Source organism: Nocardioides pocheonensis, assembly GCF_003725535.1.
Taxonomy (GTDB): domain Bacteria; phylum Actinomycetota; class Actinomycetes; order Propionibacteriales; family Nocardioidaceae; genus Marmoricola; species Marmoricola pocheonensis.
Window position 1 is genome coordinate 264,336 of record NZ_RJSF01000003.1, and the last position, 55,005, is coordinate 319,340.

Genomic DNA, 55,005 nt, shown 5'->3' on the forward strand with positions numbered 1-55,005 from the left:
ACGCACTCCCCAGCGAGCGAGGGGGACGCCGGGACACGCCCCGCATCCGCAACCACGGACCCCCGTGCGGCGCAGCCGCACAAGCGCCGCAGGCAACTCTTACGTCGCCTCGGCGTCGTACGGAGGCCGCTCGTCCGGGCCGAGGACGGGGCGCTTCGGGCGGTCGACCGGGGTGCCGGTCGCGTCGAGGTCCTCCTCGGCCATCGCCTCGAGCAGGTGCTTGCGGATCGCGACGCGGGGGTCGAGGTCGGTGAGCTTGAGGTCGGCGTACTCGGGGCCGAGCTCGTCGCGGAGGTCCTGCTGGGCGGACTCGGCGAACTTGCGGAGCTGGCGCACCATCCGCCCGGCCTGTCGCGCGTAGTCGGGCAGGCGGTCGGGGCCGAACACGATCACCGCGACCAGCGCGATCACCGCCAACTCGGGCAGCCCGACTCCGAACATGCGCCGAGTCTAGGGACCGGGTGTGCGGGATCCCGGAACGAGCCGGATTTCCGCCGGGCTCAGAACTTCGAGGAGGGCGTGAGGCCGAGCTGGAGGCCGGCCAGCCCGCGGCCGCGGCCGGAGAGCTTGTCGGCCACGCCGAGCAGGGCCTGCGCGGACGGCGAGGTGGGGTCGGCCTCGATGACCGGCTTGCCGCTGTCGCCGCCCTCGCGGAGCGCGAGGTCGATCGGGATCTCGCCCAGGACGGGTACGTCGTACCCGAACCGCTGGCTCAGCGTGGCAGCCACCCGGGCGCCACCGCCGGCGCCGAAGATCTCCAGCCGGTGCTCCTTGCCCTCGGCCGCGCAGTGCGGGCAGGCGAGGAAGGACATGTTCTCGACGACGCCGATCACGCGCTGGTGCATCATCGAGGCCATCGTGCCGGCCCGCTCGGCGACCTCGGCGGCGGCCTCCTGCGGGGTGGTCACCACGATCACCTCGGCGTTGGGCAGGTGCTGGCCCAGCGAGATCGCGACGTCGCCGGTGCCCGGGGGCAGGTCGAGGAGCAGTGCGTCGAGGTCGCCCCAGTACACGTCGGCGAGCATCTGGACCAGCGCGCGGTCGAGCATGGGTCCGCGCCAGGCGACCACCTGGTCGCGGCGCGGCTTGAGCATGCCGATCGAGATCACCGAGACGCCGCTCGCCGTGGGCACCGGCATGATCAGGTCGTCGACCTGGGTGGGCCGGCTGTCCGCGACGCCGAGCATGGCCGGCACGGAGTGGCCGTAGATGTCCGCGTCGACGAGGCCCACCTTGAGGCCCTGGGCGGCGAGCGCGAGGGCGAGGTTGACCGTGACCGAGGACTTGCCGACTCCGCCCTTGCCGGACGCGATCGCGTAGACCTTGGTCAGCGAGCCGGCCTGGGCGAACGGGATCTCGCGCTGGGCCTGGCCGTCGCGGAGGAGCTCCTGCAGGCCGGCGCGCTGCTCGGCGCTCATCACGCCGAGCTGGAGGTCGACGCCGGTGACCCCGGCGACCCGGGAGACGGCTCCGGTGACGTCGCGGTTGATCGTGTCCTTCAGCGGGCAGCCGGCGACCGTGAGCAGCACCTTGACCGACACCTTGCCGGTGTCGTCGACGTCGACCGACTCGACCATGCCGAGGTCGGTGATCGGGCGCTTGATCTCGGGGTCGTTCACGGTCGCAAGGGCAGCGTGAACCTGCTCCAGGACGGGGGATGTCATGGGGACGAGCCTACGCGGCGTTGCGCGGTCCCACCCGCGGCCGTCCGCGCAGTATGGCGCACCTCACTCCGCGGCCGGTTCGCCGTCCTCGGCGTCGGCGCGCTGGCGCTCCTCCAGCTCCTCGAGCAGGTCGCGCAGCTCCGAGCGCAGGAAGTCGCGGGTCGCCACCTCGCCGAGCGCCATCCGCAGCGAGGCGACCTCGCGAGCGAGGAACTCCATGTCGGCGTGCGCCCGGGCGTTGGCCTGCCGGTCCTGCTCGGTGATGACCCGGTCGCGCAGCTCCTGGCGGTTCTGCGCGAGCAGGATCAGCGGGGCGGCGTACGACGCCTGGAGGCTGAGCATCAGGGTGAGGAAGATGAACGGGTACTTGTCGAACCGCAGGTCGCTCGGCACCACCCAGTTCCAGCCGATCCACACCGCGACCACGAGGGTCATGTAGATCAGGAACCGCGCCGTGCCCATGAACCGGGCGAAGCGTTCGGCGAACCGGCCGAGGCGGTCCTGGTCGGGGGCGGTGGCCCGGTCGAGCATCCGGCCGATCAAGGGGCGCCGGACCTCACGAGGCAGGTCGAGGCGCGGCACGCGCGGGCGGTCGTCGCCCTTCTTCTCGGTCTTCTTGTCCGGCTTGCGCTCGGGTCGCCGCGACTCCGGGGTCGCCGTGCTCACGAGGCGCCGACCTTCCGGTCGCGCCAGCCCTCGGGCAGCAGGTGGTCGAGCAGGTCGTCCACGGTGACGGTGCCGAGCAGGCGCCCGTCCTCGTCGACCACGGGTGCGGCCACGAGGTTGTACGTCGCGAGGAAGGTCGCGACGTCCTCCAGCGTCGCGTCGGCGTGCAGGTAGGTGATCGACGTGTCGAGCACCCCGGCCACCAGCTCGGACGGCGGCTCGCGCAGCAGCCGCTGGATGTGCGCGACGCCCAGCAGCTTGCCCGTCGGCGTCTCCTGCGGGGGCCGGCAGACGTAGACGAGCGCGGCCAGCGACGGCGTGAGGTCCTCGTTGCGCACCCGGGCGAGGGCCTCGGCGACGGTGGCGTCGGGGGAGAGGATCACCGGCTCGGGGGTCATCATGCCGCCGGCGGTCTCCTCGCCGTACGACATCAGGCGGCGGACGTCCTTGGCCTCGTCGGGCTCCATCAGCTCGAGCAGGTGCGCGGCGGTCTCGGGCGGCAGGTCGTTGATCAGGTCGGCCGCGTCGTCGGCCGACATCTCCTCGAGGACGTCGGCGGCGCGCTCGTGGGTCAGGTGCTCGAGGATCTCGACCTGGTCCTCCTCGGGGAGCTCCTCGAGGACCTCCGCCAGCCGCTCGTCGTTGAGTGCGGCGACCACCTGGCCGCGGCGTTCCGGCGTGAGCTCGTGGATCACGTTCGCGGCGTCGGCGGCCTTGAGGTCCGACAGCGAGGCGATCAGGTTCGTCGCACCCTGGTTGGCCTCGCGCCGGTGCAGGCCCTCGACGTCGTCCCAGGCGACGACGTGGGTCTGGCCGCGCCGGCGGAAGCCCTTGACGGCCTCCTCGAGGGCCACCCGGGACAGCACCCAGTCGCGCGTGCGGGTCTGCTCCATGGCGACGTCGTACACGGTGCCCTCGACACCGCTGCTCTTCACGCGCACCTTGCGGTCGAGCATCTGGCCGATCACGAGCGTCTCGGCGGCGCGCTTCTCGAAGCGGCGCATGTTGAGCAGCCCGGTCGTGATCACCTGTCCGGGGTCGATGCCGGTGACCCGGGTCATCGGGACGAAGACCGGTCGCTGGCCGAACACCTCGACCACCAGGCCCACCACGCGCGGCTGGCGGACGTCGGCGCGCAGCACCACCACGACGTCGCGCACCTTGCCGACCTGGTCGCCCTGGGGGTCGAAGACCGGGAGTCCCACCAGCCGGGCGGCGAAGACGCGGGACGGTGTGGTGCTCACAGGGGTCAAGCCTAGGGCCCCGCCGGAGGTGGCTGGGGCAGGATGTGGCCATGCCCGACGCCTTTCTGGACTACGACGTGGTCGACGTGTTCGCGGAGTCACCGTTCGCGGGGAACCAGCTCGCCGTCGTGCACGGTGCCGGCGACCTGCCCGACGCGGCGCTGCTCGCGATCACGCGTGAGTTCAACTTCTCCGAGACCACGTTCCCGGTTCCGGTGGACGGTGGTCGCTACCGCTGCCGGATCTACACGCCGGGTGGCGAGATCCCCTTCGCCGGCCACCCGACCCTGGGCACCGCCTGGGTGCTGCGTGACCGGGGCCGGCTGGACCAGGCGTCGGTCGTGCAGGAGTGCGGAGCCGGCGAGATCGGCGTCCGCTTCGAGGACGACCTGGTCGAGCTCTCGGCCGCTCCGCGCGACCGGGTCGGCCCTCTGGGAGAGGCGTTCGCCGCCCAGCTGCTCGAGGCGGTGGGGCTCGACCTCTCCGACGCGGACGGCGAGGTGTGGCTGGCCGGCACCGGGCTGACCTTCGTCCACCTGCCGGTGCACGACGAGGCCGTCGCACGGGCACGCGTCCCGGCGCGGGCCGTCCGCGAGATCGCGCGCCTTCCCGAGACGGGTGACCCGCTCGACGGCCTCAACCTGTACGCCGTGCGTGACCGCACCACGGACGGCCTCGACGTGCACAGCCGCGTGTTCGTGCCGGGCCTCTCGGTGCCCGAGGACCCGGCGACCGGATCCGCCGCGGCCGGGCTCGCGCTGGCCCTGCACGCGCGCGGCCTGCTCGAGGACGCGGGCCGGTACCGGATCAGCCAGGGCACCGAGCTCGGTCGCCCGTCGGTACTCCTGGGTCGCGTCGAGGTCGACGGCGACGGCGCCGGGGCGACGGTCTCGCGCGTGCACGTGGCCGGGGAGGTCCACCCGATCGCTCGGGGACAGATCCGCGTGCCGTGACCGGCCCGGTCGCGGGATCGCCCGTGAGGGGCGGCACCCTCGCGCTCCTCGGCGTCGGCGTGCTCGCGGTCTCGCTCGCCGCGCCGCTGATGGCCTCGCTCGCCGTGCCCGCGCTCCCGATCGCCTTCTGGCGCAACGCGCTGGCCAGCGTGGCGATCGCGCCCGTGGCCGGGTGGCGTGCCGCCCACCCGAGGCCGGCGACCCCGGGCGCGCCGGCCGCCGGTCCGCGCGACCTGGTCCTGGTCGGCGTCGCCGGACTCTGCCTGGCGTCGCACTTCGGCTTCTGGGTGACCTCGCTCGGCATGACGTCGGTGGCGTCGAGCACCGCGATCGTGTCGCTGCAGGTGATCTGGGTCGTCGGCTACGACCTCGCGCGTGGCGCCCCCGTGGGCCGGCGCGTCGTGCTCGGGGTGCTGCTGGCGACCGCCGGCGCGGTCGTCGTCGGCGGCGTCGACCTCTCCATCTCGGCGCGGGCGCTGGCCGGCGACGGTCTGGCGCTGGTCGGGTCGCTCGGCGTCGCGGCGTACGCCGTGATCGGCGGGCGGGCCCGCCAGCGGCTGCCCACGTCGACGTACACCCTGGGTTGCTACGGCACCGCGGCCGCCGCCCTGCTCGTCGCCGCGGTGGTGGCCGGCCAGCCGCTGACCGGGTACGCCCAGGACCAGTGGCTGAAGCTGCTGCTGCTCACCGCGACCGCCCAGCTGCTCGGGCACTCGGTGTTCAACCACCTGCTCGCGACGGTGTCGCCGATGGTGGTGTCGCTGACGATCCTGCTCGAGATCCCGGGCGCCTCGCTGATCGCGGCCGCGTGGCTGGGTCAGGTGCCTGAGGCGACCGCGTTCGTGGGCCTGGCGATGATCCTGGCCGGGATGGCGCTGGTCGTGCTGGCCGCGCCGCCCTCAGGCGAGGCCGAGGCCGTCGCCGCCTGACCAGCGCTCCCGAGTCGCCACGCTCTGCTCATCCTCGTGTGGCCACGCTCTGCTCAATCTCGTCTGGCCACGAAGTGCTCCGACGGCTCCTCGTACCAGAGGTGCGTCACGCCGCGGTGCTCCATGCCGACCTTGCGGCACACCGCCTGCGAGGGCCCGTTGGTCAGGTGGGTGACCGCGTGGATCTCCTCCAGGCCGCCCGCGAAGCCGTGCCGCAGCACGGCCCGTGCCGCCTCGCTCGCGTAACCGCGGCCCCAGGCGTCCGGGTGCAGGTGCCAGCCGATCTCGACCTCCCCGTCGCCGTTCGGGAGCGGGACGAGCAGCACCGAGCCGATCGGCCGGCCGTGGAGGGTGCTGCCGTCGGCGACCTCGATCGCCCAGTAGCCCAGGGGCGGGTCGCTGCGGCCGCGCCAGCGCTCGATCCGGGACCGCGCGTCGTCGAGGTCCTGGCAGAGGTTCGGCGGCCCGTCGCCCAGCCACTTCACGACCTCGATCCGGCCGAGGATGTCGAGCACGGTGGGTGCGTCGTCCAGCGTCCAGTCACGGATCCGCAGCCGCTCGGTCTCCAGGAGCACCGCGCCACTGTGCCACGGCCGGAGGGCGGTGGTCGCCTCCTTTGTAGGATGGCGCGACCCCTCGCACCCCCGAGACACGAGGTACCCGTTCGTGGCCATCCAGGTCGTCATCCTCGCCGCCGGTCTGGGCACCCGCCTCGGCAAGCCGCACCCCAAGCCGCTGACCCCGCTGAACACGGGCGAGAGCATCATGCGCCGGGCGGTGAACTCGCTGCGCGCCGTGTACGGCGACGAGGTGTTCGTGACCGCCGTCGTGGGCTTCAAGCTCGACCTGGTCATCGAGGCCATGCCCGACATCTCGTTCGTCTACAACGAGGTCTACGACTCCACGAACACGTCCAAGAGCCTGCTCAAGGCGCTGCGGCTGTCCCAGCCGGGCGGGGTGCTGTGGCTCAACGGCGACGTGGTCTTCGACCGGCGGGTGCTGGGCCTGATCCACGACAAGATCGAGGCCGGACGCAGCTTCGTCTGCGTCAACACCGCCTCGGTCGCCGAGGAGGAGGTCAAGTACACCCTCGACGACGACGGCTACATCCGCGAGCTGTCCAAGTCGGTGGTGGACGGCCTCGGCGAGGCGGTCGGCATCAACTACGTGGCGGGCGAGGACAAGGCTGCGCTGATCGCGCGGCTCGACGAGGCCGACGACCAGGACTACTTCGAGCGCGGGCTCGAGCTGGCGATCGAGCGGGACGGCATGCGGGTCGAGGCCGTCGACATCTCGCAGTACCAGGTCGTCGAGGTCGACTTCGAGGACGACCTGTCCCGGGCCAACTCGTTCGTCGAGGGCTGAGCCGACGTGACGGCGGTTCCCCCCGAGGTCGACGCCGTGCGCGTCGACGACCGCGGCATCTGGTTCCGGTCCCCGGCCGACGACGTCGTCGACGTGTGCTTCGACGGCCGTCGGGTCTGGTCGTTCTGGCTCCAGCGCGACAGCACGTCCGCCGGGGGAGGAGCCCGCGTGGCCGAGTGGCCCAGCGCGCTGGTGCGGTTCCTCGACGGCAGCACGCGGCTCTCCCTGGTCGCACACGTCTCCGGCGTCACCCTGTACGACGAGGAGGTGCGCCTGGGCTCCGGTGACGGACGCATCGCCGTGGTCAGCCCCGACGGCAAGCCGCTCGGGCTCGACAAGTCCAACCGGCTGTCCCAGACCTTCGACACCCGCACCCCCGAGCAGGTCGCCCCGCTGCTCGATTCCATCGAGCAGGTGCTCGCGGCGATCCACGACGCCGGCGTCGAGGCGTTCCTGGCCTACGGGACGCTGCTCGGCGCGGTCCGCCAGGGCGGGCTGATCGGCCACGACAGCGACGCCGACCTGGGCTACGTGAGCCGGCACCACCACCCGCTCGACGTGATCCTCGAGTCCTTCCACCTGCAGCGCCACCTGGGCCGGCTGGGCTACACGACGTACCGCTACAGCGGGATCGCCTTCAAGGTCGAGGTGATCGAGGCCGACGGGTTCCGCCGTGGCCTGGACGTCTTCGGTGGCTTCATCGCCGAGCCGGTGGGCGACCGGCCGCCGATGCTCTACCTGATGGGCGAGATCGGGGCGCCCTTCGAGCTGGACTGGATCTACCCGCTGACCACCGCGACCCTGGAGGGCCGCGAGCTGCCGGTGCCCGCCGTCCCGGAGCGGCTCCTCGAGGCCACCTACGGGCCGGGCTGGCGGGTTCCCGACCCGGCGTACCACTTCGAGACGGCGCGCCCGACCGTGCTCCGCCTGAACGGCTGGTTCCGCGGCATCCGGGTGTTGCGCAGCGAGTGGGAACGCAAGCACAGCAGCAACCGCGAGCGGCCGGTTCCCGCTGCGCCGAGTGGGCTGGCGCAGCTCGTCGTCGACCGGGAGGGCGTGCCCGGGCAGGTGATCGACCTCGGCGCCGGACGCGGTGGGGACGCGCTCTGGTTCGCGCGCCAGGGCGCGGCCGTGACCGCGCTGGACTTCGTGCCCCGGGCCGTTGAGAAGGCCCGGGCGGTCGCCGACGAGGAGGGGCTCGACCTGACCGTGCGTGAGGTCAACCTGCTCTCGCTCCGCTCCACGCTGGCCGAGGGCGCCCGTCTGGCGCACGCACCCGGGGAGCGGGTCGTCGTGGCGCGCCACCTGGCCGACGCGACGGTCGCCGCCGGTCGGTCGGGCGCGTGGCGGCTGTGCGAGATGGCGCTGCGTGACGGCGGCCGGCTCTACCTGGAGTTCTGGAGCGGCGGGCGCACCGGACGCAGCGAGACCCAGCTGCTCGCGGCGGTCCCGGCCGAGACGGTGGCGGCCGAGCTGGCCGAACGCGGAGCCGTTATCGTTCACCGCGAGGAGACCCAGGTGGAGAGTGCGGAGGGACAGCCCGCCCGCACGCTGGCCCGATTGGTGGCGGAGTGGCACAGGTGAGAAAGCCGGCAGGACTGCGCCGACGCGTCGTGGACGCCGTCGGAGGTGGTCTGGTCACCGAGATGCGCACCCGGATCGAGGAGCTCGAGGCCGCGGTGGAGGAGAACCGCAACCTCAACCTGCGCGTCGCGGAGCTGGTCGACCTCGTCCAGGAGCTGCTGATCCCGGTCGCCTCCCAGGACAAGGACAAGATCCAGGCCGCGCTCGCCGAGTTCCAGCGCAGCCTCTGACCCGAAGGAGGACGGCGCCGTGGCAGCGAAGGTCTTCCTCCACATCGGCCTGCCCAAGACCGGTACGACGTACCTGCAGACCGTGATGTGGGCCGACCGGGAGCGGATGCGCGCCCAGGGCGTGCTGCTGCCCGGCCGCGAGCGCCGCGACCACCTGTGGACCACGCGGATCATCCGGGAGGACCCCAACCTCGCGACGTACGAGGAGCGCGTGCGCGAGTCGTGGGGCGTGCTGAAGCAGGAGATCGCCGCGTGGCCCGGCACGGCGCTGATCAGCCACGAGTTCTTCGCGGGCGCCGCTCCCGAGCAGGCGGCCCGGATGGTCGTCGAGCTCGCCCCGGCCGAGGTGCACCTGGTGGTCACGGCCAGGGAGCCGGTCGGGCTCTACTCCGGCGGCTGGCAGGAGAGCCTGAAGAACCGTGACTCGCGCACGATGACGGAGTTCGCCGAGGCGGAGGTCTCCGAGAGCCCGATGTCGGTGTGGAACTGGCGCACGCTCGACGTCCGGCTGGTGCTCGAGCGGTGGGCGCCGACGGTGCCGGCCGGGCGGGTCCACGTGCTGCCGCTGCCGCCGCCCGGCTCACCGCGCACGCTGCTCTGGCAGCGCTTCGCCGGGCTGGTCGGGCTCGACGCGGACACATTCGACCTCTCCGCCACCTTCCCCAACGAGTCGATGGGCGTCGCCGAGGCCGAGACGCTGCGCCGGATCAACGACCACCTCAAGGACGAGGACTTCGAGCGGCCCTTCGACCGGGGCGTCTACATCCGCACGTTCCTCGCCGACGAGCGCCTCGCCACCCGCAACGGCGAGAAGTACTGGCCGACCGACGCCATCGTCGAGGAGTGCCGGCAGCGGGCGCGGGCCGCGGTCGCGCACATCGAGGGCGCCGGCTACGACGTGATCGGCGACGTCCACGACCTGCTCGTGGCCGAGACGCTGGAGCCGCGCCGCCGGGTCGACTCGGTGACCGAGGCCGAGGTGGCCGACGTGGCGACCGCCCTGGCGGGGCAGATGCTGCACGACGTACGCCGGATCCGGACCGAGCGCAACGAGCTGCGCCGGCAGCTCGACGACGCCGCGGCGCGCCCGGTCCCCGGGCTGCGCGAGGCGCTCGCGACGCGGTTCCCCTGGACCCGCAGGATCGTGCTCCGCTCCTGACGTGATCAGGTCGTCGGCGTGAGGTAGGTCATGGCGACGGCCCACCGTGGCGGGCGATACTGCCGGGTAATCTTCGAGCGCCTGTGTGCCAGGCCGTCCCGCGTGCCGGGACCGATGTCGAGCTCACCATCCGGAAGGACACACCAGCATGGGTCGCCTGCGCGAGACCGAGGGCCTGACTGACATCCAGGAGGAGATCCTCAAGACCATCCGCCAGTTCGTCGACGAGCGGATCATCCCGGTGGCCCAGGAGCTCGAGCACGCCGACGAGTACCCCACCGAGATCGTCGAGGGTCTCAAGGAGCTCGGGCTGTTCGGCCTGATGATCCCCGAGGAGTACGGCGGCCTCGGTGAGTCCCTGCTGACCTACGCGCTCGCCGTGGAGGAGATCGCCCGCGGCTGGATGAGCGTCTCCGGCATCATCAACACCCACTTCATCGTGGCCTACATGCTGCTCCAGCACGGCACCGACGAGCAGAAGCAGAAGTACCTGCCGCGGATGGCCACCGGCGAGGTGCGGGGCGCGTTCTCGATGTCCGAGCCGGGCTGCGGCTCCGACGTGAGCGCGATCAAGACCAAGGCCGTCAAGCAGGACGACGGGTCGTACTCGATCACCGGCCAGAAGATGTGGCTGACCAACGGTGGCTCGGCCAACCTGGTCGCCGTCCTGGTGAAGACCGACGAGGGCGCCGACTCTGTTTATCGCAATATGACCACCTTCCTGGTCGAGAAGGAGTCCGGCTTCGGCGAGACCGCGCAGGGAGTCACCATCCCGGGCAAGATCGAGAAGATGGGCTACAAGGGCGTCGACACCACCGAGATGGTGCTCGAGGGCCACCGGATCTCCGCCGACCAGATCCTCGGCGGCGAGCCCGGCAAGGGCTTCTACCAGATGATGGACGGCGTCGAGGTCGGCCGCGTCAACGTCGCCGCTCGCGGCGTCGGGGTGGCGACCCGGGCGTTCGAGCTGGGCGTCCAGTACGCCCAGCAGCGCGAGACCTTCGGCAAGAAGATCGCCGAGCACCAGGCCGTGCTGTTCCGGATCGCCGAGATGGCCACCAAGGTCGAGGCCGCCCACCAGATGGTCGTGCTGGCCGCGAGGAAGAAGGACTCCGGCCAGCGCAACGATCTCGAGGCCGGCATGGCCAAGTACCTCGCCTCGGAGTACTGCTCCCAGGTCGTCGAGGACTCCTTCCGGATCCACGGCGGCTACGGCTTCTCGAAGGAGTACGAGATCGAGCGGCTCTACCGCGAGGCCCCGATGCTGCTCATCGGCGAGGGCACCGCGGACATCCAGCGGATGATCATCGGCCGCCGGATCCTCGAGGACTACAAGCTCAAATGAGGTTTCGGCAGGCTCAACCACCCGGTGGTTGAGCCTGCCGAAACCATCGAGAGCCGGCGCAGACACCCACCCGGGTTTCGAGGCGGTTGCTGCGCAACCGCACCTCAACCACCGGTGGTTGAGGTGCGAGCCCTTCGTCAGGCTCAGGAACCACGCCGGCGAGCCTCGAAACCAGCCGCCGTTGGACCCGCTCGCCCTCAGGTGGCGCGCTTCCTCGCGGCCTGCAGGCTCTCCAGCGCCGACTGCAGCCGGGCGTCGTCGCGGTCGACGGCCGGCACGAGCAGCTCGGTGACCACGTCGAGGACGTCCGACAGCCGCTCGTTGAGCCGCCGGTTCTCCTCGACCGACCCCATCAGCTCGGCGACCTCGGCCTCGAGCCGCGCGATGCGTGCGTCGGTCCGGCGCAGCGGGTTCCTCATGACGTGCCCTTCCTCCAGCTGACGACGAGACGACAGACGACCGGGTCCTCCTGGCCGAGCCGGGCCAGGCCGCGGCCCTCGACCCTCTCGACGACCGTGCCGCCGTGGCGCGCGATCTCCTCGACGACGGCGTCGGGGTCGGCGTACGTGCGGGGGTGGTCACCGAAGAACGTCGGCAGGCCGCGGCTCGCCGGCGTCCGGAACTCCAGGAAGGTCAGCCCGCCGCGTCTCCCGGCCACGCGGCAGAACTGCCACAGCCCGAGTCGCCCCGTCGGGGCGATCGCGTCGATCACCCCGCGTGCGTAGATGTGCCGAGGCTCGGGCTCGTGGGCGATCCGGGTCGCCGAGACCAGCGAGGACTTCAGCGACTCCAGGTTCGTGGGCCGGTACGGCGCGTAGACGCCGGCCGCCTCCGCCGAGGCGATCGTGGCCTTGCGGGCACCCGCGCAGTAGTCGCTGGTGAGGACGTGGTGGCCGTGCTGGATCAGCCACACGGCGTCGCGGCCGGTGCCGGCGCCCAGCTCGACGACCGGACTGCCGGGCTCCATCCGCTCCTCGGCCCAGGTGACGAAGGCCGACGGGCCGGCCGGCACCCGGCGGTGCGGACCCTGGTAGAACTCCTGCCAGTGCGGCAGCCGGTTGCGGGCGCCGCGGAACCAGTGCGACATCCGGCGCACGTTCGCCGGCGGGTGGTCGAAGTGGAACGCCGGGTCGGGCACGCGCCAGCCCGGTCCGTAGGTGAACTCCAGGAACCGCTCGAGGTCGGCAGGTGCGGGGAAGGTCACTCCTTCGAGCTCGATCTCGCCGAACGGCACGATCGCGTCGCGGTCCAGCCGGCCCCGCAGCGACCCGGTGATGTGGAAGTGGTCGTTGATGTGGAAGGAGCCGAAGACGTCGACGCCCGCCCGCTTCCCGCTGGGCAGCGGCACCCAGATCTTGAAGTTGGCGGCGCTCATCCGGACGACCTGCCAGCCGAGCGAGGCCATGGTGCGCTCGGCCGCCCGGGTCTCCTGGATGATGTCGAACGGGTGCGTGTAGCGGCTCAGGAAGCCGAGGTCGAGGTCCGAGTCGTGCCCGATCATCCGCCCCGAGCGTGCCGCGCCGAGCAGGCCGCCGTAGCAGAGGTAGGCGTCCAGGCCGCACGCGTGCGTGAGGTCGTCCAGCACCCGGCGGGTCGCGGCGACCAGCTCGGCGCGGGACTCGTCGGCGAAGTCGTCGAAGGTGCGCTGGAGCCGGCCGCCCTTGTCCAGCGAGAGCGGGTTGCCGAGGTCGTCGACGAGCAGGAGCGGCACGGTCGAGTCGCCGAACCGGATCGGCCCGGAGAACAACGGATCCCCTCCGTTGTGCGGCACCAGCGTCACGTCGGCCTGACCCTCGAGCCGCGCCGCCAGCGGCTTGGGCCACTCGACGAACAGGCCGCCCCCGGCCTTCACCGCGTCGCGCGCAGTCGTGAACGACCAGACCCTGTGACCCCCGAACAGCACGTCGAGCGGTCCGTCGTACGCGTGGGACAGGCGGATGCCCTTCGCGTCGATGTGGGTCGCCACGCACGTCCTTCCCGGGTCCTGGCAGCCTTCCGGCGGCCGGTCAGCGGGTCAGCCTACCGGCCGTGCCCGGCCGGGAGGCCGCGGCGCAGCCGGTCAGGGCGCCACCCTGCTGCCAGAGAACGCGGGCGGCGGCGCAGCGTCGCCCCGGACGGCCGCGGCGACCGCCTTGGGCACCTCGGGGTTGAACACGCTGGGGATGATGAAGCTCGCGTTGAGCTGGTCGTCGGTCACGACCCCGGCGATCGCCGCGGCGGCCCTCAGCAGCATGTCCGTCGTGATGTCGGACGCCCGCGCGTCGAGCAGGCCGCGGAAGACGCCCGGGAACGCCAGCACGTTGTTGATCTGGTTCGGGTAGTCGCTCCGGCCGCTGGCCACCACGGCCGCGTGCTTGGCCGCCTCGGCCGGGTCGATCTCGGGATCCGGGTTCGCCAGCGCGAACACCACCGGGTCGGGAGCCATGTCGTCGATCCAGGCCGCGTCGAGCACCCCCGGCCCGCTCACGCCGATGAACACGTCCGCGTCGTGCAGGGCGTGGTGCAGCGTGCCGCGCACGCAGCGAGGGTTCGTCCGCGCCGCGAGCGCCGCCTTCGCGGAAGGCAGCGAGTCGTCGTCGCGGGACAGGCAGCCCTCGCGGTCCCACACCACCACGTCGGTGACGCCCGCGGCCATCAGCAGGGTGACGATCGCCGTGCCCGCGGCGCCGGCGCCGGCCACCACGACCCGGGCCGTGTCGATCTGCTTGTGCACGCAGCGCAGCGCGTTCTCGAGCGCCGCGAGCACCACGATCGCGGTGCCGTGCTGGTCGTCGTGGAAGACCGGGATGTCGAGCCGCTCGCGCAGCCGCCGCTCGATCTCGAAGCACCGCGGAGCGGCGATGTCCTCGAGGTTGATCCCGCCGAACCCCGGGGCGATGCCCTCGACGATCTCGACGATCTTGTCGGTGTCCTGGGTGGAGAGGCAGATCGGCCAGGCGTCGATGTCGGCGAACTGCTTGAACAGCGCCGCCTTGCCCTCCATCACGGGGAGGGCTGCACCCGGGCCGAGGTTGCCGAGGCCGAGCACGGCCGACCCGTCGGTGACGACGGCGACGGAGTTGCCCTTGATGGTCAGCTTCGCGACGTCCTCGGGGTGCTCGGCCAGGGCCGTGCTGACCCGCCCGACGCCGGGTGTGTAGGCCATGGAGAGGTCGTCACGAGTGCGCAGCGGGACCTTCGAGCGCACCTCGATCTTGCCGCCGATGTGGAGCAGGAAGGTCCGGTCGGACACCTTGTGCACGGTGATCCCGGCGAGCGAGCCGACGGCGTCGACGAGCTCGCGGGAGTGCTCGGCGTCGGTCGCCGAGAAGGTCACGTCGACGACGAGTCCCTCCTGGCGGGAGTCGGCGACGTCGATCGCGGTCACGATGCCGCCGCCGTGGGCGATCGACGTGGCCACGGCGCCGATCAGGGTGTGGTCGAGCGTCGTGTGCAGACGCATGGTGATCGAGTACGACGCGCTCGTGGCGGCCCTGCGGGGTGCTTCGGACATGCCCGAATCCTCCCATCGCGGTCCCGGCGTACCGGGGCCGGGCGCGTACCGGCGGGTAGGCCGGGTACGTCGCGTCGACCACTCCTGCGCCGGTCGGGCGCGCGTGTCTGGCTCAACCCGGTCGACGCGTCACCGCGTGGGTGACAGGGTGGAGGCCATCAGCCCGCACGCCGTCACAGAGTGAGGACCGAGATGCCGGAGAACCATGCGAACGACGACCTCAAGGCGAAGATGCGTGAGGCGCTCGACCGCAAGCAGGCCCACGACCGCGGCGTGCCCAAGGACCAGCCGGTCAAGGAGAAGGCACACGGCTCCGAGGTGACCGGTGGCGCGCCGAAGATGCACCGGCGGAAGGCCGGCGGCGGGGGCTCCTGAGGGGCGGGTCCTCGGCACGCTGCGCCCGGAGCAGCAGCACCAGCGCCACCACCAGTGGCACGGCCCAGATCGCGAACGCCCAGCCGAACACCACCAACGTCGCGTTGAAGCACACCAGCGCGACCAGGGCGCCCTCGCGGAGCCTCCCCGGGACCAGCACGAGCACCCCCGCGAGCGCCTCTCCCGCGATCAGCAGCCCGATGAAGAGGTGGTGGTGCGGCACCACCAGCGACTCCCAGGTGTCACGGACGAACGGGATCGCCGAGCCGTCCGCGAAGCCGGTGTACGTCGTGCCGTCGAGCAGCATGGCGAGGTTCGCTCCCGCCCCGGCGACGACCCAGAGCACACTGACCGCGGCGATGCCGGCTGTCAGGGCCGCGCTGCTGCGGGAGGCGAGCAGTGCGCAGACGACGATGGTCAGGCCGAGACCGGCCCAGGCTGCGGGGAGCACCCACCCGCCGATCAGCTCCATCGCGAGCCTCAGCGGGCCGGGGTCCGGCCGTCCTCGGCGACCAGCTGGGCGGCCAGCCGTTCGCCCCAGACACGGGCTCTGGTGATCTCGTCGGAGCTCAGCGGCCCGGCAACGTCGTCGACGAAGAAGCTCTCCGGCAGGACGAGCATCCGCACGCCGCGCCGGCGCAGCACGCGAGCCGCGCTGCGCGCCGCCGAGCCGGGCAGGCGGCGTACGCGTGACACCCGGGTGTCGAACGTCGCGGCGGGCAGGCCGTGCAGGTCGCGGTCGAGACCCTCGAGCCACTCCCGCAGGCCGCGGGTGGCCAGCCCCTGACCAGCGCCCTGGCGGATCGCGTCCTCACGGGTGCCCGGTCGGCTCATCGAGAAAGCGTGCGTCGGCCCGCCCACCACGAGCAGGTCGGTGCCGACGGGCACCTCGCCGCCCGGGGAGCTGGTGACGTCGCGGACGACGACCTCGACGTGCTCGGCGAGTCCCTCGGCGACGGCACGCGCGACACGCTCCGAGTTGCCGAACATCGACTCGTACATGACGAGCGCCTTCATGCGCCACACCTCTTCCTTCTCTCTCCTCTCAGCCTCGTCAGCCCCACGACGCTCGGCACGGGTCGAAGTCCCCGCATCTCGCGCCGAAGGTCCTTGCGCCGTCGTGAGGAAGCCCACGTGCCGGCGTGGTTCCCGTGGCCGCCGGCGTTCGGCACGATGGGACGGTTGCCGTCCCGGCCGTGGAACAGGAGTGAGTCGTCATGCAGTTCGGTCGTAGCTACGAGGAGTTCGAGGTCGGTGCGACGTACAAGCACTGGCCCGGCAAGACGGTCACCGAGTACGACGACCACCTGTTCTGCCTGCTCACGATGAACCACCACCCGCTGCACCTCGACACGAACTACGCCGAGGAGACCACCCAGTTCGGCAAGAACGTCGTGGTCGGCAACTACGTGTACTCGATCCTGCTCGGCATGTCGGTGCCCGACATCAGCGGCAAGGCGATCGCGAACCTCGAGATCGAGTCGCTGCGCCACGTGGCGCCGACGTTCCACGGCGACACGCTGTACGGCGAGACCACGGTGCTCGACAAGTGGGAGAGCACCTCCAAGGACGACCGCGGCGTCGTCCACGTCGAGACGATCGGCTACAACCAGGACGGCAAGGTCGTCTGCATCTTCCGCCGCAAGGTGATGGTGCCCAAGCAGAACTACCTCGAGGCCCGCGGCGGCGAGCAGCCCGGCCGCCCCGTGCCGCAGCCGGACAAGAACTGGCCGAGCAGCAACGCGTGAGGGACGAACGCGCTGCGTCGTGAGGACAGGTTGAGCAAGCGACAGCCCTGAGCCCGCGAAGGGCTGTCGGCGCCCCGAAACCAGCCCGGCACGCAGGCCGAGGCCTGAGCTAGATCGGCTCGGCCGGCGCGAACGACCGGGCCAGCGGCAGGATCCCCAGCACCAGCAGCATCGGCACGGCGAACCCGAACCTCAGGTCGCCGGACCCGACCAGTCCGGTGAGCACCGCCCCGATCAGCGCTCCGACGTAGTTGAACTGGTTGAAGCGTGCGATCACGGCGTCGACCCGTGCGTGCCGCAGGTGCGGGTCGAGGTCGTCGGCGCCGCCGGCGATGCGGGCCGCCGCCGAGAAGCTCAACGGCGCGATCACGGCCACCCCGGCGCCGGTGACCAGGAAGCCGAGGACCGCCACCGGCCACGCCGGCGCGAAGACCACCACGGCCAGGCCGGTGCACGCGACCAGCGCTCCTACCTGCAGCACGCGCACCGGCCCGTAGCGGGCGACGGCGGAGTCGCCGGCCAGCCGCATCCCGCCACTGGCAAGCAGGTAGGGGAAGGTGGCCAGCGCCACCAGCGACGAGGGTGTCGGGAACACCCGGTCCAGGTAGGTCGGCCCCCACGTGAACGCGGCCGTGTCGACCATGTAGAAGAGCACCATCGCGATCCCCACCAGGACGATCGGGCGCCAGGGCACCTCGACGCGCGGCCCCGAGGCGACCGGGTCGCCCACCCGCCTGAGGAACGGTCCGGCCAGCGCGACCAGCGGTACGACGGCCAGGCCGGCGCTCGCGCCCAGGGGCAGGTGCGCGGTGGCGAGCGTGATCGCCGAGCCGACCAGCCCGCCGAACGTCCAGGCCCCGTGGAACGACGGCAGGATCGGCCGGCCGTACCGGTGCTCGAGCGCCACCGCCTGCATGTTCGTGCTCGCGTCGACCACACCGAGCGCCGTGCCGTACGCCGCCATGCCCGCGACGAACACACCACCGGCCGGGGCGAGCGCCATGACCGGCACCGCTCCGGCGATCACCGCGAGTCCGGCTCGCAGCAGCACGGCCGAGTCGCGCTCCCGGGCCAGCCGCTCCGCGATCACGGAGCCGACACCGGCGAGCAGGACCATCATCAGCAGCAGCCCGGAGAGCTCGATCTCCGAGAGGTGCCAGCGGTCGGAGAAGTCCGGGAGGCGTGTGGTGAGGCTGATGAACACCATGCCCTGGGTGGCGAACGCGGCCGCAGCGGCCAGGCGTGCGCGTCCGAGCGGCGACGTTGGCCGGCCGGCCGGACTTGTCACCGCCCGATGATCGCAGAAGGCTCGGGCCATGACTGCCGATCCGCCGGAGCCCGACCCCTCCCGCCCCGCTCGCGACGGCGGCGGTGAACCGGAGCCCGAGACCGAGCCCGAGACCGAGCCCGAGACCGAGCCCGAGACCGAGCTCTGGGTGGTGCGCCACGGGGAGACCGAGTGGAGCGCGGCCGGGCGGCACACCTCGACGACGGACGTGCCGCTCACGCCCGCGGGGGAGGCCGCGGCCCGCGCGCTCGGCGAGCGGTTGGCGGGCACCGCGTTCGACCTCGTGCTGACCAGTCCGCGCCGGCGCGCCCGGCACACCGCCGAGCTGGCCGGCTTCCCGGACGCCGAGGTCGACGAGGACCTCGCCGAGTGGGCGTACGGCGAGTACGAGGGCGTGACCACCGCGACCATCCGCGAGACCGTCCCTGACTGGACGGTGTGGACCCGCCCCTGCCCGGGAGGGGAGACCGCCGAGGAGGTCGGCCGGCGGCTCGACAGAGTGGTCGCCCGGGTGCGGGCGCACGGAGGACGCGTCCTGGTCGTGGGCCACGGTCACGCCTCGCGAGTGCTGGCCGCCCGCTGGCTGGACCAGCCGGTCGCCGAGGGCCGGTTCTTCCAGCTGGACACCGCCACGATCTCGGTGCTCGGCTACGAGCGCGAGACGCCGGTCGTGGCCCGCTGGAACGCCTGAAGCACTAGGCTCCGAAGCGTGTCGCTCGCGGCCTCATGCCCTCGTTGCACGTCCCCGATCACCGAGACGGACGGCGCCTACACCTGCAAGCAGCACGGCGAGATCGCGCCGTTGTGGCGTCCGGACACCGCCGACTACACCGCGTTCGCCGAGCTCGTCGGCCGGGTCGGCGACCTGCCCACCTACCTCCCCTGGCCGATGAGCCCGGGCTGGTCGATCGCCGACTTCGGCTGCGTGGCGAGCCGGGACCGGGCCACCGCCACGGTCACGACGACGGTGGGCACCAGCGACCTCGACGGACCGGTCGAGGTCACGATCGTGTCGGAGGACTCCGGGGTGGGCCTCGGAGCCCGCTGCGCCGGCACGGCGTACGACGACCCGGGCGAGCAGGTCGGCCACGGTCCGCACGCGATCCACGTGCGCGCGGGCGGCCGCACCGTGCCGCTCTGGGCAGTGGACCCGCGCGACGACGACGACCTGCTCGCGAAGGCCGTGTTCGCCGGCGAGGCGGAGGGCCGGTGGCTGTGGCTGGTGATCCGTCCGGCGTCGGCCGCGCTCCTGCTGCGTGACGAGTGGCTGCTCGCCGACGTCACCGGCTTCGGTCCGGAGGCCCTGGAGATGCCCTTCGGCGGGCCCCGACCGGCCTGGTGACCCACCGGGTCACCGCGCACGGGCGGGCCTGGTCTCCCTGAGACCGCCCCGCGCACCGTCCGGTGGCGGGGCGGACCCCAAGTGCCGCCTCGCGTCGCCGGGGAGGGCGGGGAGGGAGCGAGGCGACATCCGCCGAGGCCCACCCGTTTGGGGGCAGGGTGGACCTTGCGTCGCCCCTTACCCCCTTCGCTCCCGATGATGCACCGTGGTCGGCAGCGGGTCGCGCGTCTCCTAGGCTCCTCCCATGAACTGGGTCCTGCTCACCGAGGTGTTCGTGACCCTGTTCGTGATCATGGACCCGGTCGGCACGATCCCGATCTTCCTGTCGCTGACCGGCGGTCGGTCCGTGCAGGTCGCCCGCCGAGCCGCCTGGCAGGCGGTGGCGGTGTCCTTCGGGGTGATCTGCACGTTCGCGTTCTTCGGCCAGCAGATCCTGGAGTACCTGCACATCTCCCTGCCGGCGCTGCAGTGCGCGGGCGGGCTGCTCCTGCTGCTCGTCGCGCTGGAGCTGCTGACCGGCAAGGAGGAGGGCCCGACCGCCACCGCGGACACCAACGTCGCACTGGTGCCGCTCGGGACGCCGCTGCTCGCCGGCCCCGGCGCGATCGTCGCCACGATGGTGTTCAGCAAGAAGGTCGACGGGTTCACCGAGTTCGCGGCCGTGGCGCTCGGGGTGATCCTGGTCCACGTCTCGCTGTGGCTCGCGATGCGCTTCTCGCTGCCGATCCTGCGGCTGATCCGCGAGAGCGGGGTGCTGCTGGTCACGCGGATCGCCGGTCTGCTGCTCTCGGCGATCGCCGTGCAGATGGTGGCCGACGCGGTGCGTGCCTTCATCGCCGGCGAGGGCTGACCGCGCCGGCTACTTGCGGCCCATCGACTGGTAGCCCTGCAGGGCCCGCGACGGGACCAGCTTGGTCAGCGCGACGATCACGCGGTACTGCGCGCCCGGGATCGAGAACGTCCGGCCCTTGTCGAAGTCGCGCAACGCACGCGTCACCAGCGGCCCCGGCTCCATCCAGAGGAACGACGTGCCCCGCCGGACCCCCATGCGCTCGTGGAACTCCGTCTTGGTGAAGCCCGGGCAGAGCGCCATCACCGTGACGCCGCTGCCGCGGTACTCGTTGGCCGCCCACTCGCTGAAGCTGTTGACCCAGGCCTTGGCAGCCGCGTAGGTGCCGCGCGGCAGGAACGCCGCCACGCTGGACACGTTGATCACCCCGCCCCGGCCACGCGCCGCCATCGGCCCGAGCGCGGCGTGGCTCAGCCGCATCACGGCGGTGACCAGCACGTCGAGCATCGCCTGCTCCTGGTCGACCGTGTTGTCGAGGAACCGGCCCTTGAGTCCGAAGCCGGCGTTGTTCACGAGCAGGTCGACCGGCCGCTCGGCGTCGGCCAGGCGGGCCTCGACCCTGGCCAGCTCGGTCCGGTCGGTCAGGTCGGCGCCGAGCACCTCCACCGTGACGCCGTACGTCGACCGCAGCTCGGCCGCGACCGCCTCGAGCCGATCGGCGCCCCGCGCGACCAGGACCAGGTCGTTGTCCCGCGCCGCGAGCTGGCGGGCGAACTCCAGGCCGATGCCCGCGGTGGCCCCCGTCACCAGCGAACGGCGGGTGCCCGGTCGGGAGCCCTCGGAAGCAGCGGCTGGGTTCGGGGAGTGCGACATGCGGCACAGCATCGCGGTCGGTGGTCGGCTCGGCAACCCGGGTGCGGCATGATGGGCCGTGATGTCCTCCACCCGCGTGATCGCCGTCGCCAACCAGAAGGGTGGCGTCGCGAAGACGACCACGGTCGCGTCGCTGGGCACGGCCCTCGCCGAGCTCGGCCAGCGCGTCCTGCTCGTCGACCTCGACCCGCAGGCGTGCCTGACCTTCAGCCTCGGGATCGACCCGGAGGACCTCGAGCTGTCGATCCACCACGTGCTCACCAAGGGCCTGCCGCCCTCCGAGGTCATGGTGACGACCGAGGACGGCGTCGACCTGCTGCCGGCGACCATCGAGCTGGCTCGCGCCGAGGCCGACCTTCTGACCCGCACCGGTCGCGAGTACGTCGTCCGGACGGTCGTCGAGGACCTCGACGGCGAGTACGACTGGGTGCTGCTGGACTGCCCGCCCTCCCTCGGGGTGCTGACCGTCGCCGCGCTCACCGCCGCCCGCGGGGTGGTCATCCCGCTGCAGTGCGAGACGCTGTCGCACCGCGGAGTCGGGCAGCTGCTCGACACGGTGCACGACGTCCGCCGGTTCACCAACCGCGACCTGGAGGTCTGGGGCGTGCTGCCGACGCTGTACGACGGCCGCACCAACCACGCCCGCGCGGTCCTCGACACGATCTCGGAGACCTACGACCTCGAGGTCCTCGAGCCGCCGATCCCGAAGTCGATCCGGTTCGCCGAGGCTCCGGCAGCGGGTCGCACCATCCTGTCCACCTCCCGCACCAACAAGGGCGCGACGGCCTACCGGGACGTCGCGGCGAACCTCCTCCGGCGAGGCTGATCGCCGGTGGGCCGGCACCGCCTCGAGCCGCCGCCGCGGGTACGCCCGCGGTACGGCAGGGTGGCTGCGGCCGGTCTCTCCCTGCTCGTCACCCTCGTCGCGCTCCTGGGCGGCCTCGGCCTGCTTCCGGTGCAGGCGGTGCGGGGCGGCGGCGAGGTGGCGGTCTCCTCGTCCACCCACCACCGCGCCGGCGGGTCGGACGGGAGCAGCGCGGAGGGCGACCGCGGGGACGCGGACCCGCCGGCGCGGGTCGCGGCGCCGGAGGCCGCCGACCCGACCGGCACGGCGCTGCCGGCGGGCAGCGGCGAGGGGCGACGGGTGGTGTTCGCCAAGGGCGCGCAGCGGGTGTGGCTGGTCGATCCGGACGGCACCGTCGAGGCGACGTACCTGGTCTCGGGCAGCGTCACGGACAACCTGCGACCGGGCACCTACGACGTGTACTCCCGCTCCCGCTGGGCCGTCGGCGTCGACGACTCCGGGGTGATGCAGTACTTCGTCCGCTTCGCGCACGGGCCCCACGCGGCGATCGGCTTCCACAGCATCCCGACCAAGCACGGCACGCCGTTGCAGAGCGAGACCCAGCTCGGCACGCCGCAGTCGCACGGCTGCATCCGGCAGCGGCTCTCCGACGCCCGGCTGATGTGGGACTTCGCCCGCGTCGGCACCGACGTCGTCGTGGTGGCCTGACCCGGAGCGGTCAGGGCCCGGGTCTCCCGCGGCCGGCTACTCCGCGGCGGGCTTGGCGGACTGGCCACCGCCACGGGTACGACGACGGTTCCGGTTGCGCGAGCGCGCCGGCTTCTCGCCGTCCTTCGGCGCCGACGAGCCCGAGCCCTCGCTGCGAGCCTCGGACCGAGTCTCGGACCTGGCCTCGGACCGGCCCTCGGACCGGCCCTCGGACCGGCCCCGGCCGCCACCCTCGCGTCCACCGCGGCTGCCGCCGCCGGTGCGTCCGCCGCGGCCGCCCTTGTCGTCCTTGCGCGGCTGCCGGGGGATGACGACCTCGCCCTCGGGGATCAGCCGCCCCTTGGTGCCCGGCGGGATGCCCATGTCGTGCAGGAAGTGCTCCGAGCTGGAGTAGGTCTCGAGCGGCTCGTCGAACGGCAGGTCGAGCGCCTTGTTGATCATCTTCCAGCGGTGCAGGTCCGACCAGTCGACGAAGGTCACCGCGATGCCGGTCGCTCCGGCGCGGCCGGTGCGGCCGATCCGGTGGATGTAGGTCTTCTCGTCCTCGGGGCAGGTGTAGTTGATGACGTGGGTGACGTCCTGCACGTCGATGCCGCGGGCCGCGACGTCCGTGGCGACCAGCACCTGCATCTTGCCCTCGCGGAAGCGGGTCAGCGCCTTCTCGCGCGCCGCCTGGGCCATGTCGCCGTGCAGCGCGCTGGCCTTGAAGCCACGCTCGACGAGGTCGTCGGCGACCCGCTGGGCCTGGCGCTTGGTGCGCGTGAAGATGATCGTCAGCCCGGAGCCCTCGGCCTGCAGCAGGCGCCCGATCATCTCCGGCTTGTCGAGGTCGTGGGCCTGGTAGATGAACTGGGCGGTCGCGGGCACGGTGGCGTTCTCGTACGACGACTCCGCCCGGATGTTCATCGGGTGGCGCATGTGCGTGCGGGCCAGGGCGACGATCGCGGCCGGCATGGTCGCCGAGAACAGCATCGTCTGCCGGGTCTCCGGGGTGCCGGCGAGCAGCCGCTCGACGTCGGGCAGGAAGCCCAGGTCGAGCATCTCGTCGGCCTCGTCGAGCACCAGGCTCTTGACGTGCGAGATGTCGAGCGCCTTGCGGTTCATCAGGTCGATCAGGCGACCGGGCGTGCCCACGACGACGTCGACACCCGAGGAGAGCGCGTCGAGCTGGCCCTCGTAGGGCACGCCGCCGTACACGGTCAGCACGCGGATGCCGCGGTCGGCGCTCGCGATGGTCAGGTCGCTGGAGACCTGCAGGGCGAGCTCGCGGGTCGGCGCGACGATCAGCGCCTGCGGCTTGCCGGGGGCGACCAGCTCTTCGTAGTCGGGGTCGTGGGGAGCGACCGCGCGCTGGATCACCGGGATGCCGAACGCCAGCGTCTTGCCGGTGCCCGTGCGTGCCTGGCCGATCAGGTCGGTGCCCATGAGGGCGACGGAGAGGGTCATCTCCTGGATGGCGAAGGGTGTCACGATGCCGACGCGCTCGAGGGCGTCGGCGATCTCGGGGAGGACCCCGAGCTCTCGGAAGGTGGTCAGGAACTTGTCCGTTCTGTGCGTGAAAGCGTCAGGTGCAGCGCTGCATCAGGGCGTCTGTCAGGGCGTCTGGGGACGCTGCCCGGCGGCGGTCTGCCGACACCAGTCTATCGGTAGGCTCCCCTCATGACCGAAATCGCGCAGCCCGCACCCCCGGACGGCACGCCCCCGCCGCCCGTGACGGACTCGCTGGGCGAGGTCCCGGTGGCCTTCCAGGACCCCGGCTACCGCGCCGCCGTCGTGGACCTGATCGGCGCGATCGCGTACGGCGAGATCTCCGCCTTCGACCGGCTCGCGGAGGACGCCCGGCTCGCGCCGTCCCTCGCCGACAAGCTCGCGCTCGGCAAGATGGCGACGGTGCAGTTCAACCACGTCGAGCCGCTGCTGGCCCGCATCACCGCGCTCGGCGCGGAGCCGATGCAGGCGATGGCGCCGTTCGTGAAGCCGTTCGACGCCTTCCACGCCAAGACGGCGCCCAGCAACTGGCTCGAGGGCCTGGTGAAGGCGTACGTCGGCGACGGGCTCGCCGCCGACTTCTACCGCGAGGTCGCGGCCTTCCTCGACGCCGACACCCGCGACCTGGTGATCGCCTCGCTCGTGGACTCCGGTCACTCCGACTTCGTCGTCGACCGGGTGCGCCGCGCGATCGAGCGCGACGGCCGCGTCGCGGGGCCGCTGGCGCTCTGGGGCCGCCGCCTCATGGGCGAGGCGCTCTCGCAGGCACAGCGCGTCGTGGCCGAGCGCGACTCGCTCGCGGCCCTGCTGGCCGGCGGGGTGGACCGGCCGGGCCTGGACCTCGCCGCCCTCGGTCGCATGTTCACGCGGCTCACCGAGAACCACGCGAAGCGGATGGCCGAGCTCGGCCTCGCTTCCTGAACCTGCCTCAGACGCGCTTGCTGCGGCCGGTCAGCGCCGCCGCCGCCATGACTGCCACCGCGGCGACGGCGACCTGCCAGAGGTGCCGCAACCAGTCGACGCCGTTCGTGGCGTTGTTCATGGTCGCCTTGTGGCCGTCGAAGGAACCGTTGTCGTGGCCGAACAGCGCCCAGTACACGAGGCTCCCCACGAACATCCCAACGATGCCGCAGACCACGGTCAGCCAGAGCGGGATGTGGTCACGGTCGCCGGGAGCGACCGCCTTGCCGAGCAGACCGATGACGAGTCCGCCGATCACGGTGACGATGAGCGTGAGCATGGGCACCAACCTCCCTGGCCGTGGCCGCGTCCGGACCGCTTCCGAGCGTGCCACACCCGACGGTCGGCCGCACGAGGCGTGGGTCAGGAGCGGAAGCCGACCTGCCCGGCGGAGCTGGTGGCGATCTCGACGTACGCCAGCTTCTCGACCGGTACGACGACCCGCCGACCCTTCGCGTCGGCCAGCGACAGCAGCCCGCCAGAGGCCAGCGCCTCGCGGACCTGCTCCTCCACCTCGCCCGCCTCGAGCGCGGTGTCGATGGTGAGCTCGCGGCTGGCGTGGATCACGCCGATCTTGACCTCCATGCGGAGGACCTCCTGTGGGGTTGGCTGGTGTGCGTGGTGCCCCGCCCGACGCCGGGCGGGAGGACGCGGGTCAGGTCTGCTCGTCGGTCCGGGGGTAGCCCCGGATGCCCCGCCAGGCGAGGCCCGCGATCAGGCCGGCCGCCATGTCCTGCTCGATCGTGTCGCGGCCCTGGACCCTGTCCTGGAGCCAGAACCGGGCGCTGACCTCGCCCATTCCCACCAGCGCCACCGCGAGCAGTCGGCACTGGTCGTCGGGGAGCCCGGTGTCGTCGTGGATGACGTGCGCGATCAGCTCGGCGCACTCGGTGGTCACGCGGTCGATCCGCTGGCGCACGGCCGGGTCGTTGGTGAGGTCGGACTCGAAGACGAGCCGGAACTCGCCCTCCTCGCTGGCGACGTAGGTGTAGAAGGCGTGCATCGTCGCGGCGACCCGCTGCTTGTTGTCGTCGGTCGACTCCAGCGCGGCACGGGTGCCGTCGATGACGGCGTCGACGGCCCGGTCGAGCAGGGCCAGGTACAGCTCGAGCTTGCCCGGGAAGTGCTGGTAGAGGACCGGCTTGGAGACGCCGGCGCGGTCGGCGATGTCGTCCATGGCGGCGGCGTGGTAGCCCTGCGCGACGAACACCTCGAGCGCCGACTCGAGCAGCTGTGCGCGGCGGGCGCGACGGGGAAGCCTGCTGCCGCGCGGCGTGCGCTCGCCGGGGTTGGGACGGGTCGCGGGACTGCTCACGCGGCGGGCCCCCTCGGGTCTCGGTGGTCGTGGACGACGGTCGGCGATGGTCGCAGGCGAGCCTACTCTGCGGCCGCTGCCGGGGGAGGCCCGCCACGGCCGCGCGTCCCTCGCGACTGCGGATGTGGTCGAAACCACAGCAAAGCAACAAAGCGGACTATACCGCCCGAATTGTTCCCTTGAATATCGAGGCCGCCCGGGACTGGAATGGATTCGAGGACCGGGCAAATCGGCCCGTTTCGGACAAAAGAATCGGGGGCAGTAATCATGAGGAGCGTGAGCGGAGCCCGGAAGAATGCGGCCCGCCGCTTTGCCACTGTCATGGCTGCCGCAGGTGCGCTGCTCGTCTCGAGCGGCCTGGCCCTGATGGCAGCCCCTTCGCCGGCCGCGGCCGGCGACACCCGGGCGGCGGAGAGCACGTGCACGCCGTCGGAGGCCTACACCGAGACCAGCGACTGGGTCCTGACGTCGCCGGGCACGGATTGGTACGAGGTCGACCAGCGCCAGGTCCTCGTGACGCCGGCCGTCGACCCGACGTACGGTCCCGGCCAGCGGTACTCGTGGAACCCCCAGGGCCCGTACGACGAGTCCGTGGTCCCGCCCGCCTGGCCGACACCGGCGCAGGGCAGGTGGACGCCGAACACCGCGGCGTACAACCCCGGCCACGTCGGCGAGCCGGTCGGAGTGGTGTTCCAGCAGGGGCACGGCAACGGTGGTGACAACGCGTCGTGGTTCTACTGGGAGCGGGTGCAGGTCACCCCGGGCTCGGACGCGGTGTATCGCACCGAGTACAAGTTCGCCCTCGACCACCCGGCGGTCACCTGCCCCGTCGAGGCGTACGCCGACGTGCAGTGGATCGAGCCCAGCTGCGGCACGAAGGCGGACTTCAAGACCAAGAGCGGCGACCCCGTCGACGTGACCTGGTCCGCCCCGTCGGCCACGCCGGCACCGGGTGTCACGGTGACGCTCGTCGCGACCGCGATGGACGGCTACACCTTCGGCGGCTCCGCCACCCAGGCGTTCACCCACACGTACGCCGCGGTGGTGCCGCCCGCAGGGCAGACCTACGACCCCGTGACGGGTGTCTGCGCGGCGCCCGTGCCGCCGGTCGTCGAGCCGCCCACGACGCCGCAGGTGAGCCCGCCCAAGACGCCCGTGAAGGCGCACGTCAAGGCTCAGACCAAGACCCCGACCGTCGTCCACGCGGGTCTGGTCACGACCGCGAGTGACACCGGCGCCCAGGCGGGCCTGGGCCTGGTCCTGGCCGGCCTGGTGCTGCTGGCCGGTGCGGGCAGCCTGGTCCTCGCCGGAGGAGGCGAGCCGAAGGACGCTGCCTGACCCGGAGCCCGGGCGACGGTCCACCCCAGCCGTCGCCCGGGCGCTGTTCCCCGTCGCGCCGACTTGATACGGCTTGTCTGAGATATGGCCGGAATGTCCGTTTATTGGCTTTTCCGGACTAGACCGTTCCGCGAACCTGCTTGGCCGAAGGGCCCCGGAGGCCCTGCAATGGTATTCGCGGATGGGGTCTGGGGCTCTGTCCGCCTGTACCAATCACCCCGGTCCGCCCGGACCGGCGGGGGCCGTGCCTCTTTTCGGAGGCATTTCGAGGGTGTCTGAAAAGGCACCAGAACTGGGGCAAGAAACATCATGGGGAACACACATGCAAAGGGGCGGTTCTCCGCCCGCCGCGCAGCGACCTTCCTGGGGGTGCTCGGTGCGCTGGTGATGTCCAGCGGCATCGCGCTGATGGTTGCCGCAACTCCGGCCAACGCTGCTGACTGCACGCCCGCCGCGGCGTTCACCGAGACGATCAACCACCCGGCCGTGACCCACGTGGTCCACCACGACGCCGTCGACGCCGTGCCGAGCATGTGGTGGAACTGGTCTCCCAACAAGGACCAGGGTCCGTTCGACGGGCCGCCGGACTTCCCCACGGACTCGCGCGGCACGTGGGAAGGCCCGCACACCAATGGCGGGCCCGGCCAGGACGAGGTCGGCACCTTCCAGCAGGGTGAGGGCAACGGCAGCTGGTTCCACCGCTCTGCAGCGGTCGAGGGTCAGGACGCGTTCGACGAGACCGTGACCGACACCGCCGCCTGGACCGAGACCATCAACCACCCGGCCGTGACCTGCAACGCCGTCTCGACGCCTCAGGTCGAGGGGACCACCGTGGTCAGCCCGCCGAAGGCGCACGTCAAGGCCAAGGCCAAGGTCCACGCCCAGGCGGTCACGCCGACCGTGGTGCACGCCGGCCTGGCCAGCACGATCAAGGACATGCGCGGCGAGCAGGGCCTGGCCCTGATGGTCGCCGGCATGATCATGCTGGTGGCTGCGGGCGGTCTCGGACTCCGCGTCCGGGGCGCCGCCGCGCGGATCTGAGCCTCGTCCAGCGGACGAGCTCTGATCCAGTGAGCTGAACCCGACCGAGGGCGACGACCGGTAGGACCGGTCGTCGCCCTCGGTGTTTGCGTCGCGGGCCGGACCCGAGTGACAGATTCCCGAGGAGGCGCGGTGGACGAGCACGGTCCGCCCGACCCGTCGGAGCAGCCGCTGGTTGCGGCCGCCCCGGCCGACGGCCGCGATCCTGACGACGCGGTCGCGTTCCTCCGTACGGTCCGGGAGCTCGTGCACGGCGAGCAGGTGCCCACGCCCCGAAGCGGGTCCGACGCGTGGGAAGCGCCGACGGGCAGCGAACCGACGACCGGATGGCTGCCCGGACGGTGGGAGGTCGAACCGGCGCCCGCGGCGCCCGGGCGGCGGCGCCGCAGAGTGCCACCGGACGACGAGCAGCAACCGAGCGGGAAGTCGGCGAAGACCCGTCGTCGCGCACGCAGCCGCCGTACCGTGGAGACGGCGGCGCAGAGGGGCGCGCCGGGGGCGGAGGTGCCGATGAAGGCGAGTGGGCGCGAGCCTGGCCCCACTCCGGTTGCGCCCGACCCGGCACCCGACGACCGCGACCCCGGGTCCCGCGACCGTCCGGCCGAGGTGACCGCGCCGGCTCCCGGGTCCGAGGAGCTCGTCGGCGACGGCCCACGGGCGCGGACGAAGACCCTCCGGGCAGAGGAGAAGGCGCGCGCGGCGCGGGAGCGCCAGGAGGCACGCGAGCGGGCCCTGGTGGATCGTGCGGCGGCCCTGGTCGCGAAGGCCGAGGCGAAGGCCGAGAGGGACCGCAGGAAGGCCGGACGCGGGCAGGCGGAGGCCACCGCCGCTGACCTGGCGGGAACGAGCGAGCCCACGGAGCAGGTCGCCCCGACCCGGCCGACCAGGGCCGAGCGCAAGGCGGAGCGCGAGGCCGCGCGGGAGCGGGCCTGGCTCGAGCGGGCTGCCGCGGAGGCGGTGGCAGCCGAGGCCCGAGCCGAGCGTGAGGCCGGGGAGAGCAGGGCCAGGGCGGAGCGCGAGGCGGCGGAGGCCGCGCGTGCGCGGGACCGCGCGGAGCGCGAGGCCGAGGAGGAGCACGCACGGGTCGCACGCATCGCCGAGGAGGTCGCGGAGACGATCGCGCGCCTCGAGGCGGAGGCGAAGGCCCAGTCCGACGGCATGAGCGCGAAGGCGCAGGCAAGGATCGCGCGCGTCACCGGGAAGGCGGAGGCGCGGGTCGCGCGAGCCGCGCGCCGATCCGAGGCCGCCACCGAGCGGGCTTCGGCCAAGACGGAGCGACGTCTGCGGCGTCGGGCTGCGAAGGCCCAGCAGCGTGCCGACCGCGCCGCCGCGGGGGCCAGGGCGAAGTCGGAGGTTGCCGCACAGCACGCCCGCCGGGCCGCCGAGCTCGAGGCGCGGGCGATCGCGGTCGACCCGGCCGGCACCGACGAGGGACGTGTCGAGCGGCTGGCCGACTACATCGCGCGGGTCGAGGCGCAGCGGTCCTCGCAGGACCGCGGACCACGATTCGGCCGGCGCGCCCGGGCGGCGACCGTCGGCGCGGTGATCGTGGTCGCCGCGCTCGTGCCGTGGGTGGCCCCGCAGGTGCCTGACGCGATCTCCGGGATCCTCCCGGGCCACGCCGGGAAGCCGGTCCGCGTGGCCGACCCGCCCGTCGCGCCGCCGACCACGGCGTTCGTGGGCCCGGTCGGCGTCCAGGACCAGGCCGGCCCGTACGACGGCGTACGCCTCCAGGCGGCCGGCTGGCCGCGTGAGGTCCAGGTGGACCGGCTGCACGTGGACTCCACGGTCCTTCCGATCAGCGGTCAGAGCGGGTCGCTGCTGCCTCCGTCCGACCCGCAGGTGCTGGGCTGGTGGAAGGAGGGGCGACCTGCCGGTGCGGAGTACGGCTCGGCCGTCATCACCGGGCACACCGTGCACACCGGCGGCGGTGCCCTCGATCACCTCGACAAGCTCGTCGTCGGCGACTCCGTGCGGGTGCGCACGGACGCCGGCTGGATCCGCTACGAGGTGCAACGGACCCGGGTCTACTCCACCGAGCAGCTGGCCCGCGACGCCAAGCAGATCTTCACCCTGGGCGGCCCGGGACGGCTCGTGCTGATCACCTGCGACAACTGGAACGGGTCGTTCTACGAGTCCAACGCGGTGGTGTTCGCGGCGCCCGTCGCCGACGAGCCGAGCTGACGGGATCGCGAGACGGAGTTCCCAGATGCCGGGACCGCGGTCGGCGACCGAGGTGGCTCGGGGAACATGGACGGACCGCGCGGTGTTCTCACCGCCGAAGAAGTTCGATCGCTGACACCGAGGAGCGTCGTGTCCCTGCCCGCACTGGTCGAGCCGGCCGCTGAGCTGACCGTCGACGAAGTCCGCCGCTACAGCCGGCACCTGATCATCCCCGACGTCGGGATGTCGGGGCAGAAGCGGCTCAAGAACGCGAAGGTGCTCGTGATCGGCGCCGGTGGTCTCGGCAGCCCGGCGCTGCTGTACCTCGCCGCAGCCGGCGTCGGCACGCTCGGCATCGCCGAGTTCGACGAGGTCGACGAGTCGAACCTGCAGCGCCAGGTCATCCACGGCCAGAGCGACGTCGGCCGCCCGAAGGCGGAGTCGGCCAAGGACTCGATCGCCGAGATCAACCCGCTGGTGAACGTCGTCGTGCACGACGTGCGCCTCGACAACGACAACGTCATGGAGATCTTCCGTGGCTACGACCTGATCGTCGACGGCACCGACAACTTCGCCACGCGCTACATGGTCAACGACGCGGCGTACTTCCTCGGCATCCCCTACGTCTGGGGCTCGATCTACCGCTTCGACGGCCAGGCCAGCGTGTTCGCGCCGACGCTCGTCGACGACGCTCCGTGCTACCGCTGCCTCTACCCCGAGCCGCCGCCGCCGGGCATGGTGCCCAGCTGCGCCGAGGGCGGTGTCCTCGGCGTGCTCTGCGCGAGCATCGGCTCGATCCAGGTCAACGAGGCGATCAAGCTGCTCACCGGCATCGGCGACCCGCTGGTCGGCAAGCTGATGATCTACGACGCCCTCGAGATGGAGTACCGCAAGCTCAAGGTGCGCAAGGACCCGAACTGCGCGCTCTGCGGCGAGCACCCCACCGTCACCGAGCTGATCGACTACGAGACCTTCTGCGGTGCGATCAGCGACGAGGCGGCCGACGCGGCCGCCGACGCCACGATCTCGGTGGTCCAGCTCGAGCACATGCTCAAGGAGCGCGAGGAGGGCACCCGTGACTTCGTGCTCGTCGACGTGCGCGAGCCCAACGAGTACGAGATCAACCGCATCCCCGGCTCGGTGCTGATCCCCAAGGGCGACTTCCTCAACGGCTCCGCCCTCGAGAAGCTGCCCAGCGACAAGCAGATCGTCATGCACTGCAAGACCGGCGTGCGGTCCGCGGAGACCCTGGCGATCGTGAAGGGCGCGGGCTACTCCGACGCCGTCCACGTCGGTGGTGGCGTGGTCGCGTGGGTCAACCAGATCGACCCGTCGCAGCCGTCGTACTGAGGCGATTTCGGACGGCGCATGGCCCGAACGGGCCATGCGCCGTAACCCGAACGGACTAGAACTCGTTGCAGGGGACATGCGCGTTCTTCGAGTCCTCGCCCTGCTCCTGCTCGTGGCCGCCGGTCTCACCGCCGCCCAGTCCGGTGCTGCCGCGACGCCCACGTGGGCGCCGGCCGCCACGGCGGCGATCCACCCCGGCACGATGATGTACACGGCCGGTGCGCAGTGCACCGCCAACTTCGTCTACACCGACGACGCCGGCAACGTGTACGTCGGCTACGCCGCCCACTGCGCCGGCAAGGGCAGCTCGACGGACACCAACGGCTGCAACGTCGACTCCGTGCCGCTCGGCACCCCCGTCGACTTCACCAACGACGGCAGCCTGATCTCGGAGGGCACGATCGTGGGCCACGGCACGCTGGCCTACAGCTCCTGGATCACCGAGCACCAGCTCGGCACGACCGACCCGAACACCTGCGCCTACAACGACCTCGCCCTGGTGAAGGTCGACCCCGCCGACGTCGGCAAGGTCAACCCCTCCGTGCCCTTCTGGGGCGGGCCCACCGGCATCGACACGAACGGCACGGCGGCCGGTGACCGCGTCTACACCTACGGCAACTCCAGCCTGCGGTTCGGCCTCTCCCCGCTCTCCCCGCACACCGGCGTGAGCCTCGGCGACGACCCGGCCGACGGCGGCTGGTCGCACCCGCTCTACACCGCCTCACCAGGCATCCCCGGCGACTCCGGCTCGGGCTTCTTGAGCGCGGACGGCACCGCGGTCGGCGTGCTCTCCACACTCGGGCTCGCGCCGCTGCCCGCGTCGAACAACATCGGCGACCTGGCCCACGAGCTCGCGTTCGCGCAGGCGCACTCGGGCATCGCCGGCCTGCGGCTGGTGCTCGGCACGGAGCCGTTCCAGCCGGCCTTCTGAGCCGGCCCCGGGCCGCCGCCGACCGGGGTCCCGGCCGCGAGCAGAGGTTTCGTCCCTTGTCAACCTATTCGCCCGAATTGCGCTGACTGGTCCACTCCGCAAATCCGGCTAAAGCGACACAACGCCCAGGCATGGCGCACCCTGAGTGCATGCAGCGCAAGGGTTTCTGGGCCACCGTCGTCCTCGCCACCGTCGTCTCGGTGCTCACCGTCCTCGGCACGACTGGTCCAGCAGGAGCGGTCGCGACGAGCACGACGGGCCGGGTCGGCCCGGGCACGCAGCTGGTCACCGGCGGGCGGTCGTGCACCGCCGGCTTCGTCTTCCGCGACGCCGCGCACCGGACCTACCTCGGGTACGCCGCCTCGTGCGCCACCCGCTCCGGCGCGGCGAGCGCCTGCGCCGCTCGCGCACTGCCGGCCGGCACCGTGGTGCGGCTCGCCGACCGCGGCCGCACCCTCGGGTACGGCGTGCTGCGGTACTCCTCGCTGCGCGCGCTGAAGGCGGCCGGAGTCTCCGACGCCGCGACCTGCGCAGCCAACGACTTCGCCCTCGTGCAGCTCCGGGGCGCGCTGGCCCGCCGGGCGCGTGCCGCGATGCCCTACTGGGGCGGGCCGACCGGGCTGGCAGCCCTGCCGAGCGCGGGCAGCACCGTCTTCGGTCTCGCCCGGACCTCGGCGACCTCGCGGACGATCCCGCGCGCCGGACAGGTCACCTCGACGGCGGGCAGCGCCGCGACCGTCAGCACCCTGCTGCCCAGCACCCGGGCCGACCGGGGCACCGGGTTCCTCGACGACGCGGGTCGCGCCGTCGGGATCCTGACCGGCTCGTCGACCAGCGGCGCCAACGCCGTGGTGAGCCTGGCGGACGTGGTGGCGTACGCCGCGGCGCACGGCGTGCCCGGCCTCACCCTGGTGCAGGGCGGCGCGTTCAGCGGGTCGGCCGTTCTCTGAACCGTCGGGGGCCTGCCAGACTCGCCGCGTGGACGACGAGTACGTCGAGCAGGTGCTCAGCATCGTCGAGGCGGTCCCGCCCGGCCGGGTCACGACGTACGGGCTGATCGCTGAGGCCGTGGGGCGCGGCGGTGCTCGGCAGGTCGGTGCCGTGATGGCGGCGTACGGCGGGCCGGTGCCGTGGTGGCGGGTGGTGCGGGCCGACGGCTCGCTGCCGGACTCGCACGTCCCGGAGGCGCACCAGGAGTACCTCGCCGAGGGCACCCCGCTGCGGTCCTCGGGGGCCGTCGACATCGCGGCGGCGGTCTGGCTGCCGGCGGAGACCGACGGCTGAATCCACAGGTGACGGGTCAGGCCGGTGGACGGACCGGTGGAGAACTGCCCTCTCCTGTGGACGACGGCCCTCGATCTGTGGACGACGCCCCACCGATCGAGAATTCCCATGAATAGTTGGCGAAAGTCCCTTGCGCAGATCCTCGCCAGGGCATAGAAATCTCTCACGCGATCCCCTCGGGGAGAGCCGACCAGCTCGAAGGAGAAGGTCCAGCCGGTGAGGCAACTCGCCGGACGTGGCAGTGATGAGCCGCGGGGCCGGATCGGACGAGCAGGTCGATCGGAGGCATCACCCGTCGATCACCAGAAGGGCCCGTGCAACTCATACTTGCGCGGGCCCTTCGCCTTTCCCGGGTGTCGGCGCCGGATGGTTGGGTGTACTCGTGAGCAGCCCGTCGTACCGCCTCGTGCGGCCCCAGGCCGAGGTGCTCGCCCCGCCGTCCCTCGACGCCGACCAACGTCGCGTGGTCGACCACCCCGGCGGGCCGCTGCTCGTGCTCGCCGGGCCGGGCACCGGCAAGACGACCACGCTCGTCGAGGCGATCGTCGAGCGCATCGAGGGGCGAGGCGCCGACCCGGAGTCGGTGCTGGCCCTGACCTTCAGCCGCAAGGCCGCCGAGCAGCTGCGCGACCGGGTGACCGCCAGGCTCGGCCGCACCACGTCGTCGACCCTCTGCTCGACCTTCCACTCCTTCGCCTACGGCCTCGTCCGGCGCTACTCCCCGGCCGACCTGTACGCCGACCCGCTGCGCCTGCTCTCCGCGCCCGAGCAGGACGTCGTGGTCCGGGGCCTCCTCACCAAGGAGGCCGAGTCGGTGTCCTGGCCGAGCTCCCTCTCGGCCGCCCTGGACACCCGCGGCTTCGCGCGCGAGCTCGCCGCGCTGATGGCCCGCACCACCGAGCGCGGGCTCGGCTCCCGCCGGCTGCGCGACGTGGGCATCGCGGAGGGCCGGCCCGAGCTGGTCGCAGCCGCCGACTTCATGGAGCAGTACGACGCCGTCCTCGGCAGCCTCAACGCGCTCGACTACCCGAGCCTGATCGCGGACGCCGTGGCGATGCTCCAGGATCCCGAGCACCCGGCGCGCGCCGACCTGCGCGCCCAGTACTCCCATGTCTTCGTCGACGAGTACCAGGACACCGACCCCTCGCAGATCGCGCTGCTCCAGGCGATCGCGGGCGACGGCCGCGACCTCACCGTCGTCGGCGACCCGCACCAGTCGATCTACGGGTTCCGCGGTGCCGACGTCCGCGGCATCCTGCAGTTCCCGACCATGTTCCCCCGCTCCGACGACGAGCGGGCCGACGTGGCGGTGCTCCGCACGACGCGCCGGTTCGGCCCTCGCCTCCTCGAGGCGTCGCGCCGGATCGCCGGCCGGATCGGGCTGCCCGGCACGATCGGCGAGGCCGACCAACGGGCCTTCCTCGAGCCGGTCGCGGCCGGCGACCACGGGGCCGGCCGCGCGCAGGTGCTCACCTTCGACACCGCGCGCGCCGAGACCGAGGGCCTGGCCGACCTGCTCCGGCGGGCCCACCTCGAGGACGCCATCGCCTGGTCGGACATGGCGGTGCTGGTGCGCTCGGGCCGCACCACGATCCCGGGGCTGCGGCGCTCCCTGCTGGCCGCGGGGGTGCCGGTCGAGGTGGCCGCCGACGAGACCCCGCTGGTGCGGGAGCCGGCGGTGCTCCCGCTGCTCGACGCGCTCCACGCGGTCGCCGCTCCGGACACGTGGCTCGACGCCGAACGCGCCCACGACCTGCTCACCTCACCGCTGGCGGGGCTCGACGCCGCCGACCTCCGCGCCCTGGGCCGAGCCCTGCGCCGGCGTGACCAGGAGCGCGGTGGGGCCGCCCGGTCCTCGCCGGACCTCCTGCTCTCGGCGCTGCGCGACCCGGGCGAGCTCGAGGGTCTCGACCTCGCTGCCGCGCGCCGGGCGGCCAGTCTGGGTCGGCTGCTGCGCCGCGGGCGGGCCCGGCTGGAGAGTGGCGGCACCGTCGAGGAGGTGCTCTGGGAGCTCTGGGCGGGCACGTCCTGGCCGTCCCGGCTGCGCAGCCTGGCCGAGCGCGGGGGCGCCGCCGCGCGCTACGCCCACCGCGACCTCGACGCCGTCGTGGCGCTGTTCGAGACCGCGGCGCGCGCCGAGGAGCAGCAGGGCCACACCAGCGTCGAGTCGTTCCTCGAGACCCTGCGCGCCCAGCAGATCCCGGCCGACACCCTCGCCGATCGCGGCGTGCGCGGCGAGTCGGTCCGGTTGCTGACCGCCCACCGCTCCAAGGGGCTGGAGTGGCGTCTCGTGGCCGTCGTGCACGTGCAGGAGGAGACGTGGCCCGACCTGCGCCACCGTGCCAGCCTGCTCCGGGCCGACGAGGTCGGCCACGACGGACTCCAGGCGCGCGCCACCACGCGCGAGCTGCTCGCCGAGGAGAGGCGGCTGTTCTACGTCGCGTGCACCCGCGCCCGCGAGCGGCTCCTGGTGACCGCCGTGCAGTCGCCCGACGACGACGGCGAGCAGCCGAGCCGGTTCCTGGCCGAGCTCGGCCTCGACGTCGACCACCGGCAGGGCCGCCCCGCGCGACCCCTGTCCCTCGACGGCCTGGTCGCCGAGCTGCGGCGCACGGTCGCCGACGAGACCCGCTCGGAGCGGCTGCGCGCGGCAGCCGCGCGCCGACTGGCCCGGCTCGCGACCGAGCAGGTCGGCGGGCGGCCCCTGGTCGCCGCGGCCGACCCGGCCAGCTGGTGGGGCACCCGGGCGGTGTCGCACAGCGCGGTGCCGGTGCGGGCCCCCGACGAGCCGCTGCGCCTGACGGCGAGCGCGCTCACCTCCCTCGGCGAGTGCCCGGCCCGGTGGTTCCTCGAGCGCGAGGCCGGCGGCGAGCGCGCCAGCACGCAGAGCCAGGGCTTCGGCAACGTCGTCCACGCCCTCGCCGACCGGATCAGCCGCGACGAGCTCGGCGGCCCGGGCCCCGTCGAGGAGGTGGTCGAGGAGCTGATGGTGCACGTCGACCGCGTCTGGGACGAGATCCCCTTCCGCACGCCGTGGTCGTCCTCCCGCGAGCGCGAGGAGGCCCGCGCGGCGCTCACGCGCTTCCTGACCTGGCACACCCGTCCCGGCGCCCGCACCGTGCTGAGCACCGAGGAGGAGGTCCGGGCGAGCGTGACCCTGCCCGACGGCAGCCAGGTCGCGCTCCACGGGTACGCCGACCGCCTCGAGATCGACGACCAGGGCCGCGTCGTGGTGATCGACCTGAAGACCACGAAGTACCCACCCCTCGAGGGCGAGATCCCGGCCAACCCCCAGCTCGGTCTCTACCAGCTCGCGGTCGAGCAGGGCGCGGTCGACCACCTCGTCGGCCGGCCCGGCGTACCGGGTGGTGCCGAGCTGTGGCAGCTGCGCAAGGAGTCCAAAGGCGCGCTCAAGGTGCAGCGGCAGGAGCCGCTCGAGCCGGCCGGCGAGCGCGTGATCGAGGAGCAGCTCGTCGCGGCCGCGGCCGTGATCCGCTCCGAGGTCTTCCCGACCAGGCCGGGCCAGCAGTGCGAGCGCTGCGACTTCAGGCTGATGTGCCCCGCCCAGACCTCCCAGACGGTGCTCTCGTGACCGGCGCCGCAACCCCCTTGCAGGTCGACTCGCCCGAGGCCCTGCGTGCGCTCATGGGCGCCGACTTCACGCTGAGCGACCAGCAGTGGGCCGCCGTCTCCGCGCCGATGCGGCCGGCCGTCGTGATCGCGGGCGCGGGCTCCGGCAAGACCTCGCTGATGGCCGCGCGCGTCGTCTACCTCGTCGCCAACGGCCTCGTCCGGCCCGACGAGGTGCTCGGCCTGACCTTCACCACCAAGGCCGCCGCCGAGCTCCGGGCCCGGATCCGCACGTCGCTCACCGATGCCGGCTTCGGGCGCGGCGCGACGCTCCACGACCAGGCGCCCGACGGGACGCTGGCGGCGGGCGAGGAGGCCGAGGTGCTCGAGCCGACCGTCGCGACGTACAACGCCTATGCTGCCGGCCTGCTCACCGAGCACGGCCTGCGGATCGGCCACGAGCCGGACACCCGGGTGATGGCCGACGCGTCCCGCTACCAGCTCGCCGCGCGCGCCGTGGGTCGGCACACGGGTGCGGTCACCCTGCTCTCCGACAGCCCGGCCCACGTGATCAGCTGGATCCTCCAGCTGGAGGCGGCGATGAGCGAGCACCTCGTCGGCGTCGACGACGTCCGCGAGATCGACCGCCTCTTCGCTGCGCGTGTCGACGAGGCGCTGCGCAGCGGCGCGAAGGGTGAGCTGCCCAGGTTCGCGGACGCCCTCGCCAAGCGGGAGGAGCTGCTCGGCCTGGTCGAGGGCTACCGCGAGCTCAAGCACGAGCTGGGCCTGATGGACTTCTCCGACCAGATCGCGCTGTCGGCGCGGCTGGCCGAGGAGCACCCGGACGTCGGCCGCGAGGAGCGCGCGAAGTACCGCATCGTGCTGCTCGACGAGTACCAGGACACCTCGGTCGCCCAGGCCCGGCTGCTCAGCTCGCTGTTCTCGGGTCCGCCGGGCGAGGGACGCGGGCACGCCGTCACGGCGGTGGGCGACCCGAACCAGGCGATCTACGGCTGGCGGGGAGCGTCGGTGTCCAACATCGTGCACTTCGCCGACGACTTCCCGGCCGCGTCGGGCGAGGTGCCGACGCACCCCCTGACCGTGAACCGTCGCTCCGACGCCCGCATCCTGGAGACCGCCAACCGGCTGGCCGCGCCGTTGCTCGAGCGCTACCCGGTCGTCCGTCCGCTCGAGCCGGCCGGCGCGGCTCCGGGCGAGGTGCGCACGATCGTGCACGAGACCTACGCGGGCGAGCTGGAGTGGCTGGCCGCGCACGTGCTCGAGACGCACGAGCGACTGCTGCGGTCCGAGTCGTCCCGGCCCGCCCACGCACGCCGGATCGGGCTGTGGCGCGAGATCGGCGTGCTCGTGCGCGACAACCGGCACGCCGCCGACGTCTTCGACGCGCTGACCGCTGCCGGCGTACCGGTGGAGATCGTCGGGCTCCAGGGCCTGCTCCGCCTGCCCGAGGTGTCCGAGGTGGTCGCGACCCTGACCCTGCTCGACGACCTCACCGCGAACGCCGAGCTGCTCCAGCTGCTCTCCGGCCCACGCTGGGCGATCGGGCCACGCGACCTCGCCCTGCTCGGCCGCCGGGCGCGCGAGCTCGCCGCGACGCAGCCGGGAGGCGGCCGTGAGCGACCCGCCGACGTGGCCGAGGAGCTGCGCCGGGCCGTCGCCGGCGCCGATCCCACCGAGGTGGTGGCGTTGTCCGACGCGCTCGACGACCCCGGCGAGCTGCCCTACTCTCCCGAGGCCCGGGAGCGCTTCGCCCTGCTCGCCCAGGAGCTGCGGCACCTGCGCGCGCACGTCGCCGAGCCGCTCCTCGAGCTGGTCCGGCGGATCATCGAGACCTGCGGCATCGACGTCGAGCTCGCCTCCTCGGTCAGCGAGACCGGCCGGGCGCGGCGCGACAACCTCGACCTGTTCGTCAAGGCGGTCGCCGAGTTCGAGGCGATCGACGGCTCGGTCACGCTGCCGGCGCTGTTGTCCTACCTGACCGCCGAGGACGAGCTCGGCGGTGGCCTCGACGTGGCCACGCCCAGCGAGGCCGACTCGGTCAAGCTGCTCACGGTCCACCGGGCCAAGGGGCTGGAGTGGGACGTCGTGTTCCTCCCCGGCATGTGCGAGGACAAGTTCCCGCACAGCACCCTGCGCAACCAGTGGCCGACCAGCGCCCACGTGCTGCCGATCCCGCTGCGCGGAGACGTCGCCGACCTCCCTGCGCTCCCGGAGGTGTCGGCCGACGGCCTGAAGGCGTTCCGCGAGCGCGCCCGCGACCACCAGCAGGAGGAGGAGCTGCGGCTCGGGTACGTCGCCCTCACCCGTCCGCGCCACCTGCTGTGGGTCTCGTCCTACTGCTGGACCGAGCAGCGCAAGACGCCGCTGGGCCCCTCGCCGTACCAGCAGACCGTGCGCGACGCGATGGCTGCCTGGGAGGTGCTGCCCGACGCGTGGATCGACCGGCCCGCCAAGGGTCAGCCCAACCCGGCCGTCGTCCCGGGAGAGGCGGTCAGCTGGCCGGTGACGACGCAGACCGCCGAGGCGTTGCGCCGCATCGACGCCGCCGAGCGCGTGTGGGCGGCCGACCCGGACGAGCCCGACGCCGACCTCGACCTGGTCGAGCAGGCCCACGTCGCGCAGTGGGACGACGAGCTCGAGCGCCTGCTCGTGGAGGCCCGCGAGGGCACCCAGGACGTCCTCGAGGTGCCGCTGCCCTCGAGCCTGTCGGCGACCGGTCTGGCCAGGCTGCGCGACGACCCCGACGCCTTCGTCGCCGACCTGGTGCGACCGATGCCGCGCCAGCCGTCGCCGGCGGCGAGGTTCGGCACCCGCTTCCACGCGTGGGTCGAGGCGCGGTTCGGCCAGCAGCAGCTGCTCGATCCCGACGAGCTCCCGGGGCGCGGCGACGCGGGCATCGAGGACGACGCCGACCTGCGCGACCTGATCGCGCTGTTCGAGAAGGGGCCCTTCGCCGACCGCGGGCCGCACCGCATCGAGGCGCCGTTCGCGCTGGTGGTCGCCGGCCAGGTGGTGCGCGGCCGGATCGACGCGGTGTACGCCGAGCCGGATGGCCGCTGGCTGGTCGTCGACTGGAAGACCAACCGTGACCAGACCGCCGACCCGTTGCAGCTCGCGATCTACCGGCTGGCGTGGTCCGAGCTCGCCGGCGTGCCGCTGGAGGACGTCGACGCGGCGTTCCACTACGTGCGCACCGGGGAGACCGTGCGGCCCACCGACCTCCCCGATCGCGTCGGCATCGCGTCGATCCTCGCTCCGGAGCAGTCGGAGCCGTGAGTCAGGCGGTCGACGCCGCCAGGGCGATCTCGACCATCGCACCGAACGTCTCCTGACGCTCGAGCGCGGTGGTCTCCTCGCCGGTGACGATGTGGTCGGAGACGGTGCAGATCGCCAGCGCCCGCCGGCCGTACGACGCGGCGAGGGTGTAGAGCGCCGAGGCCTCCATCTCGACGGCGAGCACGCCGTGGTCGACGAGCGGCTTGGTCAGCTCGGCAGCACGCGGGTTGTAGAAGCTGTCGGAGGAGTAGATCAGGCCGACGTGCGCGGTCAGGTCGGACCGGGCCTGGGCCGCGTCGTGGGCGGCGCGCAGCAGGCCGAAGTCGGCGACCGGCGCGTAGTCGAGCCCGAGGAACCGCAGGCGGTTCATCGAGGAGTCCGTGCACGCACCGGACGCGAGCACGACGTCCCTCAGCGCGAGCCGCTCGGTCAGGGCGCCGCAGGACCCGACCCGCACGATCGACTGCACGTCGTACTCGGCGAACAGCTCGTTGACGTAGATCGCCATCGAGGGCTGGCCCATCCCCGACCCCTGCACCGACACCGGCCGGCCGCGCCAGGTGCCCGTGAACCCGTACATCCCGCGGACCTCCGTGTAGCAGGTCGCGTCGTCGAGGTAGGTCTCGGCGATCCACTTCGCTCGCAGCGGGTCGCCGGGCAGCAGGACGGTGGGCGCGACCTGGCCGGCCGCCGCCGCGATGTGCGTGCTCATGGCCGCAAACTACAAGGTCGCGGACCGACCCTTGCGCGCCGCCACCACCGTGAGTAGCGTCCTCGACCACGTCATGTTGACGTCAACATCCGCGCCGGACGAGGTGGCGCGGTCTCTCGGGACGGAGCCCTCATGCGAATCTCACTGCGTCACCTGGCCGCGGTCGCCGCGGTCGTCGTGACCGCCGCCGCGCCGCTTCCGGTGCTCGCCGCGCCGTCGACCGGACCTGCCGGGACGAGCGAGTTCCGGGGGGTCAACTGGGCCGATCCGCGCGACAACTACGCGGCCGACGAGGTCGTGCCGTCCGGGCTGAGCAAGACCGACGACTATGCGACAACCTACGCGAAGGCGACCCGGATCCTCGGCGAGTTCCGGCACGAGCTGCGCGCGAACACGGTGCGGCTGCCGATCAACCCCGCCAGCGTCGGCACCCCGTGGTGGCAGGCCTACCGCGGCGCGATCGACGCCGCCGTCGACAGCGGCTTCAAGGTGATCCTGAGCTACTGGGAGGCCAACGACGCCAAGGACGGCCGGGTCGACGACCCCGCGCAGTTCGACGCGATGTGGGACACCGTCGTCGCGGCGTACGGCGCGAACCCGCGGATGTACTTCGAGCCGATGAACGAGCCGTTCGGCTACTCGCTGCACGACTGGGTCGGCCTCACCTCGTCGTGGCTGTCGCGGCACAGCGACGTGCCGCGCAAGCGCGTGGTGATCTCGGGCACCGGCTACAACGACGACGTGACCGGGGTCGGGGCCGCGCCGCAGCTCGACGGCACCCTGCTGTCCCTGCACTTCTACGGCTTCTGGGCGAGCGACACCACCGAGGCCGGCTGGCTGGCGAACCTGCGGCCGCGGATCGGTTCGTACGGCGGGCGCACGATCATCGACGAGGCCGGGTCGCCGATGACGATCGGCCTCAACTACGGCAACCACGAGGGCAACGTCTACACCTCCTACCTCGGCGCGCTGACCCGCACGGCGCGCGAGCAGGGCATGGGCATCGTGTACTGGCCGGGCCTGCGCGACGGCGACGCGTACTCGATGACCACCCGGCTCCCCGACGGCGACCTGGCGGTCAACAGCCAGAGCGGCCTGGCCCAGCTGCAGTGGGGCTGGGGCCTGCTGAAGACCGAGCCGGTGAACGACCTTCCGCCCGCGCCGCCGGGCGAGGTGCTGCGTGGTGCGGGCAGCGGCCGCTGCGTCGACGTGCCCGGGTTCTCCACCACCAGCGGCACCGCCCTGGACCTGTGGGACTGCAACGGCGGCGGCAACCAGACCTGGGACTGGACGGCCGACCGGCAGCTGACGGTCTATGCGAACAAGTGCATGACGATCGGCGGCGACGGAGCCAGCGCGGGGAGCCCGGTGGTGATCGCCGACTGCACCGGAGCGGCCGACCAGGCCTGGCAGCTCAATGCCGACCTGACGGTCACCAGCGTCGCCGACCCGGGGCTCTGCCTCGACGCGGCCGGCGGTGGCACGGGCAACGGAACGGCCGTCGACGTCTGGTACTGCAACGGCCAGCCCAACCAGCAGTGGTCGCGGTCCTGACCCGGGGTCGAACTCCCGCGACCGGGTCACCGGACACGGGCTAGCCTGCGATCCATGACCGTCCTCGAGCCGATCACGCTGCCCACGACGCCCGAGGGCTGGAGCGACTGGCTCGAGGAGCGCGGACGCGGGTCGCTGCGCGCCGCCGGCGACCGGATCGCGACGCTGAAGAGCGCGACGCCCGGCGACAGCGTCGTGCTGGAGCTGTGGAACGACGCCGCGATCGCCCTCGCGAACGCCTTCGCGACGACCAGCCTGTTCTCCTCCGTCCACCCGGACCCCGAGATCATCGGTCTGGCCGAGACGATCGAGGTCGACGCCCGACGCTTCGCCAGCGACCTGTACCTCGACGCCGCGGTCTTCGCGCAGCTGTCCAGCCTCGTCCCCGACGCGCTGGACGACGGTGGCCGCCGGGTGCTGGCGGACGCGCTGCGCTCGTTCCGCCGGTCGGGCGTGGAGCTCGACGACGACACCCGTGGCCGGCTGCGTGAGCTCAACGAGCGCGAGACCGCACTCGGGCAGGCGTTCTCGCGCAACATCCGCAACGGCCGCCGCGAGGCGCTGGTGCCGCAGGCGGCGCTCGACGGGCTCCCGCCCGACTTCGTCGAGAGCCACCCGGCCGACGAGCAGGGTCGGGTCCGGATCACGACCGAGTATCCCGACGTGCACCCGTTCCTCACCCACAGCCGCGACGCGGAGGCCCGCCGTGCCGTCGCCCTGGAGTACTTCAACCTGGCCTGGCCGGAGAACGACGCGGTCCTGCACGACCTGCTCCGCCTGCGCGACGAGAAGGCGCGCCTGCTCGGCTACCCGTCGTGGCCCGACTTCGACGCCGAGGTCAAGATGATCGGCAGCGGAGCGGCGGTCGAGAAGTTCGTCGACCGGATCGCCGCCGAGGCGTACGACGCCGGCGTCCGCGACCTGGCCGTCCTCGAGGCGCGCGGCGCCCAGGAGGGCATCGAGCGGATCGACCTGTCCAACTGGCGCTACTGCTTCGAGGCGGTCAAGCGCGAGCAGTTCGGCGTGGACAGCCAGGAGGTCCGGCGCTACTTCGACTTCGCGCGGGTGCGCCAGGGGCTGCTCGACGTGACCGGCCGCCTCTTCGGGCTCACCTACGAAGCCGTCGACGTGCCCACCTGGCACGACGAGGTCCGCTCGTACGACGTGCACCTCGACGGTCCCGACGGGACGAGGCAGCGGATCGGGCGGATCCACCTCGACCTGCACCCGCGCGACCGGAAGTACAACCACGCGGCGCAGTTCGACCTCGTGCCCGGCGTACGCGGGCGTCAGCTGCCGGAGGGTGTGCTGGTCTGCAACTTCAGCCGCGGGCTCATGGAGCACCACGAGGTGGTGACCCTCTTCCACGAGTTCGGCCACCTCATGCACCACGTGCTGGCCGGGCGGCACCCGTGGGTGGGCTTCTCCGGCGTGGCGACGGAGTGGGACTTCGTGGAGGCGCCGTCGCAGATGCTCGAGGAGTGGGCCCGCGACGCCAAGGTCCTGCAGCTGTTCGCGGTCGACGCCGACGGCACCCCGATCCCGACCGAGCTGGTCGAGCGCCTCCGGGCCGCCGACGAGTTCGGCAAGGGCTTCCTGGCGCGCACGCAGATGTTCTACGCCGCGCTGTCCTACAAGCTGCACGTCGAGGTGCCCGACGACATCACGGCGCGGATGTTCGAGCTCTACCCGGAGTACAGCCTGGTCGCCCCTCTCGAGGGCACCCACTTCCACACCGGGTTCGGCCACCTCGAGGGGTACGGCTCCGGCTACTACACCTACATGTGGTCGCTGGTGATCGCGAAGGACCTGTTCAGCGCCTTCGACCCCGACGACCTGCTGTCGACCGAGGTCGCGCGCCGCTACCGCGACACCGTGCTGGCGCCCGGCGGGTCGCGTGATGCCGCCGACCTGGTCGCGGACTTCCTGGGCCGGCCCTACGACACCGAGGCGTTCTCGCGGTGGCTGAACCGGTGAGCGCCGCTGGGCACGCGTCGGACGCCGACCAGCGGCCGATCGCGGAGCCGGTGCACATCGCGCTCTCGCGTCAGGCGCACGACCGGATCGCCGACCGGCGGGTCGACGAGGCGTGGTTCGAAGAGGTCTGGGCCGACCCGGCCACACGCGTCCTGGTCATGGCCGGCACCCGCTTCCGCCGGTCGGGCGGCCGCGTGGTGTGGGTCTCGCCGGAGGAGGCGCCGGAGGGCACGCGGGTTCTTCTCGGTGACCTCGGAGGCGTCGTGCATCTCGCCGTCGTGGCCGACCCCGGGCTCGCCGACGAGGAGTGGACCGGCCTGCGGGGCATCGTCGCGGACGTCGACGAGGAGGAGGCCGCACTCGTCGTCCACGCGGTCGGCATCGCCGAGTGGCTCTTCGCGACCCGGCACTGCGCCCGCTGCGGTGGCACGCTGGAGCCGCGGCAGCTGGGGCACGTGCTCCGGTGTGCGAGCTGTGGCCGGGAGGAGTTCCCGCGCACCGACCCGGCGGTGATCATGGTCGTGGTCGACGGCGAGGCCCCCCACGACCGCTGCCTGCTCGGTCGGCACCCGGCCTGGCCGCCGGGCCGCTACTCGACGCTCGCGGGCTTCGTGGAGCCGGGGGAGTCCATCGAGCAGGCCGTGCGCCGCGAGGTCCTCGAGGAGGCCGGCGTCCATGTCGGCGAGGTCGCGTACTTCGGCAGCCAGCCCTGGCCGCTCCCGCGCAGCCTGATGATCGGCTGCGTCGCCCGCGCGGAGTCCACGGAGATCTCGGTCGACGGCGAGGAGATCGAGGACGCCCGCTGGTTCACCCGCGAGCAGATGCGCTCGGAGGCCGAGGCCGGCACGCTGGTCCTGCCCGGCGGGGTCTCGATCTCGCGCTCCCTGGTCGAGCACTGGTACGGCGGCCCGCTGCCCGGCAGCTGGTGAGCGAGGACGCGCCAGCGGACTCGATCGTCGGTGGTTGATTTCGGCAGGTGGTTCCTGAGCCTGCCGAAGGGCTCAATCCGGCGGACCAGCGAGTTCGGCCGAGGCACGAGGCAGAAACCGAGCGTGCCGAAACCTGCGAGGACGCGCCAGGCAGGACTCGACGTTCAGGCCAGGTCCGACGGATCCGTGTTCGCGCCGCACAGCACGATCCCGACCCGCTCGTCGGCAGCCGGTCGGTAGCGACCCGACGCCAGTGCAGCCCAGGCCGCGGCCGCGCCGTGCTCGACGACGATCCGCCACCGCGACCACAGCATCGCGCGGGCCTCGACAAGATCGTCGTCGCTGACGAGCACGCTCCGCACTCCCGTGCGGGTCGCGACGTCGAAGGCGATGTCTCCGAGCCGGCGGGCGCCCAGGGAGTCGGCCGCAATGCCCGACACGGCGACGTCGACGGGACGGCCCTCCTCGAGGGCCCGGCTCAGCGTGGGTGCGGTCTCCGGCTCCACGCCGACCACCCGGGCCCGTCCCTCGAGGGCCGCGGCCACCCCGGCCATCAGGCCCCCGCCACCCACCGCGACGAGCACCGTGTCGAGCCCGTCCGGCACCTGCTCGAGCAGCTCGAGCGCGAGGGTGCCCGCGCCTGCGGCGATGTCGGGCTGGTCGTACGCGTGGCAGAGCAGGGCGCCGGTGCGAGCGGCGGCCCGCTGGGCTGCGTCCTGCGCCGCGGCGTACTCGGAGCCCTCGAGCACGACCGAGGCCCCGAGCTCCTCGAGCCGGGCGACCTTGAAGGCCGGCGCCGTCTCGGGCACGAACACCGTGGCGGGGACGCCGAGCCGCGCCGCCGCGTAGGCGTTCGCCACGCCCGCATTGCCGCCCGAGGCGACCACGATCCCGACGGCCGGGTCGAGCTCGCCGTCGGCCTGCGCCCGCAGGATCCGGTTGAGGGCACCTCGCGCCTTGAACGTGCCGGTGTGCTGCAGCTGCTCCAGCTTGAAGCAGGCGTGCCCTCCGAACAGGTCCCGGTCGAGCTCGAGCACGGGAGTGGTGCGGACCCGGCCCCGGATGCGCTCCCGCGCAGCCAGCACGTCCGAGCGGTCGATCACGCGACGACCCTAGCCGGGCACGCGCTGCCGGGGTCAGGCAGCGAAGTCGGCGAGCTTCGCCTTCACCTGGGCCAGCGACGGGTTCGTCTGCGCGCTGCCGTCGGGGAAGACGAGGGTCGGCACGGTCTGGTTGCCACCGTTGACCGCCATCACCAGGTCGGCGGCCTCGGGGTCCCGCTCGATGTCGACGACGTCGTACTCGATGCCTTCACGGTCCAGCTGGCTCTGCAGGCGGTGGCAGTACCCGCACCACGGGGTGGAGTACATCGTCAGGCGACCGCTCGGACCGGACTGCTCGTGGATGTGGGTGGACATCGGGTTGTGTCGCTCCTCGCAACTAGGCTTCCCCCATCCAACCAACGCATGGGGTGAAACATTTCCGAGCGAGGCCACGCAGCGAGTCCAGACCGGGGGAGCCGATGAGCGCGGAGCGGCTCCTCGAGGCTCTCGACCCCGAGCAGCGCCAGGTCGCGGAGGCCCTGCGTGGGCCCGTCCGCGTGCTCGCGGGGGCGGGCACAGGCAAGACCCGCGCGATCACGCACCGCATCGCGTACGGCGTCGCGACCGGCACCTACAACCCCGCCGAGGTCCTCGCCGTGACGTTCACCACGCGCGCCGCGGGCGAGATGCGCACGCGCCTGCGTGCGCTCGGTGCGCCAGGCGTGCAGGCCCGCACGTTCCACTCCGCGGCGCTGCGGCAGGTCCGCTGGTTCTGGCCGAAGGTCTACGGCGGTGAGCCGCCTCAGCTGATGGACTCCAAGATCCCGGTCGTCGCCGGTGCGGCGCGGCGCAACCGCATCCAGGTCGACCAGGGCACCTTGCGCGACCTCGCCAGCGAGATCGAGTGGGCCAAGGTCAGCAACGTGCGTCCGGACGCCTACGAGCAGATCGCGCCCACCCGCAACCGCGAGGTCAGCGGCCTGGACGCCGGCACGGTGGCCCACGTCTTCGCCACCTACGAGGAGCTCAAGCGCGAGCAGGGTCGGATGGACATGGAGGACGTCCTGCTCATCGGCGCCGCCCTGCTCACCGAGGACGACCGCGTGGCGGCCACGGTCCGCCAGCAGTACAAGTGGTTCGTCGTCGACGAGTACCAGGACGTCAGCCCGATCCAGGCGACCCTCCTCGACCTGTGGCTCGGCGGGCGCGACGAGATCTGCGTCGTGGGTGATCCGGCACAGACGATCTACTCGTTCGCCGGTGCGCGGGCGGCGTACCTCGGCGAGTTCGTGCGCACGCACCCGCGGGCGACCAGCGTCGAGCTGGTGCGCAACTACCGCTCGACCCCGCAGGTCATCGAGACCGCCAACGCGCTGCTCAAGGGCACCTCGACCGGTGCCGTCTCCCTGCGCGCCCAGCAGCCGTCCGGTGACGCCGTGACCTGGCGCGAGCTGCCCGACGAGGTCGCCGAGGCCGACGCGGTGGCCGACCACATCGTGCGGCTGCAGCGCGAGGGCGTGCCGCTGCGCGAGATGGCGGTGCTGTTCCGGATCAACGCCCAGTCGGAGAACTTCGAGGAGGCGCTGGCGTCCCGCTCGATCCCGTACGTCGTCCGCGGCGCCGCGCGCTACTTCGAGCGCCCCGAGGTCCGCCAGGCGCTCGCGCTCCTCCGGGCGAGCGCGCGCGCCGGCGAGGCGGCGGCCGAGCGCGGTGACGCCCTGGTCAGCCAGGTCAGCGGCGTCCTCGCCGGCATGGGCTGGTCGACGGAGGCACCCGCCGCGCGCGGACAGGCCCGCGACCGGTGGGAGTCGCTGACCGCGCTGGTCTCCCAGGCCGAGGAGTACGCCGCCGGCGACGTGGCTCCGACTCTCCAGGGCTTCGTCGCCGAGCTCGACCGGCGCGCCCACGAGCAGCACGCGCCGGTCGCCGAGGGCGTCACGCTCGCGACGCTGCACGCCGCGAAGGGCCTCGAGTGGGACGCCGTGTTCCTGGCCGGCCTCCAGGACGGCTCGATGCCGATCAGCTACGCCACCACGCCCGAGGCGGTCGAGGAGGAGCGTCGGCTGCTGTACGTCGGCGTGACCCGCGCCCGCAAGCACCTGAGCCTGTCCTGGTCGCTGGCCCGCAACCCGGGCGGCCAGGCCCGGCGCAAGCCCTCGCGGTTCCTGGCCGGTCTGCGCCCCGAGTCGGCCACGGACCGGGCGACGGTCCAGACCAGCGGGTCCTCGAGCCGGCGTCGTTCCAAGGCCTCGGTCTGCAAGATGTGCCGCCGTCCGCTGGCCACGGCGCGGGAGCGCAACCGGGGCTACTGCTCGGAGTGCCCGCTGCCCTACGACGAGTCCCTGTTCGAGTCGCTCAAGCAGTGGCGCAAGCAGCGTGCGGACGCCGAGAGCGTGCCGGCGTTCGTGGTGTTCTCCGACGCGACGCTCGAGGCGCTCGCCGAGGTGCGCCCCACCGATCGCAAGGGCCTGCTCCGGGTCAACGGCATCGGCGCGGCCAAGCTCGAGCGTTACGCCGACGACGTGCTCGCCGTGCTGGCCGGTGCGACCGCCTCCGGCAGCGGCGACGGCGACTCGGAGAACGCGACCGGTAAATGATTTGCACGCCCGGTGAGGGCAGGCGTAGTTTACCGACCACGCCAAATGCGCCAGACGGCCCTGACAAGGCCGGCGCCGAAGACTCCGGAGGAGGTGCGACACCCATGAGCAACACCACGAGCTGGCACAACACCGTGATGCGGATGCGCTTCGTCGCGCCCACTCACGGTTTCGGCATGGGTGACGTCTGCCCGCAGGCCACTGGCTACACCTCCGGCTTCTCCGGCGGCGCCGCCATCGCCACGCGCAAGCGCCACCTCGATGCCGCCCAGGCCACCCCGGTGACGGGCCGCACGCCTTGGAGTCCACCAGTCACATGAGTCCAACTCATCGACCGGCACCTCCAAGGCCGCGGAACCCGAACCAAACGGGATCCGCGGCCTTCTTGTTTCTCCAGGAAGCCGCGGACCTCTCCGAGACACAGATTTCCCGACGCGATCGACACAGGAGAAGGAGGTGACAGATGAGTACGAGCGTTCTCGGCTCGTCGAGTGGAGTCGATGAGGACCTGCTGCCGTGTCGTGCCAACGACGCGGAGCTGTTCTTCGCCGAGTCCCCCAGCGACGTGGAGCTGGCGAAGGCGCTGTGCCAGGACTGCCCCGTGAGGGTGGAGTGCCTCGCCGGCGCCCTCGAGCGGCGCGAACCATGGGGCGTCTGGGGCGGTGAGCTGTTCCTTCAGGGAGTGGTGATCCCCCGCAAGCGCCCTCGTGGCCGGCCTCGCAAGAACCCCGTGGCCGCCTGAAGCGCCCCACCGAACGAAACGGACGACAACCCAGATGAAGACCTACACCGATCGGAGCAAGAAGATGAGTTTCCTCGCAGAGGACCTGGCTCGGGCTCATATGAGCTCGCGCCTCGAGCAGGCGCGGATGGCACGGCGCGGGCGTGAGCTCGCCGCGGCCCGGCGCCTCTCCCGCAAGGCCGAGCGCGCCGCTGCCCAGGCGCGTCTGGCCCTCGCCCGCATGATGTGAATCAGCACCGACTTCTCGTCGATCGCGGGAATCGAGGCCGGGTCGGTGGCGACAGTTCGCCACCGACCCGGCCTTCGCCATGTCGAGTGGGCAGTTCGTTCCCGTCGAGTTGGCAGTTCGTGCCCTTTGAGTTGGCAGTTGGTCCCCCTCAAGCGGTACGAACTCCCCACTCGACGGGACGAACCCCCAACTCAACAGGTCGGCGGCGATACGGTGGCGCCATGGCAGCCGGTGCGGTCACGTGCGCGTTCTGCGGCAAGGTCAGCGAGGGCGAGGCGCCGCCGCTGACCTGGACGTCGGCGGTCGAGCAGGGGCGAACCAAGTGGTTCTGCGACTCCTGCTCCCGCGAGCACCTGCGGTCCATGGAGTCCAAGCTCGACAGCGAGTGGTGGTGAGGTGGTTTCGGCAGGCTCAACCACCGGTGGTTGAGCCCTTCGGCAAGCTCAGGAACCACCTGCCCGAAACCACCTCACTCGGCGAAGCCGGGGAGTGACTCCTCGAGGATCTGACGGAAGGGGAGTGTGGCGCCGAGCTGGCTGAGCACGCCGACGCCGCCCACCCAGGTGCGGTGGATCAGCAGGTACGCCGGCGGCAGGTTCAGCCGCATCATCACCGGGTAGGCGTCGCCGCGGGGGTCGTTGATCCGCTTGAACTGCTCCTGCATCCAGGCTCGCGAGAACGTGAACGTCTCCGACCTCGCCGGCTCGATGAAGGGTGCGAGGTAGGACCGGAGCCGGTCGGCGTCGACGCGCACGTTCTCCTTGATGAACCCCTCGTCCCGCAACGCCTCGACCAGCTGGTCGTAGTCGTCGAGGCAGGCGATCCGGATCAGGGAGCCGTACGCGCGGGGCAGGCTGCGCTCGGGCAGGCGCGCGACCGCGCCGTAGTCGAGCACGCCCAGGCGTCCGGGCGACCCGTCGGCCTGGGGGAGCAGCCGGAAGTTGCCCGGGTGCGGGTCGGCGTGCAGCATCCCGGTGCGGGCCGGACCGCCGAACATGAACCGCACGTAGAGCTCGCCGTAGTGGTCGCGCTCCTCCTGGGTGCCGTCGCGGATCACCTGGGCGAGCGACGCCGGGCTGTCCACCCATTCCGTGACCAGCACCTGGGAGGCGACCGCGACGACGTCGGGGACGAGGATGGAGGGGTCGCCGGCGTACTCCGCGGCGAACACCCGCTGGGCCTCGGCCTCGAGGTGGTAGTCGAGCTCCTCCTCGACGCGCGCCTGCAGCTCCTCGACGAGCGGCTTGACGTCGATCCCGGGGAAGGCCGGCCCGAGGCTGCGAGCGACCCGCGAGAGCTGGCGCAGGTCGCTGCGCAGCGCGTCGGCGGCGCCCGGGTACTGCACCTTGACGGCGACGTCGCGCCCGTCCCAGCGGGCCCGGTGGACCTGTCCGATGGAGGCGGCGGCCGCGGGCACCGGGTCGAGATCGGTGAGGTGGGAGCGGTAGTCCGCGCCGAGCTCGCGAGCCAGGATCTCCCGGACGGTGATGGTCGGCATCGGGGGAGCGGAGTCCTGCAGCCGGGTGAGCTGGTCGCGGTACGGCGCGGCGAGGTCCTCCGGGAGGGCCGCTTCGAAGATCGACAGCGCCTGGCCGACCTTCATCGCCCCGCCCTTGAGCTCGCCGAGGGTGCGGAAGAGCTGCTCGGCGGTGCGCTGCTGGAGCTCGCCGAACACCACCTCGGCCGGCGCGCCACCCATCCGCTTGCCCAGGCCGAGCGCCGTGCGGCCGGCGTACCCGAGCGGCAACGCCGCCAGGCGGGCGGTGCGGGCGACGGCGTTGCGGGGGGTGCTCACCCCACCATTGTGCGGGAAGGGTGTGCGTCCGACGACCAGCCGCAGCCGCAGGCGGGGTGTCGCAGCCACTCGGTCTGGGTGAGCGCAGCCAGCGCGGGCTCGATCCGGACCGTGCTGGACCACGTCGACGGGCGCCCGCCCTCGACGTGCGTGACCAGGTCGCGCACCGCCCAGGCGAGTGCGAGCGTGCCCAGCGCGGTGTCGACGGGCTCGGCGACGCCGTCCTGCCGGGCGGCGCGGGCGGCGGCGTGCCGGGCCACCAGGGTCGTCGCCGAGGGATCGTCGACCAGGCGGTGTGCGTCGCTGCAGCGCAGGCAGGCCGTGCGCCCCGGTACGACGAACGGGCCGACGAGCACGGCGCCCTCGACGAGCCGGACGAGCAGGTGCGGGGTGCCGGTGCGGACCAGCGCGTCCAGCTCGACCCGGTCGATCTCGCCGAGGGAGAGCACGAGCACGGCGGTGGGCCCGCCGTCGGGTCGGTCGGTGACGGGGAGGCCGACGGCATCGAGCAGACGGGTGGGGTCGAGGTCAGGGACGATGCCCTGGACGGCGACCCGGGCGCTGCGGCGCGCCGCGAGCCGGTCGCGGTAGCCGGAGTGGTCCTGCGCCGCCACGGCAGCGACGTCGCCGACCGCGAAGCCGGGGGTCAGCAGGCCGGTGCCGTCCACGAGGACCGGGGCGAGCGCGTCGAGGACGGCTCTGGTCTCGGCATCCCCGGGCACGGCCTCTCCGCGGACGAGGTGGTCGAGCGTGCGGCGTACCGGCTCGGTGTCGGGCACGCAGACCTCCGGTCGCAGCCCCACCTGAAGCTCGGTCCGCGACCGGCGCAGCACACGGAGGCCGGGGGCGAGGACCGGGCGCAACATGGTCCAGGAGCGTAGGCACGCGCCGCCGGTGGCGCGAACGGTCGTCCACAGGCAAGAAACAGCGCAACGGCGGGACCCACGAGGTGGGTACCGCCGTTGCGCTGTTGCTTCGGGTCGGTCGGGTCAGGCCCGGCCGAGGATGCGGTTCAGCTTCGTGCCGCACACGGGGCAGGTGGCCTTGGCCATCTTGGTGCCCTTGTCGTTGACCTCGATGGTGCCCTCGGCCTCACGCTTTTCCTTGCACTTCACGCAATAGAACTCGCCGCTCCAGGTCTCCGCCATGACGGCCTCCTTGATCCATGTTGCTCTGGTCGTCGCGGCGGGAGTCTGGGGGAAGACCCGCCGGGGTCCAGTTTTGGGACCGGTTCGACCCTAGACCACGGGTCCACGCATTTCGCGCAGGGGGAGCCCGTTCGGGGGTGTGTCCTTTTACGGGTGTTCCGGCCGTTAATCTCCGCTCATGACCGCCGAGTCGCCCTCCTTGACCCATCTCCGGCTGGAGCGCCCGTCCCCGGGAGTCGCCCGCCTGGTGCTGGACAACCCCGGCCAGCGCAACGCGATGTCCGCCGACATGACCCGGTCGTGGGGCCTGGCGATCGACGCTCTGGCCGCCGACCGCGACCTGCGGGTGGTGGTCGTCACCGGGGAGGGCAGCGCGTTCTGCTCGGGCGGTGACCCGCGGTGGATCGCCGGCGAGCCGGACGCCACGGTCGACCAGCTGCGCACCCGGATGATCGGGTTCTACCGCGCCTGGCTGGCGATCCGGGCCCTGGAGGTCCCGACGATCGCGGCGGTCAACGGCCCCGCCGTGGGCGCCGGGCTCTGCCTCGCGCTGGCCTGCGACCTCCGGTACGCCGCGGCCGGCGCGACCCTGAGCGCGCCGTTCGTCCGGCTCGGCATGAACCCCGGCATGGCGTCGACGTACCTGCTCCCGGACGTGGTCGGTGACGCCCACGCCCGCGAGCTGCTGCTCACCGGACGCAGCGTGCACGCAGAGGAGGCCCGCCAGCTCGGCATGGTCAGCCGCGTCTTCGCCGACGACGCCTTCGCCGCGGAGGTGCAGCAGATCGCCGAGGGGATCGCCGCGACCGCGCCGATCGCCAGCCGGTACACGACGGTCTCGCTGCGCGGCGGCGGCCACCGCGACCTGGAGTCCGCGATCCAGTGGGAGGCGCTCGCGCAGCCGATCACGCTGGCCACCGAGGACCTCCAGGAAGGCGTGCGCGCCGCGCGCGAGAAGCGCCCGCCGCAGTTCCGCAACGC

At 72.5% G+C, this 55,005-nt stretch carries 55 protein-coding genes (1 of these 55 cut by a window edge); 33 read left to right on the forward strand and 22 right to left on the reverse strand.

The features are described 5' to 3' along the window. Nucleotides 1–99 precede the first annotated feature (99 nt). From EFL26_RS01745 to EFL26_RS01760, 4 genes are all read right to left on the reverse strand, one after another. On the reverse strand, nucleotides 100–441 hold the full coding sequence (locus EFL26_RS01745; RefSeq protein WP_123221147.1) for a sec-independent translocase: 342 nt from the start codon (nucleotides 439–441) through the stop codon (nucleotides 100–102). Nucleotides 442–500: 59 nt separating this feature from the next. Beyond that, on the reverse strand, nucleotides 501–1,664 hold the full coding sequence (locus tag EFL26_RS01750; protein ID WP_123221148.1) for a P-loop NTPase: 1,164 nt from the start codon (nucleotides 1,662–1,664) through the stop codon (nucleotides 501–503). 63 nt (nucleotides 1,665–1,727) lie between these two features. Beyond that, nucleotides 1,728–2,195, reverse strand: coding sequence for a DUF1003 domain-containing protein (locus EFL26_RS01755; protein ID WP_123221223.1), 468 nt, complete (start codon nucleotides 2,193–2,195; stop codon nucleotides 1,728–1,730). A gap of 131 nt (nucleotides 2,196–2,326) precedes the next feature. Beyond that, the gene (locus EFL26_RS01760; protein ID WP_123221149.1) at nucleotides 2,327–3,574 is read right to left on the reverse strand and encodes a magnesium transporter MgtE N-terminal domain-containing protein; all 1,248 of its coding nucleotides are present in this window, start codon (nucleotides 3,572–3,574) and stop codon (nucleotides 2,327–2,329) included. A gap of 50 nt (nucleotides 3,575–3,624) precedes the next feature. Here EFL26_RS01760 and EFL26_RS01765 point away from each other — a divergent pair, with 50 nt between their 5' ends. Together EFL26_RS01765 and EFL26_RS01770 are read left to right on the forward strand one after the other, a co-directional pair. After that, nucleotides 3,625–4,527, forward strand: a complete 903-nt coding sequence (locus tag EFL26_RS01765; RefSeq protein ID WP_123221150.1) for a PhzF family phenazine biosynthesis protein — start codon at nucleotides 3,625–3,627, stop codon at nucleotides 4,525–4,527. A 23-nt stretch (nucleotides 4,528–4,550) separates the two neighbouring features. After that, a complete protein-coding gene (locus tag EFL26_RS01770; protein WP_221176797.1) occupies nucleotides 4,551–5,456 on the forward strand; it encodes a DMT family transporter in 906 nt (301 codons plus the stop codon). 53 nt (nucleotides 5,457–5,509) lie between these two features. Here the strand turns inward: EFL26_RS01770 and EFL26_RS01775 are convergent, their stop codons facing one another. Beyond that, complete coding sequence (locus EFL26_RS01775; protein WP_221176798.1) at nucleotides 5,510–6,031, reverse strand: GNAT family N-acetyltransferase; 522 nt, start codon at nucleotides 6,029–6,031, stop codon at nucleotides 5,510–5,512. A gap of 91 nt (nucleotides 6,032–6,122) precedes the next feature. Between EFL26_RS01775 and EFL26_RS01780 the strand changes: the two genes are divergently transcribed. From EFL26_RS01780 to EFL26_RS01800, 5 genes are all read left to right on the forward strand, one after another. After that, nucleotides 6,123–6,821, forward strand: coding sequence for a phosphocholine cytidylyltransferase family protein (locus tag EFL26_RS01780; protein ID WP_183407985.1), 699 nt, complete (start codon nucleotides 6,123–6,125; stop codon nucleotides 6,819–6,821). 6 nt (nucleotides 6,822–6,827) lie between these two features. Then, complete coding sequence (locus tag EFL26_RS01785) at nucleotides 6,828–8,405, forward strand: LicD family protein (protein WP_123221152.1); 1,578 nt, start codon at nucleotides 6,828–6,830, stop codon at nucleotides 8,403–8,405. Then, entirely contained in the window at nucleotides 8,402–8,635 is a 234-nt protein-coding gene (locus tag EFL26_RS01790; protein WP_148046601.1) for a DUF6752 domain-containing protein, read from the forward strand. The genes EFL26_RS01785 and EFL26_RS01790 overlap by 4 nt, the downstream gene beginning before the upstream one ends. Before the next feature lie 19 nt (nucleotides 8,636–8,654). Then, the gene (locus EFL26_RS01795; protein WP_123221154.1) at nucleotides 8,655–9,794 is read left to right on the forward strand and encodes a hypothetical protein; all 1,140 of its coding nucleotides are present in this window, start codon (nucleotides 8,655–8,657) and stop codon (nucleotides 9,792–9,794) included. A gap of 148 nt (nucleotides 9,795–9,942) precedes the next feature. Continuing rightward, a complete protein-coding gene (locus EFL26_RS01800) occupies nucleotides 9,943–11,139 on the forward strand; it encodes an acyl-CoA dehydrogenase family protein (RefSeq protein ID WP_123221155.1) in 1,197 nt (398 codons plus the stop codon). Nucleotides 11,140–11,336: 197 nt separating this feature from the next. Here the strand turns inward: EFL26_RS01800 and EFL26_RS01805 are convergent, their stop codons facing one another. From EFL26_RS01805 to EFL26_RS01815, 3 genes are all read right to left on the reverse strand, one after another. After that, nucleotides 11,337–11,558, reverse strand: coding sequence for a DUF6752 domain-containing protein (locus tag EFL26_RS01805; RefSeq protein WP_123221156.1), 222 nt, complete (start codon nucleotides 11,556–11,558; stop codon nucleotides 11,337–11,339). Further along, complete coding sequence (locus EFL26_RS01810) at nucleotides 11,555–13,105, reverse strand: class I SAM-dependent methyltransferase (protein WP_123221157.1); 1,551 nt, start codon at nucleotides 13,103–13,105, stop codon at nucleotides 11,555–11,557. Before EFL26_RS01810 ends, EFL26_RS01805 begins: the two co-directional genes overlap by 4 nt. Before the next feature lie 93 nt (nucleotides 13,106–13,198). Further along, the gene (locus EFL26_RS01815) at nucleotides 13,199–14,632 is read right to left on the reverse strand and encodes an NAD-dependent malic enzyme (protein ID WP_123221158.1); all 1,434 of its coding nucleotides are present in this window, start codon (nucleotides 14,630–14,632) and stop codon (nucleotides 13,199–13,201) included. A 192-nt stretch (nucleotides 14,633–14,824) separates the two neighbouring features. Here EFL26_RS01815 and EFL26_RS01820 point away from each other — a divergent pair, with 192 nt between their 5' ends. Beyond that, entirely contained in the window at nucleotides 14,825–15,007 is a 183-nt protein-coding gene (locus EFL26_RS01820; protein ID WP_123221159.1) for a DUF5302 domain-containing protein, read from the forward strand. Here EFL26_RS01820 and EFL26_RS24960 read toward each other — a convergent pair. Next, entirely contained in the window at nucleotides 14,925–15,479 is a 555-nt protein-coding gene (locus tag EFL26_RS24960) for a hypothetical protein (protein WP_123221160.1), read from the reverse strand. The genes EFL26_RS01820 and EFL26_RS24960 overlap by 83 nt on opposite strands. Nucleotides 15,480–15,487: 8 nt before the next feature. Then, nucleotides 15,488–16,024, reverse strand: a complete 537-nt coding sequence (locus tag EFL26_RS01830) for a flavodoxin family protein (protein ID WP_123221161.1) — start codon at nucleotides 16,022–16,024, stop codon at nucleotides 15,488–15,490. A gap of 200 nt (nucleotides 16,025–16,224) precedes the next feature. Between EFL26_RS01830 and EFL26_RS01835 the strand changes: the two genes are divergently transcribed. After that, on the forward strand, nucleotides 16,225–16,755 hold the full coding sequence (locus EFL26_RS01835; protein ID WP_123221162.1) for a MaoC family dehydratase: 531 nt from the start codon (nucleotides 16,225–16,227) through the stop codon (nucleotides 16,753–16,755). A 109-nt stretch (nucleotides 16,756–16,864) separates the two neighbouring features. Here the strand turns inward: EFL26_RS01835 and EFL26_RS01840 are convergent, their stop codons facing one another. After that, nucleotides 16,865–18,043 carry an MFS transporter gene (locus EFL26_RS01840; protein WP_123221226.1) on the reverse strand — a complete coding sequence of 393 codons (1,179 nt, stop codon included), beginning with the start codon at nucleotides 18,041–18,043 and terminating at the stop codon, nucleotides 16,865–16,867. A 28-nt stretch (nucleotides 18,044–18,071) separates the two neighbouring features. Between EFL26_RS01840 and EFL26_RS01845 the strand changes: the two genes are divergently transcribed. The 3 genes from EFL26_RS01845 (at nucleotide 18,072) to EFL26_RS01855 (ending at nucleotide 20,235) form a co-directional block, all read left to right on the forward strand. After that, entirely contained in the window at nucleotides 18,072–18,734 is a 663-nt protein-coding gene (locus EFL26_RS01845) for a histidine phosphatase family protein (protein ID WP_123221163.1), read from the forward strand. 18 nt (nucleotides 18,735–18,752) lie between these two features. Next, nucleotides 18,753–19,385: a DUF6758 family protein gene (locus EFL26_RS01850; protein ID WP_123221164.1), complete on the forward strand. Its 633-nt coding sequence runs from the start codon at nucleotides 18,753–18,755 to the stop codon at nucleotides 19,383–19,385. Nucleotides 19,386–19,629: 244 nt separating this feature from the next. After that, nucleotides 19,630–20,235 carry a MarC family protein gene (locus EFL26_RS01855; protein WP_123221165.1) on the forward strand — a complete coding sequence of 202 codons (606 nt, stop codon included), beginning with the start codon at nucleotides 19,630–19,632 and terminating at the stop codon, nucleotides 20,233–20,235. Nucleotides 20,236–20,244: 9 nt separating this feature from the next. On the opposite strand, the gene EFL26_RS01860 is transcribed toward EFL26_RS01855, so the two are convergent. Further along, complete coding sequence (locus tag EFL26_RS01860; protein ID WP_123221166.1) at nucleotides 20,245–21,048, reverse strand: SDR family NAD(P)-dependent oxidoreductase; 804 nt, start codon at nucleotides 21,046–21,048, stop codon at nucleotides 20,245–20,247. Between the two features lie 61 nt (nucleotides 21,049–21,109). On the opposite strand from EFL26_RS01860, the gene EFL26_RS01865 reads away from it, so the two are divergent. Then, complete coding sequence (locus EFL26_RS01865; protein ID WP_123221167.1) at nucleotides 21,110–21,874, forward strand: ParA family protein; 765 nt, start codon at nucleotides 21,110–21,112, stop codon at nucleotides 21,872–21,874. 6 nt (nucleotides 21,875–21,880) lie between these two features. Beyond that, complete coding sequence (locus EFL26_RS01870; protein ID WP_123221168.1) at nucleotides 21,881–22,561, forward strand: L,D-transpeptidase; 681 nt, start codon at nucleotides 21,881–21,883, stop codon at nucleotides 22,559–22,561. Between the two features lie 36 nt (nucleotides 22,562–22,597). Here EFL26_RS01870 and EFL26_RS01875 read toward each other — a convergent pair whose 3' ends face one another. Further along, complete coding sequence (locus EFL26_RS01875) at nucleotides 22,598–24,007, reverse strand: DEAD/DEAH box helicase (protein ID WP_425464094.1); 1,410 nt, start codon at nucleotides 24,005–24,007, stop codon at nucleotides 22,598–22,600. Between the two features lie 213 nt (nucleotides 24,008–24,220). Here EFL26_RS01875 and EFL26_RS01880 point away from each other — a divergent pair, with 213 nt between their 5' ends. Further along, on the forward strand, nucleotides 24,221–24,970 hold the full coding sequence (locus EFL26_RS01880) for a ferritin-like fold-containing protein (RefSeq protein ID WP_123221170.1): 750 nt from the start codon (nucleotides 24,221–24,223) through the stop codon (nucleotides 24,968–24,970). A gap of 7 nt (nucleotides 24,971–24,977) precedes the next feature. Here the strand turns inward: EFL26_RS01880 and EFL26_RS01885 are convergent, their stop codons facing one another. The 3 genes from EFL26_RS01885 to EFL26_RS01895 all read right to left on the reverse strand — a co-directional run bounded on the left by EFL26_RS01885 (nucleotide 24,978) and on the right by EFL26_RS01895 (nucleotide 26,324). Then, complete coding sequence (locus tag EFL26_RS01885) at nucleotides 24,978–25,289, reverse strand: GlsB/YeaQ/YmgE family stress response membrane protein (RefSeq protein ID WP_123221171.1); 312 nt, start codon at nucleotides 25,287–25,289, stop codon at nucleotides 24,978–24,980. Nucleotides 25,290–25,372: 83 nt separating this feature from the next. Further along, the gene (locus tag EFL26_RS01890; protein WP_123221172.1) at nucleotides 25,373–25,594 is read right to left on the reverse strand and encodes a DUF3107 domain-containing protein; all 222 of its coding nucleotides are present in this window, start codon (nucleotides 25,592–25,594) and stop codon (nucleotides 25,373–25,375) included. Between the two features lie 70 nt (nucleotides 25,595–25,664). Continuing rightward, the gene (locus tag EFL26_RS01895; protein WP_123221173.1) at nucleotides 25,665–26,324 is read right to left on the reverse strand and encodes a TetR/AcrR family transcriptional regulator; all 660 of its coding nucleotides are present in this window, start codon (nucleotides 26,322–26,324) and stop codon (nucleotides 25,665–25,667) included. Nucleotides 26,325–26,645: 321 nt separating this feature from the next. Here EFL26_RS01895 and EFL26_RS01900 point away from each other — a divergent pair, with 321 nt between their 5' ends. The 9 genes from EFL26_RS01900 (at nucleotide 26,646) to EFL26_RS01940 (ending at nucleotide 41,298) form a co-directional block, all read left to right on the forward strand. Further along, entirely contained in the window at nucleotides 26,646–27,662 is a 1,017-nt protein-coding gene (locus EFL26_RS01900) for a hypothetical protein (protein ID WP_123221174.1), read from the forward strand. A 309-nt stretch (nucleotides 27,663–27,971) separates the two neighbouring features. Continuing rightward, nucleotides 27,972–28,703, forward strand: coding sequence for a hypothetical protein (locus tag EFL26_RS01905; protein ID WP_148046602.1), 732 nt, complete (start codon nucleotides 27,972–27,974; stop codon nucleotides 28,701–28,703). Between the two features lie 132 nt (nucleotides 28,704–28,835). Next, the gene (locus tag EFL26_RS24595; protein WP_245999945.1) at nucleotides 28,836–30,887 is read left to right on the forward strand and encodes a class F sortase; all 2,052 of its coding nucleotides are present in this window, start codon (nucleotides 28,836–28,838) and stop codon (nucleotides 30,885–30,887) included. A gap of 129 nt (nucleotides 30,888–31,016) precedes the next feature. Continuing rightward, nucleotides 31,017–32,216, forward strand: coding sequence for an adenylyltransferase/sulfurtransferase MoeZ (gene moeZ, locus EFL26_RS01915; RefSeq protein ID WP_123221176.1), 1,200 nt, complete (start codon nucleotides 31,017–31,019; stop codon nucleotides 32,214–32,216). A gap of 76 nt (nucleotides 32,217–32,292) precedes the next feature. Further along, nucleotides 32,293–33,147 (forward strand): S1 family serine peptidase, encoded by an 855-nt coding sequence (locus EFL26_RS01920; protein ID WP_183407986.1) that lies wholly within the window; start codon nucleotides 32,293–32,295, stop codon nucleotides 33,145–33,147. 149 nt (nucleotides 33,148–33,296) lie between these two features. Next, complete coding sequence (locus EFL26_RS01925) at nucleotides 33,297–34,097, forward strand: hypothetical protein (protein WP_123221177.1); 801 nt, start codon at nucleotides 33,297–33,299, stop codon at nucleotides 34,095–34,097. A gap of 28 nt (nucleotides 34,098–34,125) precedes the next feature. Continuing rightward, a complete protein-coding gene (locus EFL26_RS01930; RefSeq protein WP_123221178.1) occupies nucleotides 34,126–34,431 on the forward strand; it encodes an MGMT family protein in 306 nt (101 codons plus the stop codon). 382 nt (nucleotides 34,432–34,813) lie between these two features. Then, nucleotides 34,814–38,023: an ATP-dependent helicase gene (locus EFL26_RS01935; RefSeq protein WP_245999947.1), complete on the forward strand. Its 3,210-nt coding sequence runs from the start codon at nucleotides 34,814–34,816 to the stop codon at nucleotides 38,021–38,023. Next, entirely contained in the window at nucleotides 38,020–41,298 is a 3,279-nt protein-coding gene (locus EFL26_RS01940; protein WP_245999948.1) for an ATP-dependent helicase, read from the forward strand. Before EFL26_RS01935 ends, EFL26_RS01940 begins: the two co-directional genes overlap by 4 nt. A 1-nt stretch (nucleotide 41,299) precedes the next feature. On the opposite strand, the gene deoD is transcribed toward EFL26_RS01940, so the two are convergent. Continuing rightward, complete coding sequence (deoD, locus tag EFL26_RS01945; protein WP_123221179.1) at nucleotides 41,300–42,010, reverse strand: purine-nucleoside phosphorylase; 711 nt, start codon at nucleotides 42,008–42,010, stop codon at nucleotides 41,300–41,302. Nucleotides 42,011–42,142: 132 nt separating this feature from the next. On the opposite strand from deoD, the gene EFL26_RS01950 reads away from it, so the two are divergent. The 3 genes from EFL26_RS01950 to nudC are packed head-to-tail and all read left to right on the forward strand — an operon-like array spanning nucleotide 42,143 to nucleotide 46,470. Then, nucleotides 42,143–43,564 carry a ricin-type beta-trefoil lectin domain protein gene (locus tag EFL26_RS01950; protein ID WP_123221180.1) on the forward strand — a complete coding sequence of 474 codons (1,422 nt, stop codon included), beginning with the start codon at nucleotides 42,143–42,145 and terminating at the stop codon, nucleotides 43,562–43,564. Between the two features lie 54 nt (nucleotides 43,565–43,618). After that, complete coding sequence (locus EFL26_RS01955) at nucleotides 43,619–45,541, forward strand: M3 family metallopeptidase (protein WP_123221181.1); 1,923 nt, start codon at nucleotides 43,619–43,621, stop codon at nucleotides 45,539–45,541. Beyond that, a complete protein-coding gene (nudC, locus tag EFL26_RS01960) occupies nucleotides 45,538–46,470 on the forward strand; it encodes an NAD(+) diphosphatase (protein ID WP_245999950.1) in 933 nt (310 codons plus the stop codon). The genes EFL26_RS01955 and nudC overlap by 4 nt, the downstream gene beginning before the upstream one ends. 164 nt (nucleotides 46,471–46,634) lie before the next feature. Here nudC and EFL26_RS01965 read toward each other — a convergent pair whose 3' ends face one another. Then, nucleotides 46,635–47,573, reverse strand: coding sequence for a threonine/serine dehydratase (locus EFL26_RS01965; RefSeq protein ID WP_123221182.1), 939 nt, complete (start codon nucleotides 47,571–47,573; stop codon nucleotides 46,635–46,637). Between the two features lie 33 nt (nucleotides 47,574–47,606). Further along, nucleotides 47,607–47,888 (reverse strand): mycoredoxin, encoded by a 282-nt coding sequence (locus tag EFL26_RS01970; RefSeq protein ID WP_123221183.1) that lies wholly within the window; start codon nucleotides 47,886–47,888, stop codon nucleotides 47,607–47,609. A 104-nt stretch (nucleotides 47,889–47,992) separates the two neighbouring features. On the opposite strand from EFL26_RS01970, the gene EFL26_RS01975 reads away from it, so the two are divergent. From EFL26_RS01975 to EFL26_RS23990, 5 genes are all read left to right on the forward strand, one after another. Beyond that, nucleotides 47,993–50,110, forward strand: coding sequence for an ATP-dependent DNA helicase UvrD2 (locus EFL26_RS01975; RefSeq protein ID WP_123221184.1), 2,118 nt, complete (start codon nucleotides 47,993–47,995; stop codon nucleotides 50,108–50,110). A 104-nt stretch (nucleotides 50,111–50,214) separates the two neighbouring features. Further along, the gene (locus EFL26_RS01980; RefSeq protein ID WP_123221185.1) at nucleotides 50,215–50,430 is read left to right on the forward strand and encodes a hypothetical protein; all 216 of its coding nucleotides are present in this window, start codon (nucleotides 50,215–50,217) and stop codon (nucleotides 50,428–50,430) included. 143 nt (nucleotides 50,431–50,573) lie between these two features. Beyond that, a complete protein-coding gene (locus EFL26_RS01985; RefSeq protein ID WP_123221186.1) occupies nucleotides 50,574–50,852 on the forward strand; it encodes a WhiB family transcriptional regulator in 279 nt (92 codons plus the stop codon). Between the two features lie 64 nt (nucleotides 50,853–50,916). Continuing rightward, complete coding sequence (locus tag EFL26_RS01990; RefSeq protein ID WP_245999951.1) at nucleotides 50,917–51,081, forward strand: hypothetical protein; 165 nt, start codon at nucleotides 50,917–50,919, stop codon at nucleotides 51,079–51,081. A gap of 221 nt (nucleotides 51,082–51,302) precedes the next feature. After that, nucleotides 51,303–51,476: a hypothetical protein gene (locus EFL26_RS23990; protein ID WP_183407987.1), complete on the forward strand. Its 174-nt coding sequence runs from the start codon at nucleotides 51,303–51,305 to the stop codon at nucleotides 51,474–51,476. Between the two features lie 74 nt (nucleotides 51,477–51,550). Here EFL26_RS23990 and EFL26_RS01995 read toward each other — a convergent pair whose 3' ends face one another. From EFL26_RS01995 to EFL26_RS23995, 3 genes are all read right to left on the reverse strand, one after another. Further along, nucleotides 51,551–52,876, reverse strand: coding sequence for an ABC1 kinase family protein (locus tag EFL26_RS01995; RefSeq protein WP_245999953.1), 1,326 nt, complete (start codon nucleotides 52,874–52,876; stop codon nucleotides 51,551–51,553). Then, complete coding sequence (locus EFL26_RS02000; RefSeq protein ID WP_123221188.1) at nucleotides 52,873–53,742, reverse strand: TOMM precursor leader peptide-binding protein; 870 nt, start codon at nucleotides 53,740–53,742, stop codon at nucleotides 52,873–52,875. The genes EFL26_RS01995 and EFL26_RS02000 overlap by 4 nt, the downstream gene beginning before the upstream one ends. 123 nt (nucleotides 53,743–53,865) lie before the next feature. Continuing rightward, nucleotides 53,866–54,024, reverse strand: coding sequence for a DUF5679 domain-containing protein (locus EFL26_RS23995; protein ID WP_183407988.1), 159 nt, complete (start codon nucleotides 54,022–54,024; stop codon nucleotides 53,866–53,868). A gap of 178 nt (nucleotides 54,025–54,202) precedes the next feature. Here EFL26_RS23995 and EFL26_RS02005 point away from each other — a divergent pair, with 178 nt between their 5' ends. Then, a protein-coding gene (locus EFL26_RS02005; protein ID WP_123221189.1) for an enoyl-CoA hydratase/isomerase family protein crosses the window boundary here: on the forward strand, nucleotides 54,203–55,005 show its 5' portion. The gene runs 4 nt beyond the window's last position; the window shows 803 of its 807 coding nt (coding positions 1–803); it begins with the start codon at nucleotides 54,203–54,205; the stop codon falls past the right edge of the window.

Excerpts from the sequence above, each read along its gene's own strand:
- EFL26_RS01745 (WP_123221147.1), bottom strand. The coding sequence starts at position 441 with ATGTTCGGAGTCGGGCTGCCCGAGTTGGCGGTGATCGCGCTGGTCGCG.
- EFL26_RS01750 (WP_123221148.1), bottom strand. The coding sequence starts at position 1,664 with ATGACATCCCCCGTCCTGGAGCAGGTTCACGCTGCCCTTGCGACCGTG.
- EFL26_RS01755 (WP_123221223.1), bottom strand. The coding sequence starts at position 2,195 with ATGCTCGACCGGGCCACCGCCCCCGACCAGGACCGCCTCGGCCGGTTC.
- EFL26_RS01765 (WP_123221150.1), top strand. The coding sequence starts at position 3,625 with ATGCCCGACGCCTTTCTGGACTACGACGTGGTCGACGTGTTCGCGGAG.
- EFL26_RS01800 (WP_123221155.1), top strand. The coding sequence starts at position 9,943 with ATGGGTCGCCTGCGCGAGACCGAGGGCCTGACTGACATCCAGGAGGAG.
- EFL26_RS01805 (WP_123221156.1), bottom strand. The coding sequence starts at position 11,558 with ATGAGGAACCCGCTGCGCCGGACCGACGCACGCATCGCGCGGCTCGAG.
- EFL26_RS01815 (WP_123221158.1), bottom strand. The coding sequence starts at position 14,632 with ATGTCCGAAGCACCCCGCAGGGCCGCCACGAGCGCGTCGTACTCGATC.
- EFL26_RS01820 (WP_123221159.1), top strand. The coding sequence starts at position 14,825 with ATGCCGGAGAACCATGCGAACGACGACCTCAAGGCGAAGATGCGTGAG.
- EFL26_RS24960 (WP_123221160.1), bottom strand. The coding sequence starts at position 15,479 with ATGGAGCTGATCGGCGGGTGGGTGCTCCCCGCAGCCTGGGCCGGTCTC.
- EFL26_RS01830 (WP_123221161.1), bottom strand. The coding sequence starts at position 16,024 with ATGAAGGCGCTCGTCATGTACGAGTCGATGTTCGGCAACTCGGAGCGT.
- EFL26_RS01835 (WP_123221162.1), top strand. The coding sequence starts at position 16,225 with ATGCAGTTCGGTCGTAGCTACGAGGAGTTCGAGGTCGGTGCGACGTAC.
- EFL26_RS01845 (WP_123221163.1), top strand. The coding sequence starts at position 18,072 with ATGACTGCCGATCCGCCGGAGCCCGACCCCTCCCGCCCCGCTCGCGAC.
- EFL26_RS01855 (WP_123221165.1), top strand. The coding sequence starts at position 19,630 with ATGAACTGGGTCCTGCTCACCGAGGTGTTCGTGACCCTGTTCGTGATC.
- EFL26_RS01860 (WP_123221166.1), bottom strand. The coding sequence starts at position 21,048 with ATGTCGCACTCCCCGAACCCAGCCGCTGCTTCCGAGGGCTCCCGACCG.
- EFL26_RS01865 (WP_123221167.1), top strand. The coding sequence starts at position 21,110 with ATGTCCTCCACCCGCGTGATCGCCGTCGCCAACCAGAAGGGTGGCGTC.
- EFL26_RS01875 (WP_425464094.1), bottom strand. The coding sequence starts at position 24,007 with ATGACCCTCTCCGTCGCCCTCATGGGCACCGACCTGATCGGCCAGGCA.
- EFL26_RS01880 (WP_123221170.1), top strand. The coding sequence starts at position 24,221 with ATGACCGAAATCGCGCAGCCCGCACCCCCGGACGGCACGCCCCCGCCG.
- EFL26_RS01885 (WP_123221171.1), bottom strand. The coding sequence starts at position 25,289 with ATGCTCACGCTCATCGTCACCGTGATCGGCGGACTCGTCATCGGTCTG.
- EFL26_RS01890 (WP_123221172.1), bottom strand. The coding sequence starts at position 25,594 with ATGGAGGTCAAGATCGGCGTGATCCACGCCAGCCGCGAGCTCACCATC.
- EFL26_RS01900 (WP_123221174.1), top strand. The coding sequence starts at position 26,646 with ATGGCTGCCGCAGGTGCGCTGCTCGTCTCGAGCGGCCTGGCCCTGATG.
- EFL26_RS01905 (WP_148046602.1), top strand. The coding sequence starts at position 27,972 with ATGGGGAACACACATGCAAAGGGGCGGTTCTCCGCCCGCCGCGCAGCG.
- EFL26_RS01920 (WP_183407986.1), top strand. The coding sequence starts at position 32,293 with ATGCGCGTTCTTCGAGTCCTCGCCCTGCTCCTGCTCGTGGCCGCCGGT.
- EFL26_RS01925 (WP_123221177.1), top strand. The coding sequence starts at position 33,297 with ATGCAGCGCAAGGGTTTCTGGGCCACCGTCGTCCTCGCCACCGTCGTC.
- deoD (WP_123221179.1), bottom strand. The coding sequence starts at position 42,010 with ATGAGCACGCACATCGCGGCGGCGGCCGGCCAGGTCGCGCCCACCGTC.
- EFL26_RS01950 (WP_123221180.1), top strand. The coding sequence starts at position 42,143 with ATGCGAATCTCACTGCGTCACCTGGCCGCGGTCGCCGCGGTCGTCGTG.
- EFL26_RS01955 (WP_123221181.1), top strand. The coding sequence starts at position 43,619 with ATGACCGTCCTCGAGCCGATCACGCTGCCCACGACGCCCGAGGGCTGG.
- EFL26_RS01970 (WP_123221183.1), bottom strand. The coding sequence starts at position 47,888 with ATGTCCACCCACATCCACGAGCAGTCCGGTCCGAGCGGTCGCCTGACG.
- EFL26_RS01975 (WP_123221184.1), top strand. The coding sequence starts at position 47,993 with ATGAGCGCGGAGCGGCTCCTCGAGGCTCTCGACCCCGAGCAGCGCCAG.
- EFL26_RS01980 (WP_123221185.1), top strand. The coding sequence starts at position 50,215 with ATGAGCAACACCACGAGCTGGCACAACACCGTGATGCGGATGCGCTTC.
- EFL26_RS01985 (WP_123221186.1), top strand. The coding sequence starts at position 50,574 with ATGAGTACGAGCGTTCTCGGCTCGTCGAGTGGAGTCGATGAGGACCTG.
- EFL26_RS01990 (WP_245999951.1), top strand. The coding sequence starts at position 50,917 with ATGAGTTTCCTCGCAGAGGACCTGGCTCGGGCTCATATGAGCTCGCGC.
- EFL26_RS23990 (WP_183407987.1), top strand. The coding sequence starts at position 51,303 with ATGGCAGCCGGTGCGGTCACGTGCGCGTTCTGCGGCAAGGTCAGCGAG.
- EFL26_RS02000 (WP_123221188.1), bottom strand. The coding sequence starts at position 53,742 with ATGTTGCGCCCGGTCCTCGCCCCCGGCCTCCGTGTGCTGCGCCGGTCG.
- EFL26_RS23995 (WP_183407988.1), bottom strand. The coding sequence starts at position 54,024 with ATGGCGGAGACCTGGAGCGGCGAGTTCTATTGCGTGAAGTGCAAGGAA.